The following is a 56,519-nucleotide window of genomic DNA, read 5'->3' on the forward strand; positions in this document are numbered from 1 at the left end:
GCCCAGAAGGTGCTTAAGTTGCGCAAACCCGATCACGAGCGCTGCCGCGCTTGAGAAGCCGGAGATAACAGGATGGCTGAGGAAATTGACGAGGAAGCCAAGTCGCGCAAGCCCCATCCCTAGAAGGATCGCGCCACTCAGAAACGCCAACAGCACCGCACCGGCGAGGTAGCCTGCACTTCCGGCCTCGGTGATTTCACCAAGTGTCGTGGCCACCATCAAAGACACGATGGCCACCGGCCCGACAGCGAGTGCCCGGCTGGAGCCAAGCAACCCGTAGAAGACCAGCGGCACGATACTGGCATAAAGCCCGACCTCGGGCGGCAACCCGGCCAGCAGCGCATAGGCCATGCCTTGCGGCACCAGCATAATGGCCACAATCAGTCCGGCCATGCCGTCGCTCGCAAGGGCGGAACGGCCGTAGCCCGGCAACCAGTCAAGAATTGGCAGATACCGCCCGAGGTTTCGTGTGGACATGGTCTTCTTCCTAGATCAGGGCCGGATCTGCGACGGCCTGCTGGCCTGAAATGACGCGATTCCAGGGCATGTGCTTCAAGATGCTCGCCATGGCGCAGGTACCGGTAAGCCCGGCCTGTGTCAGACCCGCGCCGACAAACGCGCTGAGCGCGGCAAACCAAGGGTTGATTAGGACGGCAAGAACCAGCCCCAACAGCACGAGGCTGCCTGCAGCAATCTGCACCTGCCGCATGATACTGATCGGGGCACGTGCATTTTCGTTGACCTTGTAACCAGCCTCTCGCCAGCCTTGGATGCCGTTTTCGAGTTGGTAGACCTCGCGAAAGCCCGTCTGAAGGATTTGCGGTGCGGCGGCTTCCGTCCGACCGCCCGAACGGCAGTGGAACACGGCGATCTTGTCATGGTCCTTTGGAAAGTCATCCGGATTGAAACCGGAAAGTGGCACGAGATGCGCCTCCGGCACATGTTCCTTGATCCATTCGTCGGGCTCTCGCACATCGATCAGAACGGCCTTGCCGGACGTCAGCAGATCATTGGTCTTTTTTGCGTCAATTGTCATGAGTGTCATCGTGTCTCTCCTTTCCATCCGCTGCATCACCGCAGTATTTTGCGTACAGAAACTCCAGAACCTCGGCGACGTTCGGATCGACGATGCGGTAGAACATCGTTTGGCCATCGCGGCGGGGTTTGACGATCCGCTCCCGTCTGAGGACCGCAAGCTGCTGGGACACGGCCGTGTCCCGCGCATCTATCGCTTCTGCCAGTTGGCCGACTGATTTTTCGCCTTCGGTCAACAGACACAGGATCATCAGACGGCTCTTGTTCGACAGGAGGGTCATCAATTCGCAGACCTGATCTGCGGCGGAGTTCATTTCTTTTATCTTCATACTTGCGCAGATAAGAAGGCATTCCTACCTGTTCAAGAGCAAAAAGCTGAATTCGACCGTAGGCCGATTCATTTGCCCGGGATTGTCATTGATCAATCGGCGCAAAGAAAACCGCCGCTAGAGTCGAAGAAACACAGAAAGGAACACATCATGAAACCTGAAGTGAAGGCATTCCTCGACGAAGCCACCTTCACGGTGTCTTACGTCGTCAAAGACCCCGAGAGCGACAGTTGCGCGATCATTGACTCAGTCCTTGACTACGATCCGAAATCGGGGCGCACGGACACGACATCTGCTGATGCGATTATCGCCTATGTCAAGGAAAACCGCCTGAAGGTCGCGTGGCTGCTTGAGACGCACGCCCATGCCGACCACCTGAGCGCGGCGCCCTACATCCAGAAAGAACTTGGCGGCACAACCGCCATCGGCGCGCATATCACCGAGGTGCAGGATGTCTTTGCCAAGCTCTTCAATGTCGAAAAGGGCTTCCAGACAGATGGCCGCCAGTTCGAACACCTGTTTGAGGACGGCGAGACCTTCAAGATCGGGGAGATGGAGCTAACCGCGATGCACACGCCGGGCCACACACCCGCTTGCATGACCTATGTGGCGGATGGTGCGGCCTTCGTTGGCGATACGCTGTTCATGCCGGATTATGGAACGGCCAGAGCCGATTTCCCGGGTGGCGATGCGCGCACGCTTTATCAATCCATCCAGAAGGTTCTCGCTCTTCCGGACGAGACGGTCCTTTACATGTGTCATGACTACAAGGCACCGGGTCGCGACGAATATGCCTGGGAAACGACCGTCGCGGAACAGAAATCCGCAAACGTCCATGTCGGCGGCGGCAAGTCTGAGGATGAGTTCGTCACCATGCGCGAAGCGCGGGATGCAAAGCTGGATATGCCGACGCTGATCCTGCCGTCGGTGCAGGTGAACATCCGCGCAGGTGAGATGCCGCCAGCTGAAGATAACGGCGTTTCTTACCTAAAGATCCCGATCAACCAGCTTTGATCCGGCAAACAGGGGTCGCCAGCGCGCGGCCCCGTTATTGGAGATCGACATGACCTTGACCATGAAAGAAAACACTTCCGTTGATCACCAAACGGCACGGCGGTCCCACGAGGCCGAAGCCCTGGTGCTCAATTGCATGGATTATCGCCTGATCAGCGCGGTCACCGACTATCTCGACGCACGCGGGCTGACAGGAAAATACGACCAGATCTCACTTGCCGGTGGCGCGATCGGTGTGATGGCGGACGAAGCGGCGCCTTGGGCCGAAACCTTCTGGGCGCACGTCAAGCTCGCCCGTCAGTTGCATGGCATCAAGCGCGTGATCATCATCGACCACCGCGACTGCGGCGCGTGCAAGGCATTTGTCGGCCAGGACTGCGCCGATGACAGCGACCGCGAGCAATTGATCCACATGCGGACGATGGAAGCGTTGGCTGACGAGGTGCGGACACGGGAACCAGGCCTTGCGGTCGAGGTGTTACTGATGGATCTCGACGGCAGCGTTCAGCGGCTTGATGGCTGAATACGACCGGTTCATCACCGGCCGCGTTCGTCGTGGCACGTTAGGGCATTAAGGGCGAGCAGGCCGATGGTAAAGCAGCGAAATCCACTGCAAGCACGTAACTAAGTTCAAGGAACAGTTTTGTATCTGTTTCGTCAGCCGTTCCATCAAACCGAAGCGCGGCTCCGCAAGTCCGCCACACGCCCGTTTACCTTCCCAATCATCAGACGATAGGCCCAAAGCCTCAACAACCCTGGCCGGTTTCGGTATTTCGGACTGTTATAGTAGTCGCGCGGATCGTCCCAAACGCCGTGATCGTTCGTGACAGCGGGCATCTGCTGAAAAGCCTCGTGATCCAGATCGAGATCCGGGCTCACCTCGCCATCCTCCAGAGCCAACGAGAACCCCGTTTGCCAAAGGCCAGCCTGAGCATGTCTTTGTTGTTGCGACAGGAACTAATCCGAGCGGACCCCAAAATGCGCCCGCTACGCAATACGAAAGCCATCTACGTCGTTTGTGGAAGACTGGAAACCAGCGACGATCATTCCCTGATCGGCATGATCCCTTCCACAAGGTGCCGCAGACCAAGCCAGCAACCGGCGATGATCGCGAGGAAGGTCAGCGGGGCAGAGAATGCCAGCAGCGAAAAGGCCGACAGCCCCTGACCGATGCTGCATCCCAGAGCGAGGACGGCACCGACCCCCATCATGGCCGCCCCGATGATCTGGCGGCGCAATTCGCGCGGGTCTTCGCAGGCCTCCCAACGAAAATGGCCCTTGATCAGGCTTCCCACGAACGCCCCAACCCAAACGCCAGCTACCGATCCGATGGCGAAGCTGAGCGTCTGGCCCGATGCCGTCATAAAGTAGAGGATCGTTTCACCAATAGGAGCGGCGAACGTATGTGACACGACAGGCGTGCCATCGAACCCTTTTGCCGCGATCCAGCTTGTCGTGACCCACGCGCTGACCACCGCAAGCCCCACAATCGCCGACCAGAAAACGGCCGCGCCATCCTTGCGCAACGCTTGCGACGACAGCGCCGCACCTATGAGCGCGACCCCGATCAGGCAACCGATGGCCCAGACAGGCGCACCGCTCAGCCCGCCCAGCCAATGTGCGATGCCCTGTGGTGCGTCGGCCAAGGGCTGCGGTGGAAAGATCAGTATGCGCAGATACGCGCCGGGGCCTGAAATGGTTGCATAGGCCGTAATGCCCATGACGACGACGATCACAAAAGATCTCAGGTCGCCGCCGCCAAGCCGGGCCACCGCGCCATAGCCGCAATTGCCCGCCATCGCCATGCCGTAGCCAAAGATCAACCCGCCGGAAATGGCGGCGACGGGCGACCATGCCTGCGCCAGATAGAATGATTGCTCGGCAGCAACGGCTCCAAATGCCATCAAGCCAAAACTGCCCGTAACCGCGACACCGATCGCCATGATCCACATCCGCAGCCGTTTATCAGAGCCGCCATAGACATAGTCTTCGATCGCGCCCAGCGTGCAGAACCGCCCCAGTCGGGCAGCCAAGCCAAGCAGAATTCCTCCCAAAAGCCCTGCCAAGGCCGCGACGTTCCCGTCGCCCCATGCGTCCAGCATTGGCATGTCCTCCCCTACATTGCCAAAACCGATGCGTCCTATATGGATACTACGCGCCGGTCAGTTCTGCTTGCAGAACAAGTCGTAGACCACAGATATGATCCGCTTGCAGCGATCATCCGTCAAGCTGTAGTAGATCGTTTTCCCGTCGCGCCGTGGCTGGACGAGCCCTTCAAGACGCAACCTGCCCAATTGCTGAGATACAGCTGCCTGCCGCGCCGACAGCAACTCTTCAAGTTCCGTGACCGATTTTTCGCCTGTCACGAGGTGGCACAGGATCATCAATCGCCCCTCGTGCCCAATGGCTTTCAGGAAATTGGTTGCGCGTGTTGCGTTCTCGAGCATCGCATCGAGTTCTTCATCGCTTAGATTGGTGTCAAAAACCGGAAGGGCCATGGATGCGACCTGTTCTGCCTCTGCTCTATTTGGCGATGCCGATACCCCATCTGAACGGCGCTGTGCAGGGGCGTTTTCCGTAAATTCCTGCAATTGTGTCAACTTTCCGCGTCCGCTGCCTTGGTTTTCACCACAAAGTCCACATCGTGATCGCGCAGCATCTGTCCAAGAAGCGCCCAAAAGAAATCTTCGCCCGGATAACCTTCGATACGGGCGATCTCCGTATTTTGCTTCAGCAGAATGAAAGTCGGAGTGAAATTCACCGTTCGGACAAGCGTAACGCCTTCGGGCAAGGGATCGGTAAGATCAACCCTGTAAAGCGGGGCGGCTTCACCTTCGCCCGTCTTGCCATAAATCGTGCCTATCTCACTATGCCAGCGCGCGCACCACATGCAGCCCGGCTCTTCGGCCATCATCAGCCGCGTTTCTGCCTGAGCGACCAACGGGAGAAGGCCAATGCCGCCGACGAGGAAAATGCTGGTCAAATATCTAAACATTCAATTATTGTAATGTGATTAACGCGCCAAATCAAGGAAGAGGCGATTGCTGGAAGTCAGTTTCATGGGTGCCGCTTTTGCTGGGCTTTTGTCCTTTTTCACGCCGTGCATCCTTCCTATGGTTCCGTTTTACCTAAGCTACATGGCCGGACTGTCCATGACGGAATTGCGCGGGCAGGACGATTTTCCGCCCGGCACGCAGCGGCGCCTTGTGATAGCTGCCATCGCATTCGCCTTGGGCGTGACGACAATTTTCGTGCTGCTCGGCATGGGCGCGACGGCGGTGGGCGGTCTGTTTGGGCAGTGGAAGCGTGAACTCAGCTACCTGGCCGCCGGCGTCCTGACGCTCTTTGGTCTGCACTTTCTGGGCGTTCTGCGCGTTCCGCTCCTTTATCGCGAAGCGCGGATGGAAAGCACTGCCGCACCATCGACCGTGGCAGGCGCCTATCTGATGGGGCTCGCCTTTGGCTTCGGCTGGACGCCCTGTGTCGGTCCTGCGCTGACCGCGATCCTGATGATCGCTGGCGGTATGGGCAGCATCTGGGAAGGCGGCGCTCTGCTTTTTGTCTATGGGCTGGGCATGACCGCACCCTTTGTCATTGCCGCGCTCTTTGCTCGACCGTTCCTGAACTGGGCCCAACGGCAACGCCGTTTTCTGGGCTACGCGGAAAAGGCGATGGGGGGGATGCTGATCGTCTTTGCACTACTTATCGCCACCAATTCGGTCAACGCCATCGCCAACTGGATGATCCAGACATTCCCCAGCTTCACGACACTTGGATAAGAGGAGGAGTTGTCATGCTACGTAAACTGATGGTGGGGCTCGCCCTGATCGCGGCCCCACTCTGGGCTGCGGAACTCGGTGATGACGGGCTGCATGAAGCCGCCTGGATCGAAGAAACCTTCAAGGACCTGCGCGAGGATCATGGCGATGCGCTCGCCAGCGATAAGACACTACTTGTCCTGATCGAGCAACGCGGTTGCATCTATTGCACTAAGATGCATGAAGAAGTCTTTCCCGATCCAGAGGTCGAGGCCGCGCTGACGGACAACTTTTACGTTATCCAGATCAATATGTTCGGCGATGTGGAGGTCACCGATTTCAATGGCACAACGCTGCCGGAAAAGGACATGGTGCGTCGATGGAACGCGCAGTTCACCCCAACCCTCATGTTCTTTCCGCCCGAGGTCGCCAATGATGCAATGGCATCTGACGCCACGATCGTCACCATGCCGGGCGCCTTCGGCAAGTGGACAACCCTGAACCTGCTCAACTGGATTAGTGAGGGTCATTATCGGGGCGAAGAGACCTTTCAGCGCTATCACGCCCGCATCCTGCAAGAACGGGGAATTGTCGAATAGACCGACGGAAACACTCTTACATATTCAAATAGTTGATTTTGTTGTTGCGTGAATCGTTGCCCGTGCGCTACGGTATACCAGAGGGAGAGAGACGGGGAGGAAGTATGAAACGCATTATGTCTGCGACTATTGCCGCAATGGCGGTGGCAACACTCGCCTATGCGCAGACCGCACCGTCGGATGTTGCCTATGGTGAATACGGACAGGTGGCGACCAGCCTAACTGGTGTCCCAGGCAACCCTGATGCAGGGCTTGAAATCATGGTGACCCGCGGGAAGGGCAACTGCATTGCCTGCCACCAGGTTACAGCACTGGAAGAATATCCCTTCCATGGCGAGGTCGGCCCGTCGCTTGATGGCGTCGCGCAGCGCTGGAACGAAGAAGACCTGCGCGGCATCGTCGCCAACGCAAAATTGACCTTCCCGGACTCGATCATGCCGTCCTTCTACAAGACCGAGGGCTTTATCCGTGCCGGGGACGGATACACGGGCAAAGCGGCAGAAGGGCCGCTTGAGCCGCTTTTGACCGCGCAAGAGATTGAAGACGTGGTCGCTTACCTCATGACGCTGCAAGACTACTAGGCAGCGCACGCGAAACAGGAGAAGCTATGAAACTCAATCGACGAGATACGCTCTTGATTGCAATAGGCACCGCGGCAGCGGCCATTTTGCCGGCCGGATCATTCGCAAACGTCACCGACAATATTGCCGAATTTACCGGCGGCGCCGAAGTAGGAACCGAGGGCATTACACTCACCGCCCCCGAAATCGCCGAAAACGGCAATACCGTCCCGATCGAGGTCTCGGCCCCGGGTGCGGTGTCGATCATGGTGCTCGCCGCCGGAAACCCGACACCGGCCGTCGGCACCTTCAACTTTGGCCCCTTGGCCGGTTCACAGTTCGCGTCGACCCGCATTCGCCTTGCCGGCACGCAGGACGTGATCGCGATCGCGAAAATGCCCGATGGCAGCTTCGTGCAGGCGTCGCAGGAAGTGAAAGTCACAATCGGCGGCTGTGGCGGCTGACGGATAGGAGCAAAGACAATGGCAGAGAATGTAAAACCCCGCGTCCGCGTTCCCCGCGATGCAGTGGCAGGTGAAACGATCGTACTCAAGACACTGATCAGCCACCCGATGGAGTCCGGCCAGCGCAAGGATAGTGACGGCAACGTGATCCCCCGCTCGATCATCAATCGCTTTACTTGTTCCTTCAACGGCGAAACTGTCATCGACGTCACGATGGAACCGGCGATTTCCACGAACCCCTATTTCGAGTTCGAAGCGGTGGTGCCAGAATCCGGAACTTTCGAATTCACCTGGTATGACGACGATGGCGACATCTACACCGAAACGAAGGACATCGCCGTCAGCTAAGCCATCGCGGTCAGGGAGGAGCGCGCATCATGAAAACGAAACTTGCTGTGTCAGTCATCGGGGTTTGCCTCGCACTGCCTCTCGGTCTCGCTGTTGCCGATCCGAACGCAGATCTTGTGATCAATGGTGAAATACCGATCACGGTGCGCACCGCAGCCCCCGACCATGTCGAGAACCTGCGCACGATATACTCAGGCTGGACATACCGTTCCTCCGAAACGCAATCCCTGCAAATGGACGACTTCGAAAATCCCGGCATGATCTTCGTGGATGAAGCCATCGATGCCTGGAATACCGTGGAAGGCAGCGCAGGTGAGTCCTGCGCCAGTTGCCACGGTGCGCCGGAAGAGCTGGCGGGTGTGCGTGCTGTCTATCCGAGATGGAACGAAGAAGCCGGCGAAGTGCGCACGATGGCCATGCAGGTGAACGATTGCCGCACACGTCGTATGGGCGCTGAAGAATGGGCATACGATAAGAACGACATGCTGAATATGGAGGCTCTGCTGGCCTCTGTGTCCCGTGGCTATCCGGTGAATGTCGCAATCGACGGTCCCGCACAGTCGATGTGGGAATTGGGTCGCGAGCTTTATTACACCCGCACCGGGCAGTTGGAGCTGTCCTGCGCGAATTGTCACGAAGACAATTACGACAACAACATTCGCGCCGATCACCTGAGCCAAGGCATGATCAACGGCTTTCCGACCTATCGGCTGAAGAACGCCAAGCTGAACGGGGTGCATTCGCGCTTCCGGGGCTGCGTGCGCGATACGCGCGCTGAAACCTACAGAGTCGGCACCGAAGAGTTCATCGCGCTTGAGCTTTACGTGATGTCGCGCGGCAACGGGCTGTCTGTCGAAGGGCCATCTGTCCGAAACTGAAATCCTGGAACCCGCACCCGGCAACGCGTGCGGGTTTCTTTTCACCAAACACATTCAGATTTGGGAATGTAAATCTGAAGCAAGGGAACAGAGAAGCACATGATCTCACGTAGGGACTTCTTGCAGGCCAGCATGGCGGCGACCGCGATTGTCGGTGCTTCCGGCTTTGGTGAATGGGGCCGTCTGGCAGCACAACAGGCGCTCTCGCAGGACCAGCTTCTTGAGTTCGAGACGTTCGGCAATGTCTCACTGATCCATGTCACCGACATTCATGCGCAGCTGAAGCCGATCTACTTTCGCGAACCTGAAATCAACCTCGGCGTTGGTGCCAACAAGGGTGTTGTTCCACATATCACCGGGGCGGATTTCCGGCGCGCCTATGGTATCGACGACGGCTCTGCCGCGCATTATGCGCTGACATATGATGATTTTTCGGCCCTGGCCCGTGCCTATGGTCGGATGGGCGGCTTGGATCGCGTGGCAACGGTGGTGAACGCCATCCGCGCCGCGCGACCAGACGCGCTGCTGCTGGATGGTGGCGACACCTGGCATGGCTCCTACACCTGCTATCAGACCGAAGGGCAGGACGTAGTCAACGTGATGAACGCGCTGCGCCCCGATGCGATGACCTTCCATTGGGAGTTTACGTTGGGGTCTGATCGGGTGCGCGAAATCGTGGGCGATCTGCCATTTGCGGCCCTCGGCCAGAACATTTTCGACGCCGAGTGGGATGAACCCGCAGAAGACTTCGCGCCATACCAGTTCTTCGAACGTGGCGGTGCAAAGATCGCGGTGATCGGGCAGGCTTTCCCCTATATGCCCATCGCCAATCCCGGCTGGATGTTTCCTGAATACTCCTTCGGCATCCGGGACGAACGGATGCAGGAAATGGTGGATGAGGTCCGCAGCCAGAGTGCTGATCTGGTAGTCTGCCTCAGCCATAACGGTTTTGACGTGGACAAGTCCATGGCGGGCAAGGTGACGGGCATCGACGTGATCCTGTCGGGCCACACCCATGATGCGCTGCCGGAACCGGTGCTGGTGGGCGAGACGATCATTATCGCCTCGGGATCAAATGGGAAATTCGTCAGCCGCGTCGATCTGGATGTGCGCGACGGGCGCATGATGGGTTTCCGGCACAAGCTGATCCCCATCTTCGCCGACGTGATCACACCGGATGCAGAGGTCGCCGCCCTGATCGACGCGGAACGCGCGCCCTTCGTGGAGCAACTGACCGAAGTCGTTGGCACCACCGCTGATGACACGCTGCTTTACCGGCGCGGCAACTTCAATGGATCATGGGACGACCTGATTTGCCAGGCGCTCTTGGAAGAGCGCGAAGCGGATATCGCCCTGTCGCCCGGCGTGCGCTGGGGGCCGTCGATCCTGCCCGGTCAGGACATCACCCGCGAAGATATCTGGAACGTCACCTCCATGACTTACCCGAACGCCTATCGTACGGAAATGACGGGTGAATTCCTCAAGATCGTGATGGAAGACGTGGCTGACAACATCTTCAACGAAGACCCATACTACCAGCAGGGCGGCGACATGGTCCGCGTGGGTGGCATGGGCTACCGGATCGATATCTCGCGCCCGATCGGCGACCGCATCAGCGACATGACGCTACTGCGGACCGGTGAGGCGATTGACCCAGCAAAATCCTACACAGTCGCTGGCTGGGCCTCTGTGAACGAAAGCACCGAAGGCCCGCCGATCTGGGATGTCGTTGAAAGTTACATCAAGCGTCAGGGCACCGTCAGCGTGGCACCAAACGCAAGCGTGACCGTGACGGGCCTATGAAGGAGAGCAAGGGAATGAAGGATATTGGCAAGACTTCCCGCCGGGCGTTCCTGCGTGGCACAGCCGCCATCGCCGCTGGCGGTGTCGCCGGCAAGGCCATGGCGCAGGAAACGCCTGACCCACTGATAACAGAACTGCAGGAATGGGCGTCTTATCTGGGCGCGGGCGTTGACGAAACGCCCTACGGCCTGCCGATCCGGTTTGAGTCTGATGTCGTGCGTCGCAACGTCGAATGGCTGACCGCCTCGCCCATTTCCTCAATCAACTTCACACCGATCCACGCGCTTGACGGCACGATCACCCCGCAGGGCTGTGCGTTCGAGCGTCACCATTCGGGCGCGATTGAGCTCAGCAAGGAAGACTACCGCCTGATGATCAACGGGCTTGTGGATGAACCGCTGGTTTTCACCTACGCTGATCTCGAACGCTTCCCCCGCGAAAACCACGTCTATTTCTGCGAATGCGCCGCTAACACGGGCATGGAATGGGCGGGGGCGCAGCTGAATGGGGCGCAGTTCACCCACGGCATGATCCACAACATGGAATATACTGGCGTGCCGCTGCGGACCCTGCTGAACGAGGCGGGCCTGGGGGCGGCTGGCGATCTCTCCGACAAGTGGGTCTATGTCGAAGGCGCCGATGCGTCTTCCAATGGGCGTTCCATCCCGATGGAAAAGGCGCTGGATGACGTCCTTGTCGCCTTCAAAGCGAATGGCGAGGCGCTGCGGATGGAGCACGGTTACCCCGCCCGCCTTGTCGTGCCAGGCTGGGAGGGCAACCTGTGGGTCAAATGGCTACGCCGGGTCGAAGTTGTCGACCGCGCCGTCGAAAGCCGTGAAGAGACCTCCAAATATACCGACGTTTACGAGGATGGCACCGCCCGCAAATGGACTTGGGTGATGGACGCGAAATCCGTTATCACCTCACCCAGCCCGCAAATGCCGATCACTCATGGCACCGGACCGCTCGTGATTTCCGGTCTCGCATGGTCGGGTCATGGCAAGATTACTCGGGTCGATGTGTCCAAGGATGGCGGGATCACGTGGGAAACTGCGCGCCTTGGCAAGCAGGGCGATACAAAGGCGCTGACCCGTTTCTATCTGGACATGGACTGGGATGGCAGCCCGATGCTGCTGCAATCCCGCGCCATGGACGAAACCGGATATGTCCAGCCAACCAAGCACCAGCTACGCCAGATGCGCGGCGAAAACGCCGTTTACCACAACAACTGCATACAGACGTGGTTGGTGAACGAAGAAGGGATCGCCGAGAATGTCGAAGTCTCTTAGCCTTTTTGTCCCCGCGCTTGGCGGTACTGTGCTGGTACTTGGGCTTGCCTACGGCATTGCCTCGCGTCACTACGGCCAGCAGACAATCACGTCGCTGGAAACAAGGGTCGCGCAGACAGAGGCAAGTGCTGCGCGCGCAAGGGAAGCCGCGCGAGCCGCGGCGCAAGAGGCCGCGAAACTTGCGGCCGAACGCGACGCATTGCAGGACGTTGCCTCCACCAGTGGTGACCTGACGGCGCCGGCCCCGGTGGCCGCGGCTGGCTTCAACCTGGGGCGGCAAGCACTGCCAGAAGAAATCGCAGCGTGGGATGTTGATGTTCTGCCAGACGGGCGCGGTTTGCCGGTGGGCAGTGGCGATGTCTGGACTGGGGAAGAGGTCTTTGTCGACAAATGCGCATCCTGCCATGGTGATTTCGCCGAAGGGCGCGACAATTGGCCGGTCCTTGCAGGAGGCTTCGATACCCTCGCGGACGAGGATCCGGTCAAGACTGTCGGTTCCTATTGGCCGCATCTTTCAACCGCATGGGATTATATCAACCGCTCGATGCCGTTTGGCGAGGCCGGCACACTGACCGCTGACGAAACCTACGCCATCGTCGCCTACCTGCTTTATTCCAACGACATGGTCGATGATGATTTTGTGCTCAGCAACGAGAACTTCACCGATGTTGAGATGTACAATGCAGATGGTTTCGTTATCGATGATCGGCCAGCGTTGGAATACCCCGCATGGCGAACCGAACCATGCATGGAGAACTGCAAAACCTCGGTTGAGATCACCATGCGGGCGACATTTCTTGACGTGACACCTGAAGACGGCGGCGAGTCGGTCATGAATCATGCATCGACCACAGGAACGCCCACATTCAGCGCAAGTGCGGCGGCTGATGACGACGGCGCGCCTACCGCAACAATTGACGGCATGGACCCTACGCTTGTCGCAGCCGGTGAAGGTGCGTTTCGTCAGTGCTCCTCTTGTCACCAGGTTGGCGCGAGCGCCCGAAATTCATCGGGGCCACAGCTGAACGGCCTTTTGGGCCGCACCATCGGCAGCGTTGACGGCTTCCGTTACTCCAACACGTTCGGCGATGCAAACGCCGCAGGTGACGTCTGGACAGAGGAAAACCTCGCGGCCTTCCTCGCCGACCCGCGCGGGGCGATGCCCGGCACAAAGATGTCGTTCCGCGGGGTGCGGAATGAAGAGGATATCGCGGCACTGATCGCCTATCTTGCCAGCGTGGAGGCCGAATGAGGGGCCATCTGTTTCAAACGCTCCTCGCCATCGCGGCCCTGTGGGCAACCGCAGCGACGCCGGATGCTGGGGGTGATCCCGAACGGGGCGCGACCCTTTATCGCCAATGTGTCGGCTGTCACGAGGTTGGCCTGGGCGCGGTCGATCGGATTGGCCCACAGCTCAATGGGATCTTCGACCGTGCGGCAGGACAAACCGAAGGTTATCGCTATTCAAGCGGCATGCAGCGCGCGGCAGCGAACGGGCTGGTTTGGAACTACGAAACGCTCGATGCCTTTATCGAAGACCCCCGCACGCTGGTCTCGCAGACCCGGATGAGCTTTCGGGGCTTCAAGGAACAGCAGGACCGCGACGATCTTCTGGCCTACCTGCGGACCTTTTCCGCCAATCCACAGAACATCCCCGAATCCGCGCCAACTGCCGCCGCCATCGACCACGCGGTCGCGCCAGAGGTGCTCGCCATCGTCGGTGACCCGGCTTACGGCGAATATCTGTCGGGCGAGTGTACCTCGTGCCACCAGGCCAGCGGGTCGGCCAGTGGTATCCCCAGCATCACCAACTGGCCGACGGATGATTTCGTGACGGCGATGCACGCCTACAAGGTGGGCAAGCGCCCGCACCCCGTGATGCAGATGATGGCACAGCGCCTGTCCAACGAAGAGATCGCGGCGCTGGCCGCATATTTTGAAGGTATCGAGTGAGGATGCCATCTTCAGGGAGGAAAGACATGAAATTCAACAGACGCGCCTTTTTGGGCACAACGGTGGGGGCCCTGGCGGCCCCAATGATTGTCCGTGCGGCGGGACATGGCGGGAAGCCGCGCGTGGTCGTGGTAGGCGGCGGTGCGGGTGGGGCGACCGCAGCGCGTTACATTGCCAAGGACAGCGCTGGTGAAATCGACGTCACGCTCATCGAACCAACACGGGCCTACTACACCTGCTTCTTTTCGAACCTTTACATCGGCGGCTTCCGGGACATGGACAGTCTCGGCCATTCCTACGGTAACCTTGCTGCGACCTACGGCATCAATGTTCTGCATGACTGGGCCACCGGTGTTGACCGTGATGCCAAGACAGTGATGACTGCTGGTGGTTACAATCTGCCCTATGACCGTCTGATCCTCAGCCCCGGGATCGACTTCGTGGACGGTGCGGTGGCTGGCTGGGACGTCAGCGCTGCCAATGCCATGCCACATGCCTACAAGGCGGGATCGCAGACCGAGCTTCTGCGGGCGCAAATCGACGCGATGCCGCAGGGCGGGGTTTTTGCGATGGTCGCACCACCCAACCCCTACCGTTGCCCACCAGGGCCATACGAACGCGTCAGCATGGTCGCCCATCGTCTGAAGGAGACAAACCCGACCGCCAAAATCCTGATCGCCGACCCCAAGGAAAGCTTTTCCAAGCAGGGCTTGTTCGAGGAAGGCTGGAATAACCATTACGCCGGTATGATCGAACGGATCGGCCCCGATTTCGGCGGAGCCGATGTGGAGGTTGATCCGGTCGCAATGACCGTCAGCATCGATGGCGATGTAAACAATGTTGATGTCTGCAACGTCATCCCGGCCATGAAGGCTGGGCGGATTGCAGAAATCGCCGGTGTGACCGACGGCAACTGGGCACCTGTGAACGCGGCCGATCTGTCGTCCCGCATGGACGAAAACGTGCATGTGCTGGGCGACGCGGCCGCGCAGGGCGACATGCCGAAATCCGGTTTCTCGGCCAATTCGCAAGCGAAGGTCTGTGCGAATGCCGTGCGGGGTGCGCTGACCGGTTCGACGGTCTTCCCCGCCCGCTTTGCCAATACCTGCTGGTCACTGATCGAAACGAACGACGGCGTGAAGGTGGGCGCGACCTACGAGGCGACTGAAGAAAAGATAGCCAAGGTCGATGGGTTTGTGTCTGCAACCGGCGAAAGCGCGGCAGTTCGCGAAGCGACCTATCAGGAATCGGTTGGCTGGTATGACGGCATCACCGCCGACATGTTCAGTTGAAAGCTCAGGCTGCGGGCCTTGACATAAATCAGGTGCCTGCGGCTGGAGATCGGTAGTGATCTTGGCAGGATCAAAAAGGGGGGAAGCCACATGAAACGCTTTTTGTTCGCGGCGTACCTTGGTGCCTTGGCAACGGCAGCCACCGCCGAGGACGCCACCACCTACATTTTTGACGGGTCGTTCGACGATGCGGTATTCTCGGTCGAAAATGCAATCATCGGGCAGGGCCTGGTAATCGATTACGTCAGCCATGTCGGAGACATGCTGAACCGGACAGGTGCGGATGTCGGCAGCGACGTGATGCTGTTTGAAGCGGCCGATATCTTTGTCTTTTGCTCGGCCAACGTCTCGCGTGCGGTCATGGAAACCGACCCGATGAATATCGCGCATTGCCCATATGGCATCTTCGTCGCCGAACGCGGCGATGAGGTCATGATCGGCTACCGCGACTATCCCGAAGGCGAAATGCAGCAGGTTCAGGCGCTGCTTGATGGGATCGTCAGGGACGCACTGGGAGAATAGGCCTTTATGGATTATGACGGGTTCTTTCGCGCTGAGCTCGACGGCCTGCGTGAAGAGGGGAATTATCGCGTTTTCGCCGATCTGGAACGCGCCTGCGGGTCTTTCCCGAAGGCCGTGAACCGCGATGGGGAAGCCGCGCGCGAAGTGACGATCTGGTGTTCGAACGATTACCTCGGCATGGGTCAGCATCCCGCCGTGCTCGCCGCGATGCATGACGCGCTGGATACCGTTGGTGCTGGTGCAGGCGGCACCCGCAATATCTCGGGCACCACGCATCACCACGTCCTGCTCGAACGAGAACTGGCCGACCTGCATGGCAAGCCTGCGGCACTTCTCTTTTCTTCCGGCTACGTGTCGAACTGGGCAGCACTTGGCACGCTGGCCGCGCGCATCCCCGATTGTATCGTCCTTTCCGACGCGCTCAACCACGCCTCCATGATCGAAGGCATCCGCCATTCCAGGGCAGAGCGGCAGATCTGGCGCCACAACGACCTTGGACATCTCGAAGAACTGCTCGCCGCGCAACCAACAGACCGGCCCAAGCTGATTGCTTTCGAGTCCGTCTATTCGATGGACGGTGATATCGCCCCGATTGCCGAAATCTGCGATCTGGCCGAGCGTTACAATGCCATGACCTACCTTGATGAGGTGCACGCCGTGGGCCTTTATGGCCCGCGCGGTGGTGGTGTGGCCGAAGAACGCGGGCTGATGGACAGGCTGACGGTCATCGAAGGGACCCTTGGCAAAGCTTTCGGTGTCATGGGCGGCTATATCGCTGCCTCCGAAGAGCTTTGTGATTTTGTCCGATCCTTTGCCAGCGGTTTCATCTTCACCACCGCGCTGCCGCCAGCCGTCGCCGCTGGCGCTTGTGCATCTGTCCGACACCTGAAGGAAAGTGGCGCTGAACGGGCATTGCAACGCGAAAGGGTAAGACAGGTTCGCACGCGGCTTGATGCCATCGGCATCCCGCATAAGTGCAATCCCAGCCACATCATCCCGGTGATGGTCGGCGATCCGGTGAAGTGCAGATACCTCTCCGACATCCTGCTGCGCGACCACGGCATCTACATCCAGCCGATCAACTATCCAACCGTGCCGAAGGGGACAGAACGTCTGCGCATCACCCCATCACCCGTGCACAGTTCGGCAGATATCGACCGTCTTGTGACCGCACTCGAAGACCTCTGGGCGCAGTGCCAACTGGCCCGCCTGCCCGTCGCGGCGCAATAGCGGGCGTCAGCCCTCTTCCACGAAACGGTAAGCGGCGCCATCGCGTTCCACGCGCCCGATCCCATTGCCCGGCAGATGAAAGCCCAGAACCCGCATCTGTTCGCTGGCCAACTGGTCAAGCAGTGCTGTGCGTGTCACGGCGCCCATGTCCTGATCCTGATCAGCGCCCGACGGGCTTTGTGGATAGCGGAACGCCGCATGATGGTTGCCGATGCAATCACCAAGGATCATCAAAGCTTCCGATCCCTGCCGCACCTCGAAAGCCATATGCCCAGGCGTGTGTCCAAATGTGGCGCGCGCGGCAACGCCGGGCATGATCTCTTCGCCATCGCGGAAGAAGGTCACGGCATCTTCGATCCGGGCCAACCGGCGTGCCGCACCCACGGCAAAGGCCGTACGCGCCTCGCCAATCGTGTCGACGGTTGCCGGATCGGTCCAGTAATCCCACTCTGTCTGACCGATCATGTATCGGGCGTCAGAGAAAAGCAGGTCGTCGAAATCGTCGAGCAGTCCCCAGATATGATCGGGATGGGCATGAGTAAAGACGACATCGGTAATGTCCTCTGGCGCCAGCCCTTGCGCATCAAGCGCATCCATCAGGAACCCCGCGGACGACATGAATTCCGGCCCGGCACCCACATCGAAAAGCACATTGCGGTCACTGGTCTGCAGCAAAGTGACGTTGCAGGGCGGGGTCAAGACATCCTCAAATCCGAACGCGTCCTGCAGCCCGCTCAATTGCTCGGGCGCGAGTTGTCCGAGGATCATGTCGGCCGGCAGTGTCAGCGACCCGTCCGAGACCGAGGTTACGGTGAAATCGCCGATAGCCGTCTGGGCGAAAGCGCCCGGTGCAAAGATGCTCGCGGCCCCCAATGCACCAAATTCACGCCGTGTCATCGCCATGGCAGCACCTATCATATTCGATATTCTGAATGTAAATGATATCACCGCACGAGGTCAATCGGCAGAACACAAAACGACCTCACCTACCACAGGGCGGATAGGCGCCCGCGCTCCGTTTAGTATGCTAATTTCTGCGCCAGCAACACGTTGTTTTTCCACAGAATGGGCGGAAACCAGTCGTTCTCTGCATGAGCATAGTGAGCCACGACGATCTTGAAAAGCTGCCGTTCAAACTTGGAATTGGTAGTAGGGCAGTGCGGCGCCTAACCTCGCATCTGGCTCGGACTGCATCCGTACCCTTTGGTGAAGAGCCGCGTCATGTGGCTGTGGCTGGAGAAGCCGCATTCGAAGGCTATCTGACTGAGGGAGAGCCGGCGGTCGGCGAGCAGGATGCGGGCGCGCTCCAATCGCCGCTCGCGGACATAGGCGAAAACGGGCTGGCCGGTGTTGGCTTTGAAAGCGGTCTGTAACCACGACGGGCTCATGGCGGCGGCCGAGGCGATCGCGGCGACGGAGAGGTCCTCGCCGAGATGGGCTTCAATGTAGTCGATGGCGCGCGCGATCCGACGCTCAGTGCCGCGGGTCGGAACGCTCGGCATTGAGCTGTCGGCACTCAGCGCCCTCGCCGTCATCGCGATGGCCAGGCCCTGGATATAGAGGCGGTCGGGCTTCCCGCTACGCAGGTGGTCGATGGCCAGGCGGGCGAGGCTGATGACAGCGTCATCGCGGCGGTGGATCACGTCCCGCTCGATCAACATTGATCCGTTCCACGCCTCGGCCGAGAGATCAGATAGCCTATCCTCTTCGAGTACGATCCCCAGCTCCCAGCCTGGATTGGCGCAACGGATCTCATGGGTCTGACCCGCCCTAAGCAGGTCGTAGCCACCCCAGGCATTGTTCGCCTTGTCCTGCCGGAGATCGCGGCCTTCCAGCCGGTAAAGATAATCCGGGGTTCGCAAGCCGGCATGGGGGGTCACGTTCAACATGGCAGGAACATCCCGCAGTTTGACCTCAACCCGTCCCGGCGGCAGCGCAGTGACGGTCAGCCCTGTCAGATCACAGGTCTGCGCCGCGGGCCGCAGATACGGGGCGTAGGACCCGACGGCGCCGGGAATGTGCAGGGCGTAGTCTTCCTTTGAGGCCATAATCGATGCGTCCCGCCGGAATTCCTAGAAATAGACCGCAAGCAATTGTTACCATAATGCTAGCGCCGCATCGCAGGGCTGTTAAGGGGCGCGCTCCGCAAATGAACGCAGATGAAAGATGGCGATACGTATGTGCAAGTCCCGCTGCCCCTACAACACAGGCTTCGAGTGGTAAGAGTATTTTGACGCGAAGTGTTAGAGTTGCCGAAGCACGAGAGCGCCGAAGCCGACACTCGTGCATTGTAGCCTGAGGTCTCAGCGGCCCAATGAAGCCGCAGCAATGCCACATCTTACAAGTCTCGGACATCGACCATCCTTTCTGATCGTACAGTCATCCCGTCAGCATGGTGCTGATGATCGGGTATGGAGGGAGGATCGGAGAGCATATCATGCCAAGAGTCCAACTTCCCACCGTAGTCCCGAAAAGAAAAGCCTGGAACAAGGGCCGGATCATCGGACAGAAACGTCCATTTCTGCCAAAACAAGTATGGGCGATCCGCGCGCGGCTCGAACTGGCCGGACAAAAGCGCAAAGTCAAATTGGCCTGCTGATCCGCTGGCCTACTGCCGGACCAAGTCGTGTTTCGGACTTGCTCCATACTTACGAGAATACTCTCGACTGAACTGCGCAGGACTCTCATACCCAACTGCAAAACAGACTTCGGACACTGACACAGCCGCGGTCCTTAACCGATTTCGCGCATCAAGGAGCCGTAGTTCTTTTTGGAACTGCAACAGCGATGTCCCTGTCACGCTCTTGAAGCTCTTGTATAATGCTGTTGCGCTCATGTTCACTCGGTTGGCGAGCTCCGGGACGGAAAGCGGCTCGGCGTATGCTTTACGGATCAAGCCAATGGCTTTTTCGATCTGGCTTGGGATGCTCGCTGGCGCAAGAAGCTGTCGCAGCATGCTGCCGTTTGGCGCGAGTGGCAGATGGTAATGGATCTCCTTCAGGAGCACCGGCGCTAGAATACGCCCTGCAAGGGTCGATCGCTCTAGCGACATGTACCGGCCAAGGGCATCAACCAAAGAGGGGCTGGCAATGTGGCTATGCACAATGCTCCCGCCGACGTGGTCATATCCATCTGCTTGAATTTCACCTTCAATTGTCCGGAGAAGGTTGAGATCAACGGGATAACGGCTGCAAGGTAAGGTGTCTTTGCATTTGCCTCCGTGATGCGTGAAACAACCGGGGTATCGTGGCTGATGATGACCGCATCGCCTTGCGTTGCCGTCATGGACTGTCCGGCCACAATGATTTCCTTGGCGCCCTGGACGATGAGACGGACAGCCGGCTCACAGACGACGTCTTCGAACGAAGAGGTCGATGTATGGCGCAGGCAGTGCATGTAGTCGTTCTTTCGTGCGACGCTAATGCGCGCGTGTGTTTGATCCAGCGCAGCCCATTCGACAGGTTTGATGAGATCAGCAAGTTCCAAAAGATTTTCCTTCGCACATTCAGACGAGTGGATATCGTCATGGGCGTTTCAAGAACGGAGTGAGTGTCAGGGAGAGCCAACCGCTTGCGCGGCCGGCTCTCTTAGTTCCGGACATTTGGCCCGGCATGGCGACGTGTGTGGCGTGCCGCGCCGGACCTTTACCCTTGGGGTTGCCCGAAATCAGGCGAGGTTGCGAGCGGCATCCCCATAGCTGACGTCCATGACCTCACCGGTCATTTGGCGAGAAGCCTCACCGACGAAAAACATCACGGCTTTTGCGATATCCTCGACCTCGTGATGGCCGATCCCCAACGTACTGCCGGATGCGATGGCCGCCGATACGTCATCAAAGGTCGGATTCGAAGCATCGGGCAAAATGACGCCCAGGACCGCCTCATTATCTGCAAAGGGTGTGCGGACAAGGCCAGGGGCCACGACATTGCACATGATATTGTCGCGACCGTAAGCCATTGCCGCGCTTTTGGCGATGCCGTTCACTGCCCACTTGGTCGCTCCATAGACGCCAAAGACACCGTTGCCAGTACGTGAAAGCCCTGAGGAGATGTAGACAATCCGGCCACCGCCGGCGGCGCGCAAATGCGGGACAGCGGCCTGCGTTGTCTTGATGTATCCGCCGACATTGACCTCGTAGAGCGTCGAGATTTCACCGGCTGTGACGCTGTCGAACGCACCTGCGTGACCCACGCCTGCATTAGCAAGCACGATGTCCAGGCTGCCAAAGCGATCAACGGCCTGTTGCATTGCGGCTTGCTGGTCCTCCAGATTGCGGACGTCAACCTGATAAGTCATGCATTGGACGCCAAGGCCTTCAATCCGAGCTTGTGCTGCGGCGAGATCGGAAGCAGTTGGCAATGCATAGCTCACGTTCGGCATGCTGCCCGAAGCAATATCAAAGAGCATGATGTTGGCGCCGGCTTTGGCAAATTCCTCTGCAGAGGCAAGCCCGATGCCGCGCGCACCCCCGGTGATGAACGCTGTTTTGCCAGACAGCTCACCTTGCGGAGCTTCCTGCGCCATCGCAGCACGTGCAGTCACCATTCCGGTGGCGGCTGCGGCAGCGCCGAACATGCCACTGGTCAGGGCCGCACGGCGGCTCATCGCTGGTGAGCGATCGGCGTCATCAACTTGATATGTGGGGTGGTTGAGATGTTCGTTTTTCATGGTCGTATCTCCTGTGTTGGTGATGACCATGAAGTGGAGCGGCGGGAGATGTTTCGCTTTCCAGATTCTCCACCGTCTTTGCACAATTCTCCAAAACGTCACTTCATCATAGAGAATTTGCAGAGTTGCGTTCTTGAATGCCCTTCGACAGCGGGCTGCGACCAAGGGCACCATGACGCTGGTGCGCGCTTTCCGAAATGCGAAGAGCTAGACCGCCACCTGCTTCATCGCCTTAGGCGAGACACCGAACTTCCGGGAATACTCACGACTGAACTGTGAGAGGCTCTCATACCCGACTTTGAACGCCACCTCGGTCACCGTCGCCACACCAGAGGTCAGGATGCGCTGTGCCTCATGCATGCGCATCTGCTTTTGGTACTGCAGCGGGGTCATGCGGGTGACCGCCTTGAAGTGCTGGTAGAAAGCAGACTCGCTCATCCCCGCCTGCGACGCCAATGCAGACATAGACAGCGGCGTCGCGAAATTCGCATTGATCACATCGATGGCGCGGGCAATTCTGCTGGCATGGCTCGTTTGCGCGATCAACTCGCGTAGCATCCCACCTTGCGATGATTTCAGGAGACGGAAGTGCAGTTCTTGAAACTGCGCGGGTCCCAAGATCTCGGCGGCTGCTTTGTCCTCAGTTGACGCGATGTAGCGTTGAATGGCTTCGACCAGATCTTCGGTCACTTCCTCGACTGCGAATGAGACGGCACCATCGTTACCAAAACCGTTTTTGTCGATCCGGTTTGCAAAATTGTGCAGCGTTGGCACATCAAGCTTCAGAACCACCGCCAGATATGGATCTTCCGGCGTTGCCTTGACCACTTGGGAGGCGACCGGCAGATGGTGGCTGACAATGAGCGCCTGCCCGGCTTCGATCTGGAACACATCATCGCCAACGCGCGTGTCCTTCGCGCCATTCAGCACGATACACAGGTTTGGCTCATAGACGGTATCCATCCAGTCGGACCTGCGCGCATGCTTAACCAGGACCAGCCCTGCTGCGGGATGCAAAAGCCCGTCGTCCAAACCTTCGGCGGTAAAGGCATCGGCAACCGCGCCTTTCAAATCTCCAAGCATAGGACCTCCTGTTCGCGCAATCCTTCTGACTGCCTTGGTTCAGTACCTGTCATGCGCCGTGAAACGCTGGCTCATTCTGAATTTCATAAAATGTAGACCGAGAACCCGGCGCTACAACACCGGGGCAGACAAGAGACTGCGCTGGCAAAGGACGATCCCATTGAACCGGACCCGCAAAAAAATAGGATCAGGCAAATCCTCTGCAGGATCGGTCAAGCCCGTCGCGGATCAATGTCTTAGATCGTTTGGCAGGCAGCGGCATCACAACCGCCGCGAACTCTTGACCTTACATGCGCCAGAGGAGGCAGAAAATGAGCGTAATCGTTGAAAAAATCTGGGAGCCACAAATTCGGGCAAGCATCCTTCTTATCGGCAAAACGTGCCTGGTCATCTGCGGCCTTATTGGTGCGCAGGTCACGTCCGCGTTCATTGTTTTCTCTCTCTGATCGAGCAAGCAGGATAACGTCATCGTGGACCTTGTAAACTCCCAACAGGTAAAAGCAGGGCGCTCGGCTATGCTTTTGGAGCCCATATATTTGCCCGGCACTGAAGGTGTCGCTCCGCAGGTACCATCCATAGGGAGCCCCGATCACTCTCGCTGTCGATCAGCACCAGTCCGTCAGAATTGCTTGCCGGGCGCGGCAAAGCCAGCGCCCTTAAGCGGGCTCGTGTTCATCGCAAACAATGGTGCTGCCAAGATAGGCTCTACACTAATGGGAATGGGCGCCGTCGTATCCGCCACGTCCTCTGTCAGTCTGAAGAGCGGAGAAACGGCTGAGGCATTCTTCTGTGTTGCCAATGACAGCGCCTTTGAAGACCTTTTCAAAACCCTGCGAGAGACATGCCTTATAAGTTCATCCTCCGCAGTTGTCTTTTTCGGCAGCGCAGAACTCCCGGGTCAAATGTCCTTACGCGGCTTATTGCGCAAAAGCCGCTTCTCGAAAATGGCGCTCAGCACGGATGCTTCACGGCGAAGCGTTGGCTCCGAGCCTACCACTGGCGACTGGCTTCAATTCGTTGACCTGGCCCGCATCCGGTTTGGTCAGCACGGTCCCGATGTTGGGCCGGACTTCCCACGGGTTGTTCGGCTGCACCTTCAGAACACTCAGCTGACCTAGCGCCCGTCAAATCTCGATCATTTCATCCCTATTGAAAGGCAAAACCAATGTCCTCGATCCAATCCCAATTTCTCGACTTCACGACGCATCGCGATCGCTATGACGCGATTGATCCCCGGACGACGCTTAAGGGTGCTGCAGATGGCAAGGTCGTATTCATTTCTGGTGCATCGCGCGGGATCGGCCAGGCAACGGCCGTTGCCTTTGCCGAAGCAGGCGCCAAGGCCGTTTACATCACCGCCCGAAGTGAAGATGCGCTGAAAGAAACGCAAGCACGGATTCAAGCTGCGAACCCCGATACGCGCAGTGCGTTCACCGTTTGTGACGTCACCGTCGCGACGGAAGTCGAGGCAGCGGTCGCTGACTGCATTGCGCGATTCGGTGGCATAGATGTGGCCGACGCCAACGCCGGCTTTCTCGGACCTTGGGTCAAGATTGGCGAAAGCGATCCTGAGGGTTGGTGGAAGAACTGGCAAGTGAACGTGCAAGGCGCGTATCACGTGATCCGGTTCACGCTGCCGCACCTCATCCAAAGCGCGAAGGCTCATGCCGAAACGGGCGGTAGCGGCGGACACCTCATCCTTTTGTCGTCGATTGGTGCGCAGCTTTTGATGCCAGGCGCATCTGACTACCAGACCGCGAAACACGCCATCAATCGCCTGTGTGAATTCGTCCAGAACGACCACGACGAAGACGGGACCAAGTGTTTCGCCATTCATCCCGGTGGTGTCGCAACCGAGTTGGGGCATGCCATGCCCGAGCAACTACACGAATACCTTACCGACACACCGGATTTGGCAGCCTGTTTCGCGGTCTGGCTGATGTCAGGAGAGGCGGATTGGGCCAAGGGCCGGTATCTCAGCGCCACGTGGGACGTTACCGAGCTCGCATCCCGCAAGGACGAGATCGTCAACGATGATCTTCTGGTGAACCGTTTGCGCGCCAACGTGTGACGCGTCGCTTACCCGAGCCCAGATGAAAGGAGAAACACAATGACTCATGGTACGACACCAAGTGACGGCCTCCACGTCATTCTCGCAACCGTCGCCTTTTCAACGACGACATTGTTCACAGCGCCGACCTTTGCACAAACCGCGATTGATGCGCCCCACGCGACCATTGTCGAAGCGACTGAAATCACACGCGATCTGGAACAGCCTTGGCGTCACACCTTCCTGCCGGATGGAACGGCGCTTGTCACATCTGGTAATACCGGCGACATCCGGCGCGTCGATCCATCGATGGGACCGCACACCTCTGTCGGGTTCGTATCCGACGTCGACGCCTGGAACGATTCCGGCCTTCTTGGCATCGCGGTTTCACCGACAGTCAGCCCAATTATGCATGCTATGGGCCGCAAATCCTGCACTGTCTCTGACACAAGGCAAAGCGCGCCGACTACAATCACATCCAGCCTTGCTCCACTCTCGCTAGTCTGATGCCGTAGGAAAATGCTATCCGAGTTGTCGGTCCAGGTCATTGGGACTTCGCTGAAGTTGAAGTCCGCGATGTGAACTCCGTCTGGTAGTGCACCTCCGCCTTGCCGGGTGGAAGGGCGATGACCCGCAGACCCGATTGGCCAAACTCATGATCGAGCGTTGGGACGCGCGCGACGGGCTGGCTACCGGGTGAAAGTTCGGGCAGCTTGGTCATTTTCGTCGCCTCAATATCACCGCATCTCCCGTGGGCTTACCCCGAACCGCGCTGTGAAGAGTCGCGTCATGTGGCTGTGGCTGGAGAAACCGCATTCGAAGGCTATCTGACTGAGGGAGAGCCGGCGGTCGGCGAGCAGGATGCGGGCGCGCTCCAATCGCCGCTCGCGGACATAGGCGAAAACGGGCTGACCGGTGTTGGCTTTGAAGGCGGTCTGTAACCACGACGGGCTCATGGCAGCGGCGGAAGCGATGGTGGCAACGGACAGGTCTTCCCCCAGATGCACCTCGATATAGTCGAGGGCGCGAGCGATGCGGGGATGGGTGCCGGCGGTCGAAGGACCGGTTGCTTCGACGCCGGTCCTTGCCACGCCCAACCCGCAAGCGAGGATCGCCAAGCTCATGCCCTCGACGAAGAGCCGATCGAGCGGGCCGAAGCGCAGATGCGAAAGGAGTTGGCGACCGAAAAGCGCGGCTTGAGGCGCCGATCGGTACGGACGGTAATCTCCGAGGCCGCTGATCCCGATCGGATCGTCTTTTGTCAGGTGCGCGAGGCGCTCCGGCTCGACCTCGATCCCCAGACACCAGCTCCGGTTCTGGGTTGAGATCCGGCCGTCGGATCCTTTGGGGACCCACGCGACGCTGTTCTCCGGGGTGTCGCCCTTCGCAAAATAGTCGGAATTCACCGCGAGGGTAGTCTGCGCTGCTGCGATGTTCACGTCTAGCACATGCGAGGAGAACACGAAACTACTCGTCAGTTCACCCGGCGGCGTCGCGCTGACGCGCAGTCCGGCGTTCGAAAAGTTCTGCGTCGAGCCGGTGATGTCGCTCAGGACCGTCGCATCCGGAGTCGGTGTTCGGCTCATCGCATGTCCCTCGGGCTGGCGCCGTAATGGGCAGTGAACAGACGCGTCATGTGGCTGTGGCTGGAGAAGCCGCAGGTATGGGCGATCTGAGTGAGGGACAGTCTGTGGTCCGCGAGGTGGTGGCGGGCGCGCACTAGACGACGTTCACGCACGTAGGCGAAAACCGGGCGACCTGTCGCGGCGCGGAACGCACTTTGGAACCAGGAAGGTGACATCCCGGCTGCTGAGGCGATGGTGGCAATCGACAGATCATCGCCAAGGTGAGCTTCGATGTAATCAATGGCACGCGCGATGCGAAGGTCGGCACTGCCCACAGCCGCACTATTCTCTTCGCTCCCCGACCGCGCGAGGTTGAGGCCGCATGCAAGAATGGCGAGGCTCATGCCCTCAACGAACAGGCGGTCAGGCGTGCCGAAGCGCATATGGTTGATGAGTTGGTGGGCCAATAACGCAGAAACCGGCGCGGGCCTGTATCCGGTGGCCTCCGGTGCCACGGAAGCCGTGTCTGGAAGAAGCGCCTCAAGCCGGTCCGGTCCGACTTCGAGCAGCAATCCCCAACCTTGATTTTTTGCGACAATCTTCAACTCGGTTCTAGCCGGTGCCCAAAAGCTGGTGCTGGGTGCCACTTCATCGGGCCGTAACCGGTCTGAATTCACAGCCCACAGGGCCTTCACACGAGGCAGGCAGACATTCAGGATATGAGGCTGCATGACGTAGTTGACCTCGGTCTCGCCCGGTGGCAGAGCCAAAGCGCGTAGCCCAGTAAATGCAAATTCGTGCTCAAGCGTTGGCGCAATGGTCACCGGCAGGCCGGCAATGGGAACATCGAACGTTTGAGTCATCCGGTCATCCCTTCGTCCTTATGTACCCATAGAACTTGATCCATTTCTAATAAGCCGGGTGCCTTGTCCTTGGACGCAACCGAACAAGATCGGATCGACAAAATCATTCTCATAGAGAAAGGCTAGTTGACGGTCGCGATGCGTCAAAGACATGAGCCACCGCCGACTGGAATTCCGGGCGCATATGACAGTTCTCCGGTGCCAGATACCAGTCGTTGGGCATTTTCTGGGCATCGAAGGCGGCGCCGCAGCACAAAACGTCGCCAAATGAAAGAATACAGCACGACTCTGAAAGCCGGGCTGAGTGCTGCCCCTCATACTGGTCCGAGATGTGGGGCTGAGCGCAAGTCGATCCGCGATGGCGCTGCGTTGCTGACAGATAGGAGAGCAATATGACAGCATTCGTTTTGAACGGCTCGGAGGTCGTCGTCGATGCGGACCCGACGACACCCCTTTTATGGGTTCTTCGGGAACAGCTTGGCCTGACCGGTACGAAGTACGGTTGCGGGATAGGGGCGTGCGGAGCTTGCACAATTCACCTCAATGGGCAGCCGACGCCATCCTGCGCCTTGCCGCTGGATGCCGTTGAAGGCGTTGACATCACCACGATTGAGGGGTTGTCGCCAGATGGCACCCACCCCGTTCAGCAGGCTTGGATCGAAGTCGATGTTCCTCAGTGCGGTTACTGCCAATCCGGGCAGATCATGGCCACCGCCGCCATGATCCGAGACATCCCACAGCCGTCTGACACCGACATCAAAACTTACCTTGCCGGTAATCTTTGCCGCTGCGGGGTCTACAACCGCATCCGCGTGGCTGCCAAGCGCGCCGCTGAAATTGCGCGTGGGTAAGGAGCATTGTCATGACTATTTCAACTTCCCGCCGCGCCTTTCTTGCCGGGGCAGCGTCTTTGACCGTTCCGCTGGCTTTCCCGGCTGCGGCACAGATGACGCAGGCACTGACGCCTGAGTTAGCCCGCTGGCCTGAAACATACCTGCGTCTTGATGCCGATGGTGCCGTGACGTGCATTCTGCCAACCTGCGAGATGGGTCAGGGCACGCATACCGGGCAGGCCATGATCCTGGCAGAAGAATTGGGCGCCGACTGGCGGACGATCCGTATTGAGATGCCGACGCAGCCCTCGGAACCTTACCGTCTGCCCTTTGGACAAATGCGGTCGGTTGGCTCTTACGGCATTCGCTACTTTCATGATCCGATGCGGCGGGCTGCGGCACAGATGCGCATGATGCTGACGCAGGCCGCAGCTGACCGGTTTGGCGTGCCCAAGCATGACTTGGAGGCACGGGCAGGCATGATCCTTCATGCGGCCACGAGCCAGGCTATACCCTTCTCTGAGCTTGTTGCATCTGCACGGCTGCTGCCTGTCCCGGCCGAGCCCAAGCTCCGCCCTGAAGCCGAGCGCATGCTCACGGGTACCTCGGTACCTCGCCTCGATACGCCAGCCAAAACACGGGGTGAGGCGATCTATGCGATCGATGTCACCTTGCACGATATGGCCTATGGCGCTGTGCGTCTGGCGCCGGTCTTCATTGCCGATGTTGCCTCTTTGGACGCATCGAGCGTGACGGATATGCCGGGCGTTATCAGTGTAGCGCAGGTCCCCCGCGGAGCGGTTGTCGTTGCGGAGACCTGGTGGCAGGCGAAGCAGGCGGCGGATGCACTCGACATCACATTTACCGAAACCGATGACGACGTTTTAGATGAGCAGAGTTTGCAGGCACGTATCGTTGAGGGGCTCGACCGTGTCGACGTGCCGATGACATTGATGCGGGGTGATCCGCAGAGTGTGCTCGACGGGACCGGGACGGTGATCGACGCGGATTATGCCGTTCCGCTTCTGGCCCATGCCTGTATGGAGCCAATCAATTGCACTGCGCGGGCGAGTGAAAACCGGACCGAGCTTTGGGCGGGCACCCAGGGCCATGATTGGAAGCGGATGATGCTGGAGCGCGAGCTGGGCATCCCGTCCGATCAGCTCTTTATCAATACAACTTACCTTGGCGGCGGCTTCGGGCGGAAAACCTGGCACCACGACGCGGTTCAGGCCGTCCTTGCGTCGCGCGCCGCCGGTGGACGGCCGGTCAAGGTCATCTGGACACGCGAGGATGACACCGCGTTTGGCATGTACCGCCAAACGATGCAGGCGCGGTTCCGTGGCGCGGTGGATGCTGACGGGCACATTACTGCAATGACTGTGCGCGTCGCCGGGCCGCAAATGGAGGCAGCCATCGTGCAAGAAAACAACATGGATCCGTTTTCGCTGCTCGGACTGGTCGATCAGCCTTACGCCGTTCCGAACTACTCGGTCGACCATGCGGTCGTGGACATTCCCGTGCCGCTCTCGGCATGGCGCGCTATCGCGACCAGTTTCACAGGTTACTGGATGGAGAGTTTCATCGATGAATTGGCGGTTGCTGCCGGCATGGACCCCCTCGAATTCCGGCTGTTGAACCTTCCCGCCGACAGTCGTGCGCGTCCTGTGCTGGAACGCGTGGCCGAGATGGCGGGCTGGAACGCGACGGCACCGCAAGGCGTGCATCGTGGCGTCTCGGTGGTCGGTTCCTATGGCAGCATGGTCGCGCAGGTCGCCGAGATCGAACTGGTCGGGGACCGTGTGACGGTGCCCCGGGTTTTCGCCGCCATCGACTGTGGCCGCGCCATTCACCCTGGCCAAGTCGAGACGCAGATCCAAGGCTCAGTTATTGACGCGTTGGGACCGGTCTTGCGGGCAAAAATCACACTGGAAAATGGAGCTGCGATGCAGTCGAATTTTCCTGACTATCCCCTGATCCGCATGGACGAGGCGCCCGAAGTCACAGTTGACATCGTCGATACTGGCGCCCCTTTGGGCGGTGTGGGCGAACCTGGCGTCCCCCCGCTGGCCGGCGCGGTCTGCAACGCAGTCTTTGCAGCCACCGGACGCCGCATTCGTTCCCTTCCGCTTGCGGACCATGATCTGGCATAATGCCGGATCGCATAAAAGGAGCAAATCCATGACACCCAAGACCATGATCAGCGTCTTCATCGTGCTTATCTCCACATTCTTCGCACAGCAGGCGTTTGCGCAGGAAGTAACGGGCGATCCGGACCTAGGTGAGGCTGCATTTCGACAATGCGCCGGCTGCCATGCAATCAATGAAGAACGCAATGGGGCAGGCCCGCATCTCGTGGGCATCGTCGGCCGTGAGGTTGGTTCGATCGACGGGTTCCGCTTCTCGGACGCTCTTACCGACAACACCGCAGTTTGGGATGAGGCGCTGCTGATCGCCTATCTTACCAGTCCGCGGGACACACTGGCAGGGACCCGAAAAACGGTATTCGCACGCAGCGCTGAACAAGCTGCCAATCTCGTTGCCTATCTCGCCTCGCTCGACTAACCCCGCTCAAACACTGTCCAACGCAAAGCGCCTCGCCCAAGTGGGCAAGGCGCGATATCGTCGTTCGGATGCCGTTTCTGCGCGAGAAATCCTTTCTCCGAAACTGAGCATTCTTCGAGACAATTTTGAGGTGCCAACCCGCAGTCGCCCACCTGTCAACTTCCCCGGACGCAGAACCGCTTTTCACCGATGGGTGCGACCACACAATTCTGCAAGTATCCGAGCCTTTGGTGAAAGACCGCGGTTTCGCGCAGGCCATATTCTCAGATGGTCTTACTGAAAGATCGTTCTATCAAAATGAAGGAAATTCAGATGAATAAAGTACTCACTTTGGCCTTCGCAGTCGTTCTGCCTTTCGGCGCATTTGCGCAGCAATACGACCTTGCGGGCATGCAAGCGAGCCTTAGTTCGCTTGAGCAGAATGCCGCACGCATTCTTGACGACAATGGGTTTGTGGATGTTGACCCGACAACGCTCAGTCTTTCTACGATCGCCGAAATCGTTGATGTTGCAAGGAACGATGATGAGCGTGCTGGGACCGTCAGAGGCGGTATCCAGGCAGCACTGAATCGGTGGCGTCCTCCCAGCGAATGATATCAAGACCGACCGCCTCGCACTACTGGAGGCGGTCGGTGCTGTAGCGAAAGGACCTCTTATGAAAGCACCTTATCTGAGCCTCATTCTCGCATATGCCGTAACTTCAGGTAGTGCCTTGGCCCAAGACGCTGGCGAAGGCCGCATCGAGCAAATCTCGCGGCATATCGGGGAGATGTCCATGCAGATGGATATCCCCGGTCGTGCCACCGAAGCCCGCTCGGCACCCCGTGAAACACTTCGCTTTGAACCACTGCAAATGCTTGACGACCTCTTCCGGGACGACATCGTGCTATTGATGCGTCACGGTCCAACCGACTGGTCCAAACGCGATGCAGTGGGCGTAGCCGCGACAGACTGTGTCAATCAACGCATTATGACAGAGGAGGGCCGGGAACGCATGCGAGACATGGGTATCCTGCTCGCAGGGAACGGTCTTATGCCGTCACAGATCGTGGTAAGCGAATGGTGCAGAAACCAGCAGACGCTCGCATCTTTGCTGGAAGGTATGGCGCTGATCGAACCTGATGCGGTTGAAACCATGCCCATTCAGACAGACCCAGGGGTGAATTTGCTACTATCACTTCAAGGTGCGCCAGATGCCACCCGCCTGGAGACCATCGTCTCATCCTGGGATGGCCATGCCGGGCGGGGTGGGCCTTTGCTTATCATCAGTCATTACACCAATATCGAGGAGATGACGCAGTTTCGTGTTTTCGAAGGTGAAACGCTGGTGCTCGATCCCGACCGCAACAACCTCGTGCTTGGCTATGTCCGGCTGCGCTCCGCCGCGCCGGATGTGGGCCATTTTGCGGATTCGTTGGCTTCCCCACTTCTGCGGGAGGATGACGGCCTGGATATGGTCGAGCGTTATTACGCAGCTCTGAATTCCGACGACCCTGATCGTCTCCGCACAATGCTGGCGGAAGACTGGGTCGGATATGGGCTTGGGGGGCAAGGTGGGCAAATCGATGCCGACGGGTTGCAAGCTCTTCTTGAAGACTATCGGGCGGGGATGACTGATCTCCATTTTGAGGCAGAGTCGGTCTACGTGGCGGATGATGTTGTCACGGTCATCGGTCACGCGACGGGCCGCCATACCGGTGAAATGCTTGGCATCGCCGCGACCGGGCGCGACGTTCGTTTCCAGGCAATCGCTGTTCATCGAATAGAGAATGATCGTATTGCGGAATCCTGGATCACGAGTGACCGCGTTGAATTGCTGAAGCAAATCGGAAGATAGCTTGATTTCGAGCTTGGTATATTTCCGGGTGTCGGGGAAGAAATCGTCGCAAGGAGTATCGACCACACCTAGCTTACCGGCGGCACTTAGCGATGAAATCGGAGCAATCGAGAGGCGTATGCTGAACACTAATTTGGCAATCAGTCAGCTCAACACTGGTTTCTCAGGGCCCCAATATCCGCGACCAAGGCGGTCAAGATATTGGGGCCCGCTATCGTTGTCCCAGAAGCTGATCGCGCCTGAGTTCTAGCTGCCGATCCGGATGGTGAAGAGGGCGCGCGCGTTGTCCTGTTTGATCGCGCGCTTAGCCCAGAAGCTCCGGGTTGCGTTTTTTGGTCCATTGCCAGCTGACGCGGCCAAGCTCTTGCCCGTCATGGAATTGCCCGATGGACAGGCTGTTGCCGGGGCGCCCGGTCTCTGCGAGGCCTTCCACGATGAAGCGACATTTGAGCCGTGCATTGCTGCCGAGCACGACCTTCGGGATCACCATGCGTCGCGCGGATGGCAGCCGAATCTGTGCGCGCTGACGCTCATCGATGAACTTGCACTCTAGATCAAGCTCACCACAGATCGGTTTGGCCAGTTGTGCGGGCACATCCATGGTCACGCGCACGTCGCGCGGCAGGCGGCGGTCGATAACGAAGTCAAAGACGCGCCGCTGCTGATCGGGGAAGTTGGCGACTAGAAAGTCTTGAATGGACGGATCAGCATCCGGGTCACCGATATCGTCAATTACATTGAAATTGCGCCAAGCCACATTGTTGTTGTCGCGAATGAAGTTGCTGAAGCTTGGGAAGCTGGCGGGCAGCACCGGCGCTGGGTCAGCCGGGTGATCAAGGATCGCGACAAAGCAGTAGTGGCCGGGGCCGGGGATGTCAGCCTCTGCCCATGTCACCCCATCGGTGACAACAAGGCTGTCATCGTCAGGGACATTCACCGGGTTTGTTGTGCCGATCAGGTTCCACATGTCCGGGGTGACGAGGGTGGAAACCTCGCTCCAATAGACATCTGCTGTCACGTTGTTGGCGGTCTGACTGCCGCGGTTGCGCATGCGAACATAGATGAAATTGTCTTGCCCGGCCTCAACCTGGAAACCAAGCGTGGCGTCGTTTTCGGTGCCGGAGCCTTCGCCGAAACTGCCCTGTGGATCAGCCACGGCGACCGGGCGCACAATGACATCCGGGCTTGCGCTGACACCGCCGGTGGATGGCACACTTCCATCGTCGCCGGCATTGTCACGAACATAGACATCGGCAGATAGCCCCAGATCCCCTTCCAGGATCGCGCGTAGGTTGGGCATGACGCCGATATTGCCTGCAACTGTCGGGCCTTGCGGCGTGCCCGTCGCCGGGTTTGACAGGATCAGCCGCATCTGCGCTGGCGACAGCCGTGCGCCGGTCGCGTTTTCATGCATGGCCTGTACGACCATGCCAGCACCTGTCACGATAGGAGTGGCTGAACTGGTACCGCCGAAACTGTTCGAATAGCGGTCATCGGGGCCAGTTCCGGGGTCAAGTGTACCGTAGCCCGCCGTTACGACATTCTGCCCCCAGCCATAGCAATTCACACGCGCACCGAAGGATGAAAAGTTCGCGCGTTCGTGCGGCACTGTGTCGACGGCCGCGCCGCAAATGATCGCGCCGCTGTCACGGAAATCGGCAGAGGCCGGGTTGAGAATGTTCAATCCACCAATCATGAGCGTATCAAGGTTGACGGTCCCGTTGCCAGCCGCCTCAAACACGATCCGGCCCAAGGCGCTGGCTAACCGGGTTGCATCAAACGCATCGTCGAAGATCTCAACGGGGGCGCCGAAGACAGCACCGGTGGATTGGATCTCAAGAATAATGCAGTCACCCGCATTCACTGCATTGATCGCCGCGACAATCGCGTTCGTGTAATCGGTAGAGGTGTTGGTGACCGCGTCCCAGTAGGACGACGCATGAACCACGGTGGCCGCATTGGCGATGCCGACGACACCGACCGTATTGTCAACGGCTATCATCTCACCGAGAACGGCGGTGCCGTGGTTTTCACTGCCGGGGCGATTGTCGCCGTTGAGCAGGGTCGGGGCCTTCGCGACATAGTCTTCATGTGCCAGCCGCCAGCCGCGTTCGACGTCCACTACGCCCATCCCGTCACCGCAACCGGCGGGTTGGTTCCAGGCCCAGCGGGCGTCGATCCCTGTTGGAGCCGCGTCAAGATAGCCTTGCTGCGCATTATAGGGATCATTGGCCGGATTCACCGCTGGATCGTCTCCGTTTTCCTGTGGATAGGCCCGTGTTACGCCCGGCGCGGCTTCAAGTCGTTTGGCGATCTCGGCCTCGCGCCCGCCATGGCGCCGCGCATCGACCACCCAATATCCCAGAAGGCTTCGGAGAGGCGGAAACGGGCTTTGCTGTGCTGCGCTTTCCATCTCGCGCAGTTGGCTCGGGCTGACGGCGGTGACAAGACGACGCCCTTGACCAAGGTCGAATTCATCGAGCAGGGCGGCGAGCGTTGTCAGCTCCATAGACTTGGCAACCTCAACGAGTGTCTGAGCGTTGTCGAGGCTTTGCAGCGCGTCGCCTTCAGCGAGATGAATGACGATGAAGCCTGAAGATGATCCTTCGGCTTGTCCGGGCACTTCCGTCTGGCCCGGGGTGTCGTCAGGCGTCAGCGGTGGGATGTTGGGTAGCTCAGCGACCACCCTGTCAGCAATGCTGTCGCGGACAACGGTCCGGAGCGGTGTGTTGATGGCACGGTTAAGAATGTCGGTGCGAATACGGCCGGTAAACATGTCGGTTCTCCAAAATATATTTTAAAAACAGTCTTTTAATATGTCTTTTCCAGATGAGACGTGAAAAATAACTACGCCGCTGGATGCGCAAATTGTAGCACAGTTTCGTGTTTGCGTAAATCTGTTCAGTCTATGGCGTTGACGGCCAACACGGATTGGCGTGCGCAAGTGGCCAATCGGGGCGCGGTTGAAGCCGGTCTCGCAGAATCATGCCACGATCCTGATCATCAAGCTGATCATCGTGACGGGACTCCGGATTAGCGAACTCAAGAGCGTGAAGTTCCGCGACTTCCCGCCTGCTCCATGGGACGACGTATCTCGGAATGCCGCAGGATCGTGTCCGCTTTGGGCTGGCACAAGTCATCTGACCAAAACCATCAGATGTCAGCAGCGAGCCCAATCTGTGAGTTTGATCTTCTCGCTGCCAGCGCACGCGGCACAAAAATCGCCGAATCTTCACAATCTGGAATGCCCTAGGCCAGCCAAGAAAGCAGCCATTCGTCGCACGCGCAGCTTGGATTGAGCGGCGGACTTCAAGGTCGCGCGGGCGTAAGATGGTTTCACTGCACGTTAGCCAATGTCTGCCTTTCAACCGCATCATGCGGCCGCAAGAGTATGAGACCCTGCGGCCGACATGCGGGAAGTGGCGGCCTTAGGCAGACACCGCCTCCCTTGAGGTGGATCGGATGCGCCTATTCGATCACCGCGACCCCATGGACACCCCTTGGCGCGGGCATCCGTGTGTTGGTGCGGGTCACGCCACCCACCTCGACTGTCCACAACTCCACCGCGCCGCGCATCACCGGGTCAGTCGCGTCGAAATATTCATTGACGCCGACATAGAGAGCCGTGCCCGACGGATCGAAGGCGAGGCCCTGTGGCAGATGCGCCTCGAACATCTCCTCCTCTACGAGGCTCAGCCCGCCCGTCTCGCCGTCGAGCGCATAGAGGGACAGCGATGCCTGTGGGTCGAAGCGTGGATCGTCCTGCGTCAGGCCTGTGTTGCGCAACGACAAGATCGCCACGCGGTCGCCGTCCGGGCCGATCGCGAGGGTCTCGCCCTGATATCCGCCCGGTACGATGGATTGGATCGCGTGGCGCGGCTCCGCGTCGCCTGGATCGGCCACCCGGATCGACGTCACGGTGCCGGCGCTGCTGCCATAGAACCGCTCGACGTCCGGTCCCCACATCAACTCCGAGGTCACATAGTGCCGCCCATCCGGCGTGAACGCGCCCACGAAGGGGAACTTGTTGGTTGAGACGAGATTGCCCCACGGCTCGATCCCCGTTGGTGCTCCGTCTTCCGCCCTGTCGATGCGGTAGAAGGCGATCTGATTGCGGATCGTGAGGTTTACTGCGACGATGTCCTCGGTGGGGTGGAACTGGACGCTGTGCGCGGGATCGAACGGCAGGTCGGCGCGGGCCACGAGGCCCAGATCGAACGTTACCGCCTCGCCCAGCCCGTCGGCGCTGAGCGGGATGAGCGTCAGACCGTTGTCGGTACCGAACCCCACCACCGCGATGAGGTCGCCCGCCGCGTTGAGCCGCGCGGCCTGCGGGTTCACCGGCACTCGGGCTTCGTTCACCAGCGCGGGCGCCGTCGGGTCAGAGAGGTCGTAAAGGCGCAGCGTCTCTCCCGGACGCCCCGACAGCTCCGTCAGCGTTGTGTCTTCCGGCTCGCGCGGGCGCAGCGTCTCAGCCACGATGGCGCGCGTGCCGTCGGGTGAGATGTCCAGCACCATCGGCGGGCCTGCGACCGAGTTCGACACATTGAGCTTGGCTAGCGCCGTTTCGGGCGCGCCGGTGGTGAAGATCGACATGGTGTCCACGGCATCCAGAGGCGCGCCGAGCTGGTCGTCCTCGTAGGCTGTACCGGCCATGTCAACGTCGGACAGGGCAATCACGTAGCGCGCCGTCGGCTCAGCGAAGGCGGCGGTCGGGATGAGGGTTGCGAGCGCGAGGGACAAGTTTGGGCGCATGAGGCCTCCTTAGATAGAGTGTTCATCTTTGATGGGGACGTTGCTTCCCCAACTGACATATTGGCCCTCAGACCAGGCATTCTGTCGTCTCAATACGGAATAGTGTCGAATGAATCCTGTCACCGTCGATCCCAACCAGCTGGCCGCTTTCGGCAGGCTCATGGTCGAACGGTATTTAGACCGGACGGTCGCCCACATCGGAATTGGACAGCCCGTGGTGGACAAGCAACTCGCCGTACTGCGACTGCTCTTGCGCGACGACTCTTTCACGCGGACGCGCTTGGGTGTACGACCGCCAGAACTTGCCGACCCCGTGCGGGCTTCACTCGCTACTCTGGAGGCTGCGCTTGGCAGACAGTGCGCGCTCCGTCCCGAGAGAGGCTCATCATCGCATGTTCTTCGGGCTGCTACCGTAATGCGCCCTAAAGAGTTGGGTCATGTGGCTGTGGCTCGAAAAGCCGCATCCGTAGGCGATCTGGCTCAGTGATAGGCGACGATCAGCGAGAAGGGCGCGCGCGCGCTCGAGACGGCGCTCGCGAACGTAAGCAAAGACCGGTTGTCCTATGGTGGCCTTGAACGCGCTTTGGAACCAAGACGGTGACATGGCGGCGACGGCAGCCAGTTCCGCTACCGACAGATCGCCGCCCAGATGCGCTTCCACGTAGTCCAATGCTCGTGCGATGCGGGGGTTGGTGCCAGCCGTGGCTGGACCGTTTGTTTCCCTGCCAGTCCGCGCCACGCCCAACCCGCCAGCGAGGATCGCCAAGCTCATGCCCTCGACAAAAAGCCGGTCAAGCAAGCCGAAGCGTAGATGAGACAAAAGTAGACAGCTCAGATGCGCGGTTTGAGGGGCTGATTGAAACGGACGGTAATCACCGAGACCGCCGGTCCCCATCGGATCGTCCACTGTCAGGTGCGCAAGGCGCTCCGACCCGACTTCGATGCCCAGGCACCAGTCCCGATTCTTCGTAGCTATCCGGCCGTCGGATCCTTTCGGGACCCATGCGACGCTGTTCGCAGGGGTCTCGCCCCTCATCAAATGGTCGGAGTTTATCGCCAAAGTGGTCTGCGCCGATGCGATGTTAATGTCCAGCACATGCGAGGAGAATACGAAGCTGCCCGTCAGTTCACCTGGAGGGGTAGCGCTGACGCGCAAGCCGGCGTTGGCGAAATTGTGCGTCGATCCGGTTATGTCTTTCAGAAACCTTGCATCCGGCGTCGACGTTCGTCTCATCGCATTTCCCTTGGGCTCATCCCGTGATGGGCGCGAAAAAGGTTGGTCATATGGCTGTGGCTGGAAAAGCCGCATTCGTATGCGATCTGGCTCAGTGATAGGCTACGATCGGCGAGAAGAATGCGGACCCGGTCCAAACGCCGTTCGCGGACATAGGCAAAGACCGGCTGGCCAGTTACGGATTTGAAGGCGCTCTGGAACCATGAGGGGCTCATCCCGACCGCTGACGCAATGACTGCGACAGACAAGTCGTCGCCTAAATGCGCTTCGATGTAATCAATGGCACGGGCGATGCGGGGGTCGGTTCCACCATTCGGCGGCCGTTCCTCTGAGCGCCCAGTGGCGAGTGAGATGCTCCTCGCTGCGAGAGCGAGTGCGAGGCCCTCGACAAAAATCCGATCCATCTGCTCGAAGCGTAGGTGCCGAATGAGGAGAGCGCCGAGGTTGATTGCGGTCGGATCGCGGTGACCGCTGACCGGAACCGACAGACGGGCATCGCCATCCCAGGCTTCGGCGGCAAGGGCGTCGAGCTTGTCCGGATCGAATTCGATCAGCAATTCCCATTCATGATTGACACAAACAGCACGGTGTTCGTGTCCCCCGGCGCAGATGTCCATTGCGCCGCCGTGTTGCACGACGCAGCGATCGAGTGCGTTCTCTCCATCCACACGGTAAATGCTCAACAAGGACGGTCGCGAAACGGGTGCCACGTTCAGGAAAGGCTTGACCTCTGTCATCAACACGTCAACGCGGCCCGGTGGAAGCGCGACGATGTCGAGACCGCTTAAACCACACTGGTGGGAACGGGGCGAAAAGTGGGGAACAAATGTCTTGTCACCGTCCACTAGGAGTGAGACGTCGTCGCTCATAGAGTGCGCCTCTGGCTGGTCCCACTGCGGGCCAGCAAGCTGGGCCGACACGTTGGATTATGACAGCACAGGTCTGCCACCGACACCTGGCCTCCCGCGATCCACTGGCGATCATAGAAAAACACCATGTTGGCGCTAGTTAAGATGTGATCACCAATAATGCACTTCATAAGAACTTTTTCCCTTTGGGGCTTGAGATAGCCCAGCGTGGGGTGCGGGAAAGTTTGGAGTTGCGCATAGACCTTTTCGCCGCTCTTCGCTTGCGCGCTTGACTGTAGCTTGAATGGAACGCGCGGTTGTTTGGTCGAGCCTCTTCGTAGGCCCGCTCAAAGATAGATGCGCACCCCGTCTACCTCCAAAACAACGCCGATATCGCCACGCTTCCGTTCGTAAACTTGCACGCCGTTCGGTACACCGGAGGTTGCAGGCAAAGCCGTAAACCGAATACGCCACTCAGGCAGGGGCAAGCTGATGGCATGGGGAATGTCGAAGGTACGGGCAGCACAGCTTTGCGGGGTTGTCTTTGCAATCCTTACCTCGGTTTTGCTCTTAGCGCCTCACATCGTTTTGGCGATTTTCGACCTCGAAAGCGCCCACAGCGCCGAGATCATCGCAAAACGCGCGGGCATATTGTTTGCTGGGCTCGCCTATCTGGCCCTTTCGACGGCGGCGCATCCGCGAAACGCCACAAAAGAAAGGATCGACCAGGCCATTGTCCTCTTGCTTGTGGGTTTGGCGATCCTTGGGGCTGTCGAATGGATGAACGGCAGAGTTGGTGTTGGCGTTTGGATGGCCATCGCCACTGAGTTATTGCTTGCGGGCCTGCTCGTAACGGCCAGAGCCGTGCCGCAGACCGAAGAGCAGAGCCGATGAAACGCATCAAAGTAAGTTCGTCAACTCTGCCGTTGGCCAGCGCGCTTTCGCCGCGGGTTGGACCACAGGATTTTTGGACTGCTTTACGATGCGCGCAAACACCACGCCGCGCGTCACCGCCGAGATCATCACCGACTTTCCGCCATGGGAGCAGGGGCTGCTGCAAAGTCGTGAGAGCACCCTGGCATATCCCTTTCCTTCGATCTTGCCCCAAACACACTGTTTTGTTTCGCAACTTTGAACCTGTTGGTTATCCCCCATGCCATTAGTTTAACCTTTACAACGCGGCGTAGAGCAAACCACCGATCGGGAAGAAAAAGAGCCACGACAAGTGACGCCCGCGTCCGGCAATGGGGGCTATCAGGCCAATCGCGACAAAAATGCCCAACCTCAGCAGAACGCGATCGCCGACAGGTTCAATGGTAGCCTCCGCGAAGAATGCCTGAACGAAGAGATGTTCGACAGTCTCGAGGACGCGCGGCGCAAAGTGGCCTTATGACGATGCGACTACAACAACGTTAGGCCGCACTCTTCGCTCGAAAACCAAACACCCGCAGAAGCGCGCCGGACGCTTGAGCAATTTGAGAGCCCCGCGCCCGGCGCGCTTGCTCAAACCAACACCGACGAATATGAAAACCAGACCCGCAAACTCTCGTTATGAATGAGGGAGCCTCGGGAGGCAGGTCACGTCACCGGAAAAGTCTTGTCGGAGCATCGTGTCATGCCCCGTATGCATGCAACAAATCTGAGACATCATCAAAAAAGCGGATGCGGTTACCTTCCAGCAACATGCCGCAGTCACAGTACTGCCTAATCGTAGTGGGAGAGTGAGAAATCATGATGATCTGACTGCGCGCCAGCTTGTCCTGAAACACTGCTTGGCTCTTCTTTTTGAAATCCTCATCTCCAACCGCAGTGATTTCATCAATGAGGTAAATATTGAAATCGATTGCCATGCTCAGCCCGAAGGCCAGGCGCGCCTTCATTCCGCTTGAATAAGTTTTGATGGGCAAGCGCAGGGAGCGACCGAGTTCTGCGAAGTCTTTGACATAGGCAATCACCGCCTCGGTATCTTGCCCATAAATGCGCGAAACAAACCGAATGTTTTCGATGCCGGTCATGCTGCCGTTGAACCCGCCGGCAAATCCTAGCGGCCAGGACACACGCGACGTGCGATAAACGTGGCCGTAGTCAGGGGGTTCGATCCCCGCCATCAGTCGCATCATCGTTGACTTGCCGACGCCGTTCCGGCCCATGATCGCGACATTCCGGTCACCCGGAAATGAAAACGAAAAATCGGTTAGTATCGTCTTTTTGACGCCGCCTAGACGATAGAACTTGCTGACATTCTCAAAGACAAGCATCTAGAACCGTGCCCGGCGAAACAGTCTTTCGCCTGATAGGCCAAGCAGCAGGAGCGCGGTGCCGATGCTGACCGGATACCAGATGTTCAGGATCATGGAGTCGTAGTTCGGATAATACCCGTACCGGAACCATTCAACGAGATGCAGCACCGGATTCCATTGCAGTATTTCGCGCGCCTGTACGGGCAACTGGCTCGGGACGTAAAATATGCCTGATATGAAGAAAAGCGGTCTGGTAAGGATCTTTTCGATCTGGGCCCATGTATCCCATAAAGAAAAGATGACGGCGTTCACGCTTCCAAGACCTGCGCCAAGCAGAAATGCGGCCAAAAAGGCCATCAATACCTGATCAGGCTGCGTTGGCAGAGAAGCCAAGCCAAGTACAATCAAACCCGTGTAGAAAACCGCCATGATCAGCGCATAGGTCAGTCCGATCAGCATCGCTCTTGCAATCAACGTGTCGACGTCCTTGATGATCGGATAGGTGAGCAACGCGCGGTTGGCGTCAAATACGGTTGTGAGCTTGCCGGAGAGTTCATTGAAGAACTGTAGCACCAGGATGCCCGTCGCAAAAAAGAGAGCGAGGCTCGACCCAAATGGAGGCTGCCGGCCAATGATGCTAAACAAAAAAACGAGTAGCCCCACGCTCGCCGTTGGGGTAATGACCGCCCAGATGTAGCCGAAGGCCGACGTTCCAAACGTTGCCCGCGTTTCGCGCAAGATCAGGCTTGCGATCACGCGTAATTGCAGGGAAAGCAGTTCTGATGTGGCGATCAGCTTCATGTCAGGTGGTCACGTACCGAATAGGTGATCAGCGCGCCAATGCCCCATGCAGCTACGAGCGCGAAGCCAATCACGAAGAGGTTTCGAAAACTGCGCGGGTATTGCGCAGTTTCTGCCATTTGGGGATGGAGGTGGATCGCAAGGTAGCGTTGCTGTCGATCTGCATCCAAACGTGCCTGTTCGAGCGATGCCAAGGCTGAAGCATATGCCTGTTGCGCGAGGCTGCGTTCGACTTCCAACTCTTCATAACGTGCAAGCTGCTGGGTCACGGCGCTTGCACCGGCATTGTCGATGGCATCACGCCCGATAGCTTGTCGTCTTTCGACGATTTGCGCAGCAAGGGCATCTGCGTTGCGCCGCAACCCGACCAGGCTGGGCGCAGTATCGTCTAGTGACTGGCTCAGCACTGCGATACGGGCGTTGACGTCGATCAGCCGCGCCTCAAGATCTGCGATGAGTTCGATCTCGAGCGCAGCGCTCGCGGAGGGGTCGACAGATTGCTCGGACGCTCTGAAGTCTCTGATCCGGGACAGCGCTTGTCGCAGCCGCGCCTCTCGCAAATCGACCTCTTCGCGCGCGAAGCGAAGTGCGTCTTCGCGCGCATTCGCCGAAAGCTCGTTCACAAAGGTCTGCGTCAGGTTGAGCGCCGTTGTCGCGATGCCTTGCGCGTGTTCGGGGTCAAAGGATTGCACCTCGAACTCGATGATCCCGGATGTTGGGTCGAACTGCCTGTGAATGCGCCGATCCCAATACGCCAAGAAGTCCTCTATCGTCGTATCGGGTTGCAGGCGAGAGACAATGTCGATGTCTGGCGATGAGAAATGGCCGCGAAGGTCCAGTTCCTGGTCGAGCTGTTCCAAAAGCTCTCGGCCTTCAAGATAGCTCAGCACTATGTAGGAATCGGATGTGGTCGAACCGGTACTTGCAAGCCCGGTCAGCGCGCCAATGCCATCAATACCCGCGTTGGTGTCGATACCACGAATGGAAAAGCCAGCACGCGCCGCATAGCGATCTGTTGCAACAGCCAGATAGTAGGTGGATGCAGCCAAAAGGGGGAGCAGGACGCAGAGAAAGAAAGACAGCCCCAACCTGCTGCGTCTGCCTTGTTTCGGTCGGTGCGTCTTTTGTGTCCGCGCATCATTGCTTAATGTGAGGACTTGGCCAGTCGAAATGTTTTTTTTGTTGTCTGGGGCGCTCGTCATCGCGTGCTTCCGCTGACTTTATGCCAGGCCAGTATTCCGGTGCGAAGAAGTTTGCGCGGCCATGTGCGCGTCATCGGGCCGCGTTCTGACAAGGCGGCCAATTGGTTGACGGCCTGCTCTGGCTCAACAAAGCAGTTTCCCTCGTAGTTGAAGTACCGCGGATACGAGATTAATGTGCCGTGCACCAACTCATCAACCTCCAGCTGACGCGTGCGACGGTGACAGCGCAACCGGTCCTCGGTCAGGCCCCATCCAGCATAAAACGGAAGACCATGGCACACGACTTTTGCGCCTCTGATCAAAGCTTCAAAACCCAGAAGAGATGTCATCGTGTGCACCTCGTCGATCCGCGGAAGGACCTGGCCGAGCGAAACGGGGAACCGTAGAATCTCGTCAGCGAGTTCGCGAAATGCGTCATCGTCCTTGCTGCCCGCGCGAAGGCCCGCCAGTACGTCAGGGTGAGGCTTGTAGATGATGTAAGCCGAGGGGTTATCGCCTCTCACGCGTCTGAGAAGCGCGATATTGGTCTTTAGGTCGGGCGAGCCCAACCTGATTGACGCGTCCGTTTCAACTTGGCCCACGACCAGCAAAACGCGCTTGTCGGTGTCTGGTGGCGTCCAAGTCTCCTTGCCCAAATTGTATTTTGTGACATCCAACGCAATTATTTTTTCGCGAAGGTTACGTGCCCGGGTCGTCGCCTCGGGACGCAAATCGCTGTTTTGGAGTATCTCTTCCAGCCTCGAAGGACCGGTAGCGTCATAATAGATGCCCAGATCATCGATCACCAGCGAGAGCGGTCGGACGAGATCCGCACCTAGGCCCGATGATCGCAGAAAGCCGTCTTCGGCGCGTAATAGCGTTGTACCATCGGGTATTTCCGGTGCTTCAGTACTGCCCCAGACAAGAATACCCGCTTCTTCATCCACACGCCGTGTCGTCGGCAAGTGTCTTGCAAAGACGATTTCCTGACCCTGCATGAATGACTTGATGAAGGGCCTTTTCCAATTTGAGAAACCAACCGCTGCGATCCTGCGCGGAAACATCAGCCGGTTGTGTCTTTGCAATCCGATGTGAGCGAATGCTTCTTCCGCCGTGGTCCCACGCATCGTTATGGGGTCAAGATACTGCGCGTATTCTACGAGTGTCGCATGAACAAGCTGTTCCAGCGCGATCGGCTTGCGGCGACCAGGTGCGGGCAAATGATCATGTGTCAGTCCCCATCCCGCATAGAACGGCATACCAAAGCAGTGGACCGGCTTGCCCCAAAGCAATGCCTCAAAGCCCAATTGCGAGGTGACTGTGTAGACGGCATCGGCATGTTCCAGAAGTCTTACTGGATGAATAGGCTCCGCCACTATGCGAATGCGAGGGTTTTCCTGGAGGGTCGCGATGTCAAAATGTCCCATTTTGCGGCGGGTCATGACATCGGGGTGTACCTTTAGAATGACCTGATGATCGGGATACTCCGAAAGCGCCGCCGAAATCATCCGCTGAAAACTGCTTTTGTCAGCCATACCGTAAGTGATGGACGCATCGCCAAAGGTCTGGTCAACAACCAGCACAAAGGGCTGATCAAGGGCGCCGCAGAAATCCGGATGCGCGTTGTATTTCGACAATCTCTGCCGACGCCACTCTTGCATAATGTGACATGCACGCAGTCGTTCGACTTCGCTGATGGGGCGTGAGATCTGCCGCTCAAGGGTCGACGGCATGCGCGCGTCGTAATGTACGCCAATCTCGTCAAAAAGATACGAAACACTCCTATCCGTTCGCTCAACCGACCTCAAAAAGCCGTCTTCGATCAGAAACATGGGCAGATCGGACATCTGCGCCAATCGCGCCGCACGCCTGCCTGACCATTTGCGCCCCCAACCAAGGAGCCTTTCGGGCTTGCTTCTGTAAAGCCGGCTCCAGAAAACGGGACGTGCGCCCAACAGGGCTTCTACACCGCGATCCCGCGCCAACGCCATGGAGAACGCGGCCTGCCGCGGACGCGGACCAGCGGAAACGGTTCGCGCCAATTCCAGCAGCCAGATCGGGCCAAGGCGAAGGCGCCGCAGCCAAAGCCCGAGAACACCGACTGATACGGCGCGGCGCTTGATGATCGGCGTATCACTCATAAGTTCCTCGTCCATCGCAAGACATTATCCGCGCAGTTACCGAAGGGCCGCTTGCTCGGCTGATGACAGGCCACTTTAGTTGCTAAGACTTGAGACACCAGAAACCGTTCCCATCAGTGGGGACACAATAAGTGAAACAAATCGTTGGAAATCGGCAGCATCCGCCGAGGCGACATATATGATGTCGTTGCGCGCCAACTGAAATTGACTGGCGAGCAAAAGCGCATCGGGGCGTGAGAAGTCTAGCCGGTACGCAATGGCCGTGCCTTGATGTTCGGCACCCCGTTTTGTGGCGGGGCGAAATACGAATGCGGATTTGGCTTGTGCGACGCGATCATTGAGTCCGCCAACCTCCGCTAACAGATAGGCCAGATCGGCCTCTGCCTTCGGTATCTCGATATTGCTTGGCCGAATTACACCCCCATAGACAGCAAAACGTCGCGGTAGATACGCGACGCTGACAAAATCACCTGGCCGCACGAAAACGTTGTTTGCAGGGACATCAAGAATATCCGCAAGTGGCAGGGTGGCCTTGTCCGCGCCACGTTGGATGGTCACACTGACCTCCCACGGCGCCCGTGACGTACCGCCAGCACGCGCCATGAGGTCAAGAAGCCTGATACCGCTTGACGGCACACTGACGCGTCCTGGTTGCCCAACATCGCCGAGGACGATTGCGGCATCCGTTTGTGTCTCCATAATCGTGACAACAATCTCGGGCTCAACGGCTTTGCCGCGATATCGGTCAAGCAGCACTTCGCGGAGGTCTGCAGTCGTCAGCCCCCGAGCGGCAATCTCGTTGGCATAGGGAACAAATATGATGCCGGAATTTGAAACAGTGACCTCAATCACCGTTTCGCGCTGGTCGGGTGTTGCGAACAAACCATCTTCTGCAACTTCCCAGATGCGAACTTGCAAGCGATCGCCGACTTCAATGCTCCGGTCCACCCTGTACAGAGCCTGATTGCGGAATCGTGCCGGGAAGTTCTGCGCGACGTGAGTTTTTTGTGGCAGGGTTGCAGCGGTAATGTCTACGATCTGGAAAGGCACGATGTCTGCGGCATCCGCCTCACCACCAATGACACCGCTTTCGATGACTTCAGCATCGGGTCCAAATGATGGAATGGTCGCGCATCCGACCAAAAATACGAGTGTCGTTTTGACGAAGAATTGGCGTATCCATCTGGTCCAACTTACCGCCGTGTTCATCCATATGCCTCACTACGAGGACATGCTTTCAACTCCATAAGCTGTGTCAGTTTGTCGACAATACCTTCAACTGCAGTCTGTCGACCGTTGAAAAAGTAGAAGTCTCCAGGCAACAGGCACTCACTTTTGAGGTCTGCCAAGAAGCTCTCGATGTTGCTTTGCGGCTTGCACTTTCGTGCCTCCAGGAAACTTGCCACATCAGCGTCCGAGTTTCCCAGGGTGGCGACGTGTTCATTCCGGTAAACGGCATCACCAAGCACAAGAACCGGCTTTCCATGGTGCAATGCAGAATATGCCGACGTCGAGTTAATAACGATCATCCCGCTTGATTGACGCGCCAAGTCGCTCATGCGGCCGGTTTGCAAAACAACCACGCGCCGATGATCCAGACCAAGCTCACGCGCTTTGGCCCTCACCAACGTCTTAATGGCACGTCTATCCAACCCCAGGGGATGCAGCTTGAAGACAATTTTCTGATCGCATTTCGCATCGGCGAGCGCTCGTAGCGCACTGTTGATGAGTCGGGGCGTGTTCCAGCCACGCGCAGCGAGCTGCAATTGACTGTCACTTGAGACTTGCAAGGGGACGAGGATGTAGCCCGGATTACGCGACAACATGCGACGTTTTGCAGATTCGAAAACCTGCGCTGCACTGCGGACCACCACATGCGTGATCCACTTTCGGCTCAGCGTGAGCAGATGTTCCCGTTTGCGGTGAAACAGAAATTCATCAGACGTATCTGAGAAAATATCGCGTGCAAGGTAGTAGAGAGCGGCCCAAAACCGCATTTTGATGAACGCGGAGCCGCTCACCGGCAGTCTATCCTCGATTGGCTGCATGAACCTGCTCAGATAATTGCCAGGCGTCCAATGCATGAACGGAGAATGCTGGTTATTGCCCCCGACCTCGCACGTAATGTAGCCCGACCGAAGATAACCTTCTTCAAGGCTGATCAGAGTAATACCGAAGTCCTTTGCAATTCGCCGTGCCGCGACATGCGCTGGACGATTGGAACCGAAAAGAACAATCGCATCTGGTCGATTGTCCAACATCTCCTTGTAAAGCCAAACTTCCCAGGTTGCCAAAGTGCCCGTAAACCTGCTGCACTCCATATCGCCTGATGTCATAAGGCGGTCGCCAGCGTTGAAAAGCACTCTGTGGGTGCTAAAACCTCGTTCATTCAGTGCCTTGTGAAGTTCTGAAAAAAACGGACCAACGGGACCCTGCAGCAATAGAATGCGCTGTCCGCTGCCACTTCGCGTAGATGGCTCGAACGGATGTACCGGCGAACTTCGTTCAAATGAGTGCGTGGCTGTACTTAACTGATTCATGCTGCCGAATAGATCGGCTGAATGGTAAATAAATACTGAATGTTATCCAGCATATGCTGAGCAGTCGGCCAATTCCCCTCGTGTTGCTCTTCCATAGAAGAACAAATATCGCATGGCGTATGAAACACCTTAACAGCGTTAATGAAAAATAAAGAAATCAGATAGAGTAGTAAGCTCTTAATGGCAGTTAATGGTTTGTTTCGAGAATCTGCGTCTCGAGAAAGGGTGGATGCCTTTGACAAGAAGTTACACTCACGACAGTACTCGGACAGGGCTTTGCTGCATACCCGATTGTATTGATGCGTGTCTTAGTCAGCATTCGTTAACGCGCTCGTTAGTGGTGCTTCTTGGGTAAAGAAATTGATTTCAAATCACGAGATATCAGATGCCAACTTATCCCAAAAGAATTGAAAGCCACTTCTATTGAAAGAGCGCCATCCGCAAAAGAAATACATGTATGGAGTGCATAGATGCGCGTTTTAGTTTGGGTACCTCCTTGGCCGGTTCATGGCGATCCAAAGTTCTTTAGAAATGCATTTCAAAAGCACCTTTGTCAGCAGGCAAATGCGCTAGTCGGGTTTGCGGAAGAGATTTCAATCGCGATACCTCCGCATTTTTGTCAGGACGCTGCAGTTCTAGACGTCTCATTGAAGGTGCTTGAGATTCCTCACCATGTTTCCAGGAACCGCACGACCTCAAATAAGCCGCTTTATGAGGCGCTTTACACCCAATCAGAAGATAATCTGACGAATAAGCTGACAGACATGCTCCGACCGCACTTGCCGAAGAAGGTGGATGTCATCCTGCATTGGGAGAGCCCGGTTCCGTTCCTGCGCGAAATCTATCCTGACGCATTGATTGTTAATCAGATGCCGGGCGCATTCAGCCGCCCGCCTTATCCACATATCGTCATATTCGATCCGGTCGGTCTTTATTGTGATGGGCTACTTCACAAAAGCGGCGTTGATATCCAGACGGGCAACCACATCTCCGCAGAGGCGCTGCAGATGGGCCGTGATTTCGCAGGCAAAGCGCGTGCAGCAATGGAATGCTTCCATCATGTTGGCGAGATGATCGCCGACGAGATTGCAGATTTCGAAAGGCTCTCACTTTTGCCTCTGCAAGCCAGCAAGCATTACGCGTTTGCTGCGGATGCCGGCTTTGACAATCAGTTGGACATGCTCTGGTCGGTTCTTGATCGCACACCGAAAAGCACGGGACTGGTGGTGACGCAGTATCGGAACGGGTTGGTGTCTGACACGCCACTCGACACGTCTGTTGCTGAATCCTTACGATCCTCTTTTCCGCAGCTCATCTACAGCGCTGAACTCGAAAAGCTGGACAGTGTCTCGCAATACCTGCTGCCCCATGTTGACACCATTGTCAGCGCATCGTCATCGCTCGCTATGCAAGGTATGGCGTGGCACAACGCGATAGAAGTGATCGGGAACACCTTCCTAGAAACCTACGCAACAAACGCGCCAAGCCTACAGCATATCTCTTGGTCGGATCGCTGTGATCATACGATTTCCACGCTTGTCAATTATCATCAGCCTTTGGCAAGTGCAGTAACGCAAGATGGTAAGTTCCTCTTTGACCTGTTGACTGACATGTCCGCACGCCAGAAGGCGGGAAAGGAAGGTCTGGATGCGCTTTCCGACCTGACCCAGATTGACCCGAATTATGCGGATCGCTTGCTCAGCGGGTTTCGAACCGAACGGTCGGCGCGTGCGTTATCGGTGTCGCCGTCCCCAAATCGAGAGGCGAAAACACTACTGCAATTGCAGGAGCTAATCGAAGATCCGGCAACGCAGGCAGTGTCCTTTGATGTCTTTGATACGCTGATATGTCGCCCGGTCGAAAGACCTGCGGACCTTTACCGGTTTCTTGATGCACGCGCCTTGGCGTTAACGGACGGCGTCGCCGTCGACTTTGGCAAGAACCGCGCCTTGTGCGAGGTGCAGACCCGCGAAAGGCTTGCGGGCATAAAGCAAGAGATCACGCTTAAGGATATCTACGAGACGCTTGCGCTTTACTATGGCCTTCCAAGTGAAGCCCTGGCCGACCTGCAGCAGGCCGAAATGGCTTTGGAGGTTTCCCACTCGCGTGTGCGGGTATTTGGTCGAAAACTGTTCGATCTCGCCAGATCAAGCAAAAAGCCGATATATTTGATTTCGGACATGTATCTGCCGCATGACACCATCCTCCAGATGCTGGAGAAGGCTGGTTATGACAAGCAGTTCGAGAAGCTGTTTTTGTCATGTGATCATGATTGCACCAAAAAATCGGGAGCACTTTTTAGGGTCGTTTTGGATCACCTAAAACTTGCGCCGGCGGCGCTCGTCCATGTCGGCGACAACAAGATGACCGACATCAAGATGGCAGCCTCCAATGGTATTCGCCCATTCCGTTGGTCGTCTGCTATCGAATGGCAGCGCAGCAATGCTGCGATGAAGACACTCTATTCGCCAAGGGTAGGTTCTGGTGAGAAGTCGCGCAGTGCTATCGCTGGGACGACGGCCCGCGGTCTCTATGATGGGCCATTGGTGGGTTCACAACTCAGCACCCTTTCAGGAGGCGACCCCTACCGGCTGGGGTATGCGGTTCTTGGCCCGCTGACAACGGGATACATGCTGTGGCTGGGTAGAGAGGCAGCGCGCGACAATATCAGTGATCTTTTCTTCATGGCACGTGAGGGCTGGCTACTGAAGGAAGTATTCGACAAGCTGCACCCGTCGCCTGCGCTAAAACTGAAAACTCATTATTTACTTGGGTCGCGTCGCGCTATTCGCGTCGCTGCCTGTCGTACACGGGCTGATGTTCTGGCGCTACTTGCGATGCCTTACGATATCGGTGTCCCATTGGACGTCTTGTTGGAAGGGCGGTTCGGACTCGTATTAGGCCACAATGCCTCTCAAAGACTTGCCGCGCTTGGCATAGATGATCGGGCGATGCCAATTGATCGATCATTCGCACATCGGCAAAAGCTTCATGCCGTCGTGCAGGACTATATGAACGAGATACTCGATCATGCTGCGAACGAACGGGCGTCTTATCTGGATTTCCTCGATCAGAAGGGGTTTGCTGCCGCTGAGGGACCCGCAATCGTCGATGTCGGCTGGAAAGCCAATATACAAGGTGCGCTCGGCGACCTCATTGATCGGCGCACCATTGGTTACTACTACGCAACGGTCCAGGAAAGTGAAGTGTGGCTGCAACGCGGCGATCGTCATCGCGCATTTGCAGGAACCGCTCTGTCGGCACCCATTTCGCATTCAATAGCGGTTCAAAACCGTCACCTGTTGGAATTTATGCTTTGCCATTCGTCACGCAGTCTGGTGGCCATGGATCGCGACGGCGAAGATTTTGAGCCAAAGTATCGCAAGGAGCGTCACTATGTCACCAGAAAGAGTTTAATCGATCCAATGCATCGTGGCGCAATTGCTTTTGCCCAGCAATTTCACGACGGTTTTGGTGACCTCATGGACCAAATCCATATTGACGCAGATCTGGCGGAAGGCGCATTGGCCATGCTGGTTCAGAATCCACATAAAGATGACGCCAAACTCTTCGTTGGTCAGAGCTTTGAGGACGCCGTCGGTGGTTTGCCTGAAAAGTTCATTGTTGCTCCAGACGCCAAAGCAGCACCTTCGCAATCTGTTTGGCGGCAGGGCGCGGTAGCTGCTTTTGAGAAAGGTGCCAACCCAACCAATCGGAAGAAAAACCAGCTTGATGCAGAGAGTAAGCCGAAGCAGCGGCTTGAGGCTTTTCTGGTCAAGCAGATGGTTGGTGATCGAAAACAAGCAAAATACGAGCGTGATCGCGCTGCATTCTTTGGAGATTCACAAAACCAAGTTGTGAAACTCTATTGGAAAGCTCTCCAGCGCAGCCAGACGCAACACTAGGCGAGCGAAAGTAAGATGATTGGATATATGAAGAAACCTGCGGCGAAAGGCGATGCCGTTGGTCAAAAAATCACCGAAATCAGCAACAGCGCCGCACAAAAAAGTGCCGTTATTGAGAAAGCAGCGCGCGACGTTGTAAATGGGCGCGTCACAAAGAACTTTTTTAGCGACGTCTATACCGTCAGCTACAACAAGGACGACCTGACGAAGAGACCGTTTTTGAACCTCGGCCCCGGATCATTTCGACATGATCTGTGGCGCACCGCTGATAAAAACTATGGCGATGACGACACCGCCTGGACCAAGATGCGTCGCGGCATCGAACAGGCACCAGTTGATTACTACTGGGATGTCTATGAACGCAAGCCACTCCAGGAGCAGGACAGATTTTTCAAGGTTATCTATTGCAGCCATGTGATCGAACACCTCTTTGCAGAGGATGCGGCGTTTCTATTTTGCGAAGCCCGTCGTCTTTTGGAGCCCGGAGGCCGCATTCGCATTGTTTGCCCGGATGCAGGCTTGATGATACGTGCCTATGAGGCGGAAGACTGGTCCTTTTTTCTGCACTATCTGCTCGTCAAAACGCAGAGAATTAAACGCCCATTCTCACGTTACACCGAAGAGCAGGCCCGCGAAGTCTGCGCTGAGTTTTTAGTCGACTGGGTGAGCTTGCTCACCAATCCGCGTAACCCAAAGCGCTTATCCCGTGCTGAGTGCGTTCGGTTCTTGGCGTCTTTCCCCAGCCTCAAAGATGCGTTTGATGCCGCAAGTCGGGAATCCTCCCGCGAATTGAACATGGACGTTGGCGGCCACGTGAACTGGTTCGATGCCGCCAAGCTGACAGATATGCTTGAAAGGGCAGGCTTTGCCGATGTTTGCGTGTCCGGTTACCTGCAAAGCAGCGTACCCATCCTGCGCGACCCACGCTACTTCGACAGAACAGACCCGGAAATGTCGCTATACGTCGAAGCTAAGGCGTGAGCGAGGCGCAACATTTCGTAGCTACGACCGTTTCGGAAAAGGCGATCCCCAATGAAAGGACCTCTAACGCGGGCGACTATGCCCTGTCACCACATGCCACCGGCAGATGAACTCTAGCCGCCCCGTGTGGCCGCTCGGGTGTGTTCCAAGGTCTATCCTTTACGCTGCCGGCGCGGTGTAAAGCAATGGCATGATTCCGTCGAGGCGTGCAGACCTTGTGATTTGCGAAGACCAAGGTGAACAATGCTTGAAGGTCGACGCGGTTGAGCTTGGTAATTTCGATCGAGATATCGGCGATCGCCGCGGCTTTATCTCCGAACTTGGATTCGAAGACGAGGTAGTTATCCATCCAAGCGACATCTCTCTGCCCTCTATTCCTCTGGCGCACCCGTCGCAGACTGTTTGGCTAACACCCGCATTCTGTTGCTTGATGCATATCCGCAGTTCGGCGCCATCTGCCGCGAACAGCCCGCTTGGAAACAGCGCGACTATGCGGGTGGTCGGGGTTCTCGCACGCGCTATCTGAGATTGGCTATTCTATGCCGCCTGATCCCCGACGAGGCCGCGCCTCCGGTGGATGCGGTCGAATTCTGGCCTGAACGAGACCCGGTTTGGCAGCGCTTCATTGCGGATTTTGGGCATGGCGCGGGACGTGGAACTGTCTCTGACTTCGTTTTCGCCAACGCCTGCCCGCGGCTTCTGCGGGCGCTTGATCCAGGAGAAACCGACTCAGTTCGCGTGGCCGCGCTGGAACGCTTTGATGCCGGGGTGGCTTCGAGCTATCCGCAGTGCAACCAACCCGTTATGCTCCAATCACGACAATATCAACGATACATACTTTGGTTATTGGATTTATGAGGCCGCGGCGGCGAAAGCAATGATGAGACTTGATGACGTGACGCTGGAAAACTCGACCACTTACCCAAAGGACTGGGAACGAGCTTAGGTCTTCCCGTTTGCGGGTGGTAAAACGGAGCAAATCAAGGGCGCTGTATGTTCAGACTTTTGCGGGTTCGTGCTGACTATCCGGGTGCATGGAGGCCCGTGGCAACGCCCTAATAGTTCTGCAGTGTTAGCGAATGTCATCTGCCGACAAGCGGTACGCTTTGCCGAAGCCACCGTTGAGGTGGATTTTCGTGGGCTGTAATCGGAACAACCGAAAGTCAGTAAAGTCGTAGTACAGCTTTGCCTTGGGTATCGCGTCGAGCCATCTTTGCTTGTTGGCGGCCTTGTCCGCAACTTCTGCCGTCCCCATGATCGTCATACGAGGATGTGTCAGGGGGTCTCCCTTCGTCTTTGGCTCACCGATGAGTGCCGCAAAATCTGGCTTCTTTTGCATGGCCTTGGTGTGCGTCGACAACGTAGAGATGAGGGTGAGCAGGCCGCCGTTGTCAGGTACCATCGCCACGCGCGCGACATAAGGAATGCCGGGATCGATGATTACCGACAAGGCGCCAAAGCGAGTCTGGTCCAAAATGCTGCGCGCAAGTGTACGCGCCGCATCTGTTGTCGTGTTTACAGGGTCGCGTTTTGGCATCATGCAATATTGTCTGCGGGGCAATTCCGAAAATCGCGGATCGCCGTGCCGATATCTGTGAGCGCGAAGCCAACCGTCATGTCGCCGGAGGTCGCGTAGGCACGTAAGTTGAATTCCAAGCCATTCAGGACATTCCCAAAACCTGTATCGGTGACTGTCAGGCTGCGGCGGTCATCGCTCAGGCGATGCCGATCCGTCTGGATGCCGATGGGCCGTTCGCCCGCGAAGGCCATCGCAAAGTTAGGCGCATCGGGCCACGTGGCTTCAGGAAGTGTGATGGTAATCGTGTATTCGGGCAGGCTGGCGTCGTAGGTGATGGTCAGTGTGCCGTCGACATTTGTCTCGGTTAGTGTGCAGATGGGGCTGGGCGCAAACTCCCATGCCGCAGCAGGCCAGGCCAAAAGGATGAAAGCAAGAGCAATACGCATGAAATTTAGTTAGCTGGCCTCACGGCACAGGCAAGCTTTGGCAATGAAACGCGTGGCGCCGCGTTTCCGGCAAGCCCTCGGTCGCTCAAATCTCACGACCTACTTCAAACGTTTCAGTGGCGCACTGTCCGTGGGCCGCATCTCGGAACCGTTTGGTTGAGAGATTGGGTCATCAAGCCATTTTATCTCAGATGCCTAGCGACTAACCTATCTTGGGCCAATGCCCGGCTCGAACTTCCCGTGAATTTAGGTGGACGCACTCAATGCTTAGCGTTTTCTGCGCTTAACATTCCCGCCTCGCTGACCGGGTCGTCCGGCGGTACTTCGCCCCGCAGCCTTATGCGCCTCGCCGACTGCTTTATCCACGGCTTGTTGCCGGGCGAGGGGGTCGTCGCTGACAACAAGATCAACTGTTTCCAGCCGCTTGATTTCGTCCCGAAGCCGGGCCGCTTCTTCGAATTCGAGGTTTTCGGCCGCTTTGCGCATGTCATCGCGCAGTCCATCCAGCACCGCCTGCAGGTTACTGCCGGCCATCGGCTTTTCGACTTTGGCAGTGACCCGGTTCATGTCGACATCGCCTTTGTAGAGGCCGGCAAGAATGTCTTCTACATTCTTTTTCACGGTCTGTGGCGTAATCCCGTGTTGTTCATTGTAGTCGAGTTGTTTCGCGCGACGCCGGTTGGTCTCCTTGATCGCCCGATCCATCGACCCCGTGATGTGGTCTGCATACATGATAACACGGCCATCGGCATTTCGTGCGGCCCGGCCCACGGTCTGAACCAGAGAAGTCTCGGATCGCAGAAAACCTTCCTTGTCAGCATCGAGTATTGCGACAAGCCCACATTCTGGAATGTCCAGCCCCTCTCGCAGCAGATTGATACCGATCAAAACGTCGAAAGCACCGAGACGAAGGTCCCGTAGAATTTCGATCCGCTCAATCGTGTCGATATCGGAATGCATGTAGCGCACTTTGATGCCTTGTTCATGCATGTACTCGGTGAGGTCTTCGGCCATTCGTTTGGTCAGCGTCGTGCAAAGCGTGCGGTAGCCATTTGCGGCAACTTTCCGCACCTCGTCGAGCAGGTCATCGACTTGCATATCAACGGGACGGATCTCAATTTCTGGATCGATCAGTCCGGTAGGCCGGATAATCTGTTCAGTGAAGACACCGCCTGCCTGTTCTAATTCCCAGGCTGCAGGGGTCGCGCTGACAAAGATCGATTGCGGTCGCATTGCGTCCCATTCCTCGAACTTCAGGGGGCGGTTATCCATACAAGAGGGCAGGCGAAAGCCATGTTCGGCAAGTGTGAACTTGCGCCGATAGTCACCTTTATACATGCCACCAATTTGCGGCACGCTGACATGCGATTCATCTGCGAAGACGATCGCG

59 protein-coding genes and 2 pseudogenes (2 of these 61 only partly in view) are annotated in these 56,519 nt (G+C 57.7%); 31 read left to right on the forward strand and 30 right to left on the reverse strand.

The window, feature by feature from the left end; translation table 11 throughout:
• The 3 genes in view from SLH47_RS00550 to SLH47_RS00560 are tightly spaced (at most 10 nt apart) and all read right to left on the reverse strand, a layout consistent with a single transcriptional unit that may run on beyond the window.
• On the reverse strand, nt 1-477 hold the start of the coding sequence (locus SLH47_RS00550) for a sulfate permease (RefSeq protein WP_320237335.1). Its footprint begins 1,269 nt before the window's first position; 477 of the gene's 1,746 nt are visible here — the first part of the coding sequence; the start codon lies at nt 475-477; the stop codon falls past the left edge of the window.
• Between the two features lie 10 nt (nt 478-487).
• A complete protein-coding gene (locus tag SLH47_RS00555) occupies nt 488-1,045 on the reverse strand; it encodes a rhodanese-like domain-containing protein (protein WP_320237336.1) in 558 nt (185 codons plus the stop codon).
• On the reverse strand, nt 1,026-1,364 hold the full coding sequence (locus SLH47_RS00560) for a metalloregulator ArsR/SmtB family transcription factor (RefSeq protein ID WP_320237337.1): 339 nt from the start codon (nt 1,362-1,364) through the stop codon (nt 1,026-1,028). The genes SLH47_RS00555 and SLH47_RS00560 overlap by 20 nt, the downstream gene beginning before the upstream one ends.
• Before the next feature lie 150 nt (nt 1,365-1,514).
• Between SLH47_RS00560 and SLH47_RS00565 the strand changes: the two genes are divergently transcribed.
• Entirely contained in the window at nt 1,515-2,378 is an 864-nt protein-coding gene (locus SLH47_RS00565; protein WP_320237338.1) for an MBL fold metallo-hydrolase, read from the forward strand.
• A 37-nt stretch (nt 2,379-2,415) separates the two neighbouring features.
• Nucleotides 2,416-2,901: a carbonic anhydrase gene (locus tag SLH47_RS00570; protein ID WP_320237339.1), complete on the forward strand. Its 486-nt coding sequence runs from the start codon at nt 2,416-2,418 to the stop codon at nt 2,899-2,901.
• A gap of 146 nt (nt 2,902-3,047) precedes the next feature.
• Here SLH47_RS00570 and SLH47_RS00575 read toward each other — a convergent pair whose 3' ends face one another.
• From SLH47_RS00575 to SLH47_RS00590, 4 genes are all read right to left on the reverse strand, one after another.
• A complete protein-coding gene (locus SLH47_RS00575) occupies nt 3,048-3,257 on the reverse strand; it encodes a hypothetical protein (protein ID WP_320237340.1) in 210 nt (69 codons plus the stop codon).
• Between the two features lie 164 nt (nt 3,258-3,421).
• Complete coding sequence (locus SLH47_RS00580; protein WP_320237341.1) at nt 3,422-4,480, reverse strand: YeeE/YedE family protein; 1,059 nt, start codon at nt 4,478-4,480, stop codon at nt 3,422-3,424.
• Between the two features lie 60 nt (nt 4,481-4,540).
• Complete coding sequence (locus SLH47_RS00585) at nt 4,541-4,876, reverse strand: metalloregulator ArsR/SmtB family transcription factor (protein WP_320237342.1); 336 nt, start codon at nt 4,874-4,876, stop codon at nt 4,541-4,543.
• Between the two features lie 98 nt (nt 4,877-4,974).
• Entirely contained in the window at nt 4,975-5,373 is a 399-nt protein-coding gene (locus SLH47_RS00590) for a hypothetical protein (RefSeq protein ID WP_320237343.1), read from the reverse strand.
• 46 nt (nt 5,374-5,419) lie between these two features.
• On the opposite strand from SLH47_RS00590, the gene SLH47_RS00595 reads away from it, so the two are divergent.
• The 13 genes from SLH47_RS00595 to hemA all read left to right on the forward strand — a co-directional run bounded on the left by SLH47_RS00595 (nt 5,420) and on the right by hemA (nt 17,074).
• Nucleotides 5,420-6,157, forward strand: a complete 738-nt coding sequence (locus SLH47_RS00595) for a cytochrome c biogenesis CcdA family protein (protein ID WP_320237344.1) — start codon at nt 5,420-5,422, stop codon at nt 6,155-6,157.
• 14 nt (nt 6,158-6,171) lie between these two features.
• Nucleotides 6,172-6,735, forward strand: a complete 564-nt coding sequence (locus SLH47_RS00600; protein ID WP_320237345.1) for a thioredoxin family protein — start codon at nt 6,172-6,174, stop codon at nt 6,733-6,735.
• Nucleotides 6,736-6,839: 104 nt separating this feature from the next.
• Nucleotides 6,840-7,316, forward strand: a complete 477-nt coding sequence (soxX, locus tag SLH47_RS00605; RefSeq protein ID WP_320237346.1) for a sulfur oxidation c-type cytochrome SoxX — start codon at nt 6,840-6,842, stop codon at nt 7,314-7,316.
• 26 nt (nt 7,317-7,342) lie between these two features.
• Entirely contained in the window at nt 7,343-7,759 is a 417-nt protein-coding gene (gene soxY, locus SLH47_RS00610) for a thiosulfate oxidation carrier protein SoxY (RefSeq protein ID WP_320237347.1), read from the forward strand.
• Nucleotides 7,760-7,777: 18 nt separating this feature from the next.
• A complete protein-coding gene (soxZ, locus tag SLH47_RS00615; protein WP_320237348.1) occupies nt 7,778-8,107 on the forward strand; it encodes a thiosulfate oxidation carrier complex protein SoxZ in 330 nt (109 codons plus the stop codon).
• Between the two features lie 29 nt (nt 8,108-8,136).
• A complete protein-coding gene (gene soxA, locus SLH47_RS00620; RefSeq protein ID WP_320237349.1) occupies nt 8,137-8,985 on the forward strand; it encodes a sulfur oxidation c-type cytochrome SoxA in 849 nt (282 codons plus the stop codon).
• Nucleotides 8,986-9,084: 99 nt separating this feature from the next.
• A complete protein-coding gene (gene soxB / locus SLH47_RS00625; RefSeq protein WP_320237350.1) occupies nt 9,085-10,788 on the forward strand; it encodes a thiosulfohydrolase SoxB in 1,704 nt (567 codons plus the stop codon).
• Between the two features lie 14 nt (nt 10,789-10,802).
• Nucleotides 10,803-12,077: a sulfite dehydrogenase gene (gene soxC / locus SLH47_RS00630; RefSeq protein WP_320237351.1), complete on the forward strand. Its 1,275-nt coding sequence runs from the start codon at nt 10,803-10,805 to the stop codon at nt 12,075-12,077.
• Nucleotides 12,061-13,329, forward strand: coding sequence for a c-type cytochrome (locus tag SLH47_RS00635; protein WP_320237352.1), 1,269 nt, complete (start codon nt 12,061-12,063; stop codon nt 13,327-13,329). Before soxC ends, SLH47_RS00635 begins: the two co-directional genes overlap by 17 nt.
• A complete protein-coding gene (locus SLH47_RS00640; RefSeq protein ID WP_320237353.1) occupies nt 13,326-14,030 on the forward strand; it encodes a c-type cytochrome in 705 nt (234 codons plus the stop codon). The genes SLH47_RS00635 and SLH47_RS00640 overlap by 4 nt, the downstream gene beginning before the upstream one ends.
• A 26-nt stretch (nt 14,031-14,056) precedes the next feature.
• A complete protein-coding gene (locus SLH47_RS00645; protein ID WP_320237354.1) occupies nt 14,057-15,322 on the forward strand; it encodes an NAD(P)/FAD-dependent oxidoreductase in 1,266 nt (421 codons plus the stop codon).
• A gap of 90 nt (nt 15,323-15,412) precedes the next feature.
• Entirely contained in the window at nt 15,413-15,844 is a 432-nt protein-coding gene (locus SLH47_RS00650; protein ID WP_320237355.1) for a DUF302 domain-containing protein, read from the forward strand.
• A gap of 6 nt (nt 15,845-15,850) precedes the next feature.
• Nucleotides 15,851-17,074 carry a 5-aminolevulinate synthase gene (gene hemA / locus SLH47_RS00655; protein ID WP_320237356.1) on the forward strand — a complete coding sequence of 408 codons (1,224 nt, stop codon included), beginning with the start codon at nt 15,851-15,853 and terminating at the stop codon, nt 17,072-17,074.
• 6 nt (nt 17,075-17,080) lie between these two features.
• On the opposite strand, the gene SLH47_RS00660 is transcribed toward hemA, so the two are convergent.
• Both SLH47_RS00660 and SLH47_RS00665 read right to left on the reverse strand, forming a co-directional pair.
• Nucleotides 17,081-17,977, reverse strand: a complete 897-nt coding sequence (locus tag SLH47_RS00660) for an MBL fold metallo-hydrolase (protein WP_320237357.1) — start codon at nt 17,975-17,977, stop codon at nt 17,081-17,083.
• 263 nt (nt 17,978-18,240) lie between these two features.
• Complete coding sequence (locus SLH47_RS00665) at nt 18,241-19,122, reverse strand: AraC family transcriptional regulator (protein WP_320237358.1); 882 nt, start codon at nt 19,120-19,122, stop codon at nt 18,241-18,243.
• 389 nt (nt 19,123-19,511) lie between these two features.
• Between SLH47_RS00665 and SLH47_RS00670 the strand changes: the two are divergent.
• Nucleotides 19,512-19,664 (forward strand): annotated as a pseudogene (locus SLH47_RS00670) (integrase); the annotation flags it as partial.
• Nucleotides 19,665-19,682: 18 nt separating this feature from the next.
• Here SLH47_RS00670 and SLH47_RS26355 read toward each other — a convergent pair.
• The 4 genes from SLH47_RS26355 to SLH47_RS00685 form a co-directional block, all read right to left on the reverse strand.
• Nucleotides 19,683-20,126, reverse strand: a complete 444-nt coding sequence (locus SLH47_RS26355) for a helix-turn-helix transcriptional regulator (protein ID WP_413785612.1) — start codon at nt 20,124-20,126, stop codon at nt 19,683-19,685.
• Nucleotides 20,117-20,560, reverse strand: a complete 444-nt coding sequence (locus SLH47_RS00675; RefSeq protein ID WP_320237359.1) for an AraC family transcriptional regulator N-terminal domain-containing protein — start codon at nt 20,558-20,560, stop codon at nt 20,117-20,119. Before SLH47_RS00675 ends, SLH47_RS26355 begins: the two co-directional genes overlap by 10 nt.
• A 180-nt stretch (nt 20,561-20,740) precedes the next feature.
• Nucleotides 20,741-21,742, reverse strand: coding sequence for an SDR family NAD(P)-dependent oxidoreductase (locus SLH47_RS00680; protein WP_320237360.1), 1,002 nt, complete (start codon nt 21,740-21,742; stop codon nt 20,741-20,743).
• A 207-nt stretch (nt 21,743-21,949) separates the two neighbouring features.
• Complete coding sequence (locus SLH47_RS00685) at nt 21,950-22,825, reverse strand: AraC family transcriptional regulator (RefSeq protein WP_320237361.1); 876 nt, start codon at nt 22,823-22,825, stop codon at nt 21,950-21,952.
• 311 nt (nt 22,826-23,136) lie between these two features.
• Between SLH47_RS00685 and SLH47_RS00690 the strand changes: the two genes are divergently transcribed.
• The 3 genes from SLH47_RS00690 (at nt 23,137) to SLH47_RS00700 (ending at nt 25,382) form a co-directional block, all read left to right on the forward strand.
• Entirely contained in the window at nt 23,137-23,271 is a 135-nt protein-coding gene (locus SLH47_RS00690; RefSeq protein ID WP_320237362.1) for a hypothetical protein, read from the forward strand.
• 719 nt (nt 23,272-23,990) lie between these two features.
• On the forward strand, nt 23,991-24,896 hold the full coding sequence (locus SLH47_RS00695; protein WP_320237363.1) for an SDR family oxidoreductase: 906 nt from the start codon (nt 23,991-23,993) through the stop codon (nt 24,894-24,896).
• A gap of 39 nt (nt 24,897-24,935) precedes the next feature.
• Entirely contained in the window at nt 24,936-25,382 is a 447-nt protein-coding gene (locus SLH47_RS00700; protein ID WP_320237364.1) for a PQQ-dependent sugar dehydrogenase, read from the forward strand.
• Between the two features lie 37 nt (nt 25,383-25,419).
• Here the strand turns inward: SLH47_RS00700 and SLH47_RS00705 are convergent, their stop codons facing one another.
• The 3 genes from SLH47_RS00705 to SLH47_RS00715 are packed head-to-tail and all read right to left on the reverse strand — an operon-like array spanning nt 25,420 to nt 27,303.
• Nucleotides 25,420-25,596 (reverse strand): hypothetical protein, encoded by a 177-nt coding sequence (locus tag SLH47_RS00705; protein WP_320237365.1) that lies wholly within the window; start codon nt 25,594-25,596, stop codon nt 25,420-25,422.
• A gap of 16 nt (nt 25,597-25,612) precedes the next feature.
• On the reverse strand, nt 25,613-26,461 hold the full coding sequence (locus tag SLH47_RS00710) for an AraC family transcriptional regulator (protein ID WP_320237366.1): 849 nt from the start codon (nt 26,459-26,461) through the stop codon (nt 25,613-25,615).
• Nucleotides 26,458-27,303 (reverse strand): AraC family transcriptional regulator, encoded by an 846-nt coding sequence (locus SLH47_RS00715; protein ID WP_320237367.1) that lies wholly within the window; start codon nt 27,301-27,303, stop codon nt 26,458-26,460. Before SLH47_RS00715 ends, SLH47_RS00710 begins: the two co-directional genes overlap by 4 nt.
• Nucleotides 27,304-27,695: 392 nt before the next feature.
• Between SLH47_RS00715 and SLH47_RS00720 the strand changes: the two genes are divergently transcribed.
• The 5 genes from SLH47_RS00720 (at nt 27,696) to SLH47_RS00740 (ending at nt 32,538) form a co-directional block, all read left to right on the forward strand.
• A complete protein-coding gene (locus tag SLH47_RS00720) occupies nt 27,696-28,154 on the forward strand; it encodes a (2Fe-2S)-binding protein (protein ID WP_320237368.1) in 459 nt (152 codons plus the stop codon).
• A gap of 11 nt (nt 28,155-28,165) precedes the next feature.
• Nucleotides 28,166-30,289, forward strand: a complete 2,124-nt coding sequence (locus SLH47_RS00725; protein ID WP_320237369.1) for a xanthine dehydrogenase family protein molybdopterin-binding subunit — start codon at nt 28,166-28,168, stop codon at nt 30,287-30,289.
• 28 nt (nt 30,290-30,317) lie between these two features.
• Nucleotides 30,318-30,701 (forward strand): c-type cytochrome, encoded by a 384-nt coding sequence (locus SLH47_RS00730; protein WP_320237370.1) that lies wholly within the window; start codon nt 30,318-30,320, stop codon nt 30,699-30,701.
• 312 nt (nt 30,702-31,013) lie between these two features.
• Nucleotides 31,014-31,295, forward strand: coding sequence for a hypothetical protein (locus SLH47_RS00735; protein ID WP_320237371.1), 282 nt, complete (start codon nt 31,014-31,016; stop codon nt 31,293-31,295).
• A 61-nt stretch (nt 31,296-31,356) separates the two neighbouring features.
• Nucleotides 31,357-32,538: an ester cyclase gene (locus tag SLH47_RS00740; protein ID WP_320237372.1), complete on the forward strand. Its 1,182-nt coding sequence runs from the start codon at nt 31,357-31,359 to the stop codon at nt 32,536-32,538.
• Between the two features lie 304 nt (nt 32,539-32,842).
• Here the strand turns inward: SLH47_RS00740 and SLH47_RS00745 are convergent, their stop codons facing one another.
• From SLH47_RS00745 to SLH47_RS00760, 4 genes are all read right to left on the reverse strand, one after another.
• Complete coding sequence (locus SLH47_RS00745) at nt 32,843-35,314, reverse strand: S8 family peptidase (RefSeq protein ID WP_320237373.1); 2,472 nt, start codon at nt 35,312-35,314, stop codon at nt 32,843-32,845.
• 692 nt (nt 35,315-36,006) lie between these two features.
• Complete coding sequence (locus SLH47_RS00750; RefSeq protein WP_320237374.1) at nt 36,007-37,293, reverse strand: beta-propeller fold lactonase family protein; 1,287 nt, start codon at nt 37,291-37,293, stop codon at nt 36,007-36,009.
• A gap of 385 nt (nt 37,294-37,678) precedes the next feature.
• Entirely contained in the window at nt 37,679-38,527 is an 849-nt protein-coding gene (locus SLH47_RS00755; protein WP_320237375.1) for an AraC family transcriptional regulator, read from the reverse strand.
• Complete coding sequence (locus SLH47_RS00760) at nt 38,524-39,396, reverse strand: AraC family transcriptional regulator (protein WP_320237376.1); 873 nt, start codon at nt 39,394-39,396, stop codon at nt 38,524-38,526. Before SLH47_RS00760 ends, SLH47_RS00755 begins: the two co-directional genes overlap by 4 nt.
• Nucleotides 39,397-39,867: 471 nt before the next feature.
• Here SLH47_RS00760 and SLH47_RS00765 point away from each other — a divergent pair, with 471 nt between their 5' ends.
• Nucleotides 39,868-40,269: a hypothetical protein gene (locus SLH47_RS00765; RefSeq protein ID WP_320237377.1), complete on the forward strand. Its 402-nt coding sequence runs from the start codon at nt 39,868-39,870 to the stop codon at nt 40,267-40,269.
• 379 nt (nt 40,270-40,648) lie between these two features.
• Nucleotides 40,649-40,930, forward strand: a pseudogene (locus SLH47_RS00770) (integrase core domain-containing protein); the annotation flags it as partial.
• 58 nt (nt 40,931-40,988) lie between these two features.
• Here the strand turns inward: SLH47_RS00770 and SLH47_RS00775 are convergent.
• The 5 genes from SLH47_RS00775 to SLH47_RS00795 form a co-directional block, all read right to left on the reverse strand.
• Entirely contained in the window at nt 40,989-41,633 is a 645-nt protein-coding gene (locus SLH47_RS00775) for an ABC transporter ATP-binding protein (protein WP_320237378.1), read from the reverse strand.
• Nucleotides 41,634-42,416, reverse strand: coding sequence for an ABC transporter permease (locus SLH47_RS00780; protein WP_320237379.1), 783 nt, complete (start codon nt 42,414-42,416; stop codon nt 41,634-41,636). It abuts the gene before it with no gap.
• Nucleotides 42,413-43,465 (reverse strand): hypothetical protein, encoded by a 1,053-nt coding sequence (locus SLH47_RS00785; RefSeq protein WP_320237380.1) that lies wholly within the window; start codon nt 43,463-43,465, stop codon nt 42,413-42,415. The genes SLH47_RS00780 and SLH47_RS00785 overlap by 4 nt, the downstream gene beginning before the upstream one ends.
• Before the next feature lie 149 nt (nt 43,466-43,614).
• Nucleotides 43,615-45,753, reverse strand: coding sequence for a capsular polysaccharide biosynthesis protein (locus SLH47_RS00790; RefSeq protein WP_320237381.1), 2,139 nt, complete (start codon nt 45,751-45,753; stop codon nt 43,615-43,617).
• Nucleotides 45,754-45,813: 60 nt separating this feature from the next.
• A complete protein-coding gene (locus SLH47_RS00795; RefSeq protein WP_320237382.1) occupies nt 45,814-46,620 on the reverse strand; it encodes an SLBB domain-containing protein in 807 nt (268 codons plus the stop codon).
• A gap of 30 nt (nt 46,621-46,650) precedes the next feature.
• Here SLH47_RS00795 and SLH47_RS00800 point away from each other — a divergent pair, with 30 nt between their 5' ends.
• Nucleotides 46,651-46,857, forward strand: coding sequence for a hypothetical protein (locus tag SLH47_RS00800; RefSeq protein ID WP_320237383.1), 207 nt, complete (start codon nt 46,651-46,653; stop codon nt 46,855-46,857).
• 86 nt (nt 46,858-46,943) lie between these two features.
• Here SLH47_RS00800 and SLH47_RS00805 read toward each other — a convergent pair whose 3' ends face one another.
• Nucleotides 46,944-48,074 carry a hypothetical protein gene (locus SLH47_RS00805; RefSeq protein WP_320237384.1) on the reverse strand — a complete coding sequence of 377 codons (1,131 nt, stop codon included), beginning with the start codon at nt 48,072-48,074 and terminating at the stop codon, nt 46,944-46,946.
• A 1,211-nt stretch (nt 48,075-49,285) separates the two neighbouring features.
• Between SLH47_RS00805 and SLH47_RS00810 the strand changes: the two genes are divergently transcribed.
• Nucleotides 49,286-52,183, forward strand: a complete 2,898-nt coding sequence (locus SLH47_RS00810) for a hypothetical protein (protein WP_320237385.1) — start codon at nt 49,286-49,288, stop codon at nt 52,181-52,183.
• 27 nt (nt 52,184-52,210) lie between these two features.
• A complete protein-coding gene (locus SLH47_RS00815; protein ID WP_320237386.1) occupies nt 52,211-53,164 on the forward strand; it encodes a class I SAM-dependent methyltransferase in 954 nt (317 codons plus the stop codon).
• Between the two features lie 76 nt (nt 53,165-53,240).
• Here the strand turns inward: SLH47_RS00815 and SLH47_RS00820 are convergent, their stop codons facing one another.
• Complete coding sequence (locus SLH47_RS00820; RefSeq protein WP_320237387.1) at nt 53,241-53,513, reverse strand: hypothetical protein; 273 nt, start codon at nt 53,511-53,513, stop codon at nt 53,241-53,243.
• Nucleotides 53,514-53,566: 53 nt separating this feature from the next.
• Between SLH47_RS00820 and SLH47_RS00825 the strand changes: the two genes are divergently transcribed.
• Both SLH47_RS00825 and SLH47_RS26360 read left to right on the forward strand, forming a co-directional pair.
• The gene (locus SLH47_RS00825; RefSeq protein ID WP_320237388.1) at nt 53,567-54,022 is read left to right on the forward strand and encodes a hypothetical protein; all 456 of its coding nucleotides are present in this window, start codon (nt 53,567-53,569) and stop codon (nt 54,020-54,022) included.
• Nucleotides 54,015-54,110, forward strand: coding sequence for a hypothetical protein (locus tag SLH47_RS26360; RefSeq protein WP_413785613.1), 96 nt, complete (start codon nt 54,015-54,017; stop codon nt 54,108-54,110). Before SLH47_RS00825 ends, SLH47_RS26360 begins: the two co-directional genes overlap by 8 nt.
• Before the next feature lie 126 nt (nt 54,111-54,236).
• Here SLH47_RS26360 and SLH47_RS00830 read toward each other — a convergent pair whose 3' ends face one another.
• The 3 genes from SLH47_RS00830 to uvrB all read right to left on the reverse strand — a co-directional run.
• Entirely contained in the window at nt 54,237-54,701 is a 465-nt protein-coding gene (locus SLH47_RS00830; protein WP_320237389.1) for a pyridoxamine 5-phosphate oxidase, read from the reverse strand.
• Nucleotides 54,701-55,129: an excinuclease ABC subunit B gene (locus SLH47_RS00835; RefSeq protein WP_320237390.1), complete on the reverse strand. Its 429-nt coding sequence runs from the start codon at nt 55,127-55,129 to the stop codon at nt 54,701-54,703. Before SLH47_RS00835 ends, SLH47_RS00830 begins: the two co-directional genes overlap by 1 nt.
• A gap of 267 nt (nt 55,130-55,396) precedes the next feature.
• Nucleotides 55,397-56,519: the 3' portion of an excinuclease ABC subunit UvrB gene (gene uvrB, locus SLH47_RS00840; RefSeq protein WP_320237391.1), read on the reverse strand. It continues 1,085 nt past the right edge of the window; only the last 1,123 of its 2,208 coding nucleotides appear in the window; its start codon lies off the right edge, out of view; the stop codon is at nt 55,397-55,399.

This window comes from Cognatiyoonia sp. IB215182 (genome assembly GCF_033963905.1).
GTDB lineage: Bacteria > Pseudomonadota > Alphaproteobacteria > Rhodobacterales > Rhodobacteraceae > Yoonia.

Coding starts and splice junctions, on each gene's coding strand:
- SLH47_RS00720 (WP_320237368.1), top strand. CDS start 27,696: ATGACAGCATTCGTTTTGAACGGCTCGGAGGTCGTCGTCGATGCGGAC.
- SLH47_RS00650 (WP_320237355.1), top strand. CDS start 15,413: ATGAAACGCTTTTTGTTCGCGGCGTACCTTGGTGCCTTGGCAACGGCA.
- SLH47_RS00815 (WP_320237386.1), top strand. CDS start 52,211: ATGAAGAAACCTGCGGCGAAAGGCGATGCCGTTGGTCAAAAAATCACC.
- SLH47_RS00555 (WP_320237336.1), bottom strand. CDS start 1,045: ATGACACTCATGACAATTGACGCAAAAAAGACCAATGATCTGCTGACG.
- hemA (WP_320237356.1), top strand. CDS start 15,851: ATGGATTATGACGGGTTCTTTCGCGCTGAGCTCGACGGCCTGCGTGAA.
- SLH47_RS00780 (WP_320237379.1), bottom strand. CDS start 42,416: ATGAAGCTGATCGCCACATCAGAACTGCTTTCCCTGCAATTACGCGTG.
- SLH47_RS00820 (WP_320237387.1), bottom strand. CDS start 53,513: ATGGATAACTACCTCGTCTTCGAATCCAAGTTCGGAGATAAAGCCGCG.
- SLH47_RS00560 (WP_320237337.1), bottom strand. CDS start 1,364: ATGAAGATAAAAGAAATGAACTCCGCCGCAGATCAGGTCTGCGAATTG.
- SLH47_RS00565 (WP_320237338.1), top strand. CDS start 1,515: ATGAAACCTGAAGTGAAGGCATTCCTCGACGAAGCCACCTTCACGGTG.
- SLH47_RS00665 (WP_320237358.1), bottom strand. CDS start 19,122: ATGGCCTCAAAGGAAGACTACGCCCTGCACATTCCCGGCGCCGTCGGG.
- SLH47_RS00790 (WP_320237381.1), bottom strand. CDS start 45,753: ATGGACGAGGAACTTATGAGTGATACGCCGATCATCAAGCGCCGCGCC.
- SLH47_RS00760 (WP_320237376.1), bottom strand. CDS start 39,396: ATGAGCGACGACGTCTCACTCCTAGTGGACGGTGACAAGACATTTGTT.
- SLH47_RS00700 (WP_320237364.1), top strand. CDS start 24,936: ATGACTCATGGTACGACACCAAGTGACGGCCTCCACGTCATTCTCGCA.
- SLH47_RS00715 (WP_320237367.1), bottom strand. CDS start 27,303: ATGACTCAAACGTTCGATGTTCCCATTGCCGGCCTGCCGGTGACCATT.
- SLH47_RS26355 (WP_413785612.1), bottom strand. CDS start 20,126: ATGTCGCTAGAGCGATCGACCCTTGCAGGGCGTATTCTAGCGCCGGTG.
- SLH47_RS00640 (WP_320237353.1), top strand. CDS start 13,326: ATGAGGGGCCATCTGTTTCAAACGCTCCTCGCCATCGCGGCCCTGTGG.
- SLH47_RS00635 (WP_320237352.1), top strand. CDS start 12,061: ATGTCGAAGTCTCTTAGCCTTTTTGTCCCCGCGCTTGGCGGTACTGTG.
- SLH47_RS00710 (WP_320237366.1), bottom strand. CDS start 26,461: ATGAGCCGAACACCGACTCCGGATGCGACGGTCCTGAGCGACATCACC.
- SLH47_RS00590 (WP_320237343.1), bottom strand. CDS start 5,373: ATGTTTAGATATTTGACCAGCATTTTCCTCGTCGGCGGCATTGGCCTT.
- SLH47_RS00810 (WP_320237385.1), top strand. CDS start 49,286: ATGGGCCGTGATTTCGCAGGCAAAGCGCGTGCAGCAATGGAATGCTTC.
- SLH47_RS00660 (WP_320237357.1), bottom strand. CDS start 17,977: ATGGCGATGACACGGCGTGAATTTGGTGCATTGGGGGCCGCGAGCATC.
- SLH47_RS00775 (WP_320237378.1), bottom strand. CDS start 41,633: ATGCTTGTCTTTGAGAATGTCAGCAAGTTCTATCGTCTAGGCGGCGTC.
- SLH47_RS00680 (WP_320237360.1), bottom strand. CDS start 21,742: ATGAAAAACGAACATCTCAACCACCCCACATATCAAGTTGATGACGCC.
- soxB (WP_320237350.1), top strand. CDS start 9,085: ATGATCTCACGTAGGGACTTCTTGCAGGCCAGCATGGCGGCGACCGCG.
- SLH47_RS00750 (WP_320237374.1), bottom strand. CDS start 37,293: ATGCGCCCAAACTTGTCCCTCGCGCTCGCAACCCTCATCCCGACCGCC.
- SLH47_RS00755 (WP_320237375.1), bottom strand. CDS start 38,527: ATGAGACGAACGTCGACGCCGGATGCAAGGTTTCTGAAAGACATAACC.
- SLH47_RS00705 (WP_320237365.1), bottom strand. CDS start 25,596: ATGACCAAGCTGCCCGAACTTTCACCCGGTAGCCAGCCCGTCGCGCGC.
- soxZ (WP_320237348.1), top strand. CDS start 7,778: ATGGCAGAGAATGTAAAACCCCGCGTCCGCGTTCCCCGCGATGCAGTG.
- SLH47_RS00685 (WP_320237361.1), bottom strand. CDS start 22,825: ATGCTTGGAGATTTGAAAGGCGCGGTTGCCGATGCCTTTACCGCCGAA.
- soxX (WP_320237346.1), top strand. CDS start 6,840: ATGAAACGCATTATGTCTGCGACTATTGCCGCAATGGCGGTGGCAACA.
- SLH47_RS00585 (WP_320237342.1), bottom strand. CDS start 4,876: ATGGCCCTTCCGGTTTTTGACACCAATCTAAGCGATGAAGAACTCGAT.
- SLH47_RS00765 (WP_320237377.1), top strand. CDS start 39,868: ATGGCATGGGGAATGTCGAAGGTACGGGCAGCACAGCTTTGCGGGGTT.
- SLH47_RS00695 (WP_320237363.1), top strand. CDS start 23,991: ATGTCCTCGATCCAATCCCAATTTCTCGACTTCACGACGCATCGCGAT.
- SLH47_RS00725 (WP_320237369.1), top strand. CDS start 28,166: ATGACTATTTCAACTTCCCGCCGCGCCTTTCTTGCCGGGGCAGCGTCT.
- SLH47_RS00690 (WP_320237362.1), top strand. CDS start 23,137: ATGAGCGTAATCGTTGAAAAAATCTGGGAGCCACAAATTCGGGCAAGC.
- SLH47_RS00645 (WP_320237354.1), top strand. CDS start 14,057: ATGAAATTCAACAGACGCGCCTTTTTGGGCACAACGGTGGGGGCCCTG.
- soxA (WP_320237349.1), top strand. CDS start 8,137: ATGAAAACGAAACTTGCTGTGTCAGTCATCGGGGTTTGCCTCGCACTG.
- SLH47_RS00805 (WP_320237384.1), bottom strand. CDS start 48,074: ATGACATCAGGCGATATGGAGTGCAGCAGGTTTACGGGCACTTTGGCA.
- SLH47_RS00600 (WP_320237345.1), top strand. CDS start 6,172: ATGCTACGTAAACTGATGGTGGGGCTCGCCCTGATCGCGGCCCCACTC.
- SLH47_RS00580 (WP_320237341.1), bottom strand. CDS start 4,480: ATGCTGGACGCATGGGGCGACGGGAACGTCGCGGCCTTGGCAGGGCTT.
- SLH47_RS00745 (WP_320237373.1), bottom strand. CDS start 35,314: ATGTTTACCGGCCGTATTCGCACCGACATTCTTAACCGTGCCATCAAC.
- soxC (WP_320237351.1), top strand. CDS start 10,803: ATGAAGGATATTGGCAAGACTTCCCGCCGGGCGTTCCTGCGTGGCACA.
- SLH47_RS00735 (WP_320237371.1), top strand. CDS start 31,014: ATGAATAAAGTACTCACTTTGGCCTTCGCAGTCGTTCTGCCTTTCGGC.
- SLH47_RS00830 (WP_320237389.1), bottom strand. CDS start 54,701: ATGCCAAAACGCGACCCTGTAAACACGACAACAGATGCGGCGCGTACA.
- SLH47_RS00740 (WP_320237372.1), top strand. CDS start 31,357: ATGAAAGCACCTTATCTGAGCCTCATTCTCGCATATGCCGTAACTTCA.
- SLH47_RS00835 (WP_320237390.1), bottom strand. CDS start 55,129: ATGCGTATTGCTCTTGCTTTCATCCTTTTGGCCTGGCCTGCTGCGGCA.
- soxY (WP_320237347.1), top strand. CDS start 7,343: ATGAAACTCAATCGACGAGATACGCTCTTGATTGCAATAGGCACCGCG.
- SLH47_RS00730 (WP_320237370.1), top strand. CDS start 30,318: ATGACACCCAAGACCATGATCAGCGTCTTCATCGTGCTTATCTCCACA.